Source organism: Mycobacterium sp. NPDC050853, from assembly GCF_040653875.1.
Classification (GTDB): domain Bacteria; phylum Actinomycetota; class Actinomycetes; order Mycobacteriales; family Mycobacteriaceae; genus Mycobacterium.
Genome location: NZ_JBFAGW010000013.1, coordinates 1 through 57,671, shown reverse-complemented (window position 1 = coordinate 57,671; position 57,671 = coordinate 1). Strand labels below are relative to the sequence as shown.

Genomic DNA, 57,671 nt, shown 5'->3' with positions numbered 1-57,671 from the left:
ACATCTCGCACTGCCGTACGCAGTACTACGAGAATCGCAGCGGTAATCACCAGCCCAATAATCGGGTCTGCCAACGGATAACCGAGCGCCACGCCGCCTGCGCCCAGTACCACCGCCAGTGAGGTGAATCCATCCGTACGAGCGTGCATACCATCGGCAACAAGTGCGGCCGAGCCGATCCGGCGGCCCACCCGGATCCGGTAGATGGCGACAAGTTCGTTCCCGATGAAGCCGACAACACCCGCCGCCGCCACCCAGCCCAGTTGGCCGATCTGCACCGGATGGATGAGACGCATTACCGCCTCATAGCCGGCCACCGCGGCCGACAGCGCGATCATCGATACGACAAACAGGCCCGCCAAATCCTCGGCACGCCCAAGTCCATAGGTGTAGCGCTTTGTCGCCGCGCGCGTTCCCAGCGCGAAGGCTATCCAGAGGGGAACCGCGGTGAGCGCATCGGAGAAGTTGTGGATGGTATCGGCCGCGAGCGCCACAGAGCCGGATACCACCACGATGACCACCTGAAACGCGGCCGTCAACAACAGTGCCACCAGGCTGATCTTGACGGCTCGAATCCCGGCCGCGCTGGAGCTCAACGCGTCGTCGATGCTGTCGGAGGCGTCATGGCTGTGCGGGGAGACGATCTCCGCGAGCATTCCCCTCAGACCGACGGCATGATGGTGCTCATGGTCATGGTGATCATGATGCGCAGGCGCATTGCGGGTATGACTCATTGTTTGCCAACTTGTCTCGCGGCGCCAATGGTCCGCAGCGGCACGTCAGAGCGGTGATGCGGCGGGACTCCCGGACCTGCATGCTCGGCGTTGTAGACCGCGTCCGTCACCAGCTGCTCGACATGTTCGTTCTCGAGGCTGTAGTAGACGGTGGTGCCATCGCGACGGGTCCGGACTAGCCTGGCCATCCGCAACTTGGCCAAGTGCTGCGATACAGACGGCGCCGGCTTGCCGACGCTGTCGGCCAGCTCATTGACCGACAGCTCACCGCCGGTAAGTGCCCATAACACCCGGACCCGGGTGGTATCGGCCAGCATTCGGAACACCTCAACGACCAACCCGACCTGTTCGTCGCCCAGCGCCGACCTATCAGCATTCAAACGCCCCATCGCGGACGCTCCTTATCGCATATCTGCATTGATACGCAGATAATAGACCACGAACGGGCATCAGTGCTCGCAGCAGCCGCATTCCTCGCCGTCGGCCTTCGCCGATTCCGCAGTAAGGATTGGTGCACAGCATGATTCGCCCTTCCAGGCGTTCATTCCTTCGCGGACCGCGATGGCCGCAATGACCAGGGCCGCGATTGGGTCGGCCCATGACCACCCGAACAGGGTGTTGACGAGCAGCCCCACCAGCAGCACCGCGGAGAGATAGGTACACAGCAGCGTCTGCTTGGAATCCGCCACCGCCGAGAGTGACCCCAGCTCGCGGCCGGCCCGGCGCTGCGCCCACGACAGCACCGGCATGACCGCCAGGCTGACCGCGGCCAGCACGATCCCGATCGTCGAATGCCGGGCCTCACCGAATCCGGTCAGCGACCGGATCGACTCCACCGTCACATAGGCGGCAAGTGCAAAGAACGAGAACGCGATCACCCGAAGCGCGGCCTTCTCGCGCGTTTCCGGATTCTTGGCATTGAACTGCCATGCCACGGCTGCGGCCGACGACACCTCGATGACCGAATCCAAGCCGAAACCGATCAGGGCCGTCGAGGACACCCGAGCCCCCTCGGTGAGGGCGACGACCGCTTCTATGACGTTGTAGGTGATGGTCGCCGCGACGAAAAGCCGAATCCGTCCCCTGAGCACGTCTCGACGCTGCGTTGTCAGCACCATCAGCAGCATTCCTCGTCAACCGGGCAGCAGGACGGATCCACCGCAAGCACCAGGTCAACAAGGTCGCCGAGAGCATGAGCTATCCGCTCATCGGCCAGCTCGTAGCGGGTGCGCCGGCCCTCGGGAATGGCAACGACCAACCCGCAACCGCGAAGACAGGCAAGGTGATTCGAGGTGATCTGTCGAGATACCCCAACCTCCTCGGCAAGCTCCGAGGGATATCCGGGCCGCGATCGCAGACTTAACAGAATCGCGGTACGCGTCGGATCCGACAACGCGCACCCGAACCTCGTCAAGGCATCGCGATGAACCAACGTCTCCATGAATCCAGATAGTACATCCAAACCTGTATTCAGATCCAGCTGTACTAACCGGCGATGCCGACCTCGCCATGGCTGATGGCCGTCGCCTTCTCCCCCGCCCGCAGGAAACTTCCGGTCCGTCGCGTGCCCAGCACGCCGGTAGGTTGTCCGTCGACAACGACCATCCGGCCACCGATCAGCACCGCGCTGACGGTTGCGTCGTTGCGATTGACCATCCGCGACAGGCCCCCGTACGCATCGACGGACTGCTCGGCGTACTCGGTGAGCGTTCCGTCGAGCTTCTCCGGATCGACCACGAAAAGGTCTGCGCGGTCACCGATCCGGAGGTGCCCGGCATCGATCTGGTACCAATCCGCGAGCTCACCGGTCAGCCGGTGCACGGCCTGTTCGATGGTCATGAACGGCTGCCCGTCCTGCTGCGCCTCACGCACGTGACGTAACAGCCGAAGCCCGAAGTTGTAGAAGGCCATATTCCGCAGATGGGCGCCGGCGTCGGAAAAGCCGATCTGAATACCGGGATCCCGCGCCAGCTGTTTGAGCACCTCGGGGCGATGGTTCGAAATCGTGGTCCGCCAGCGAATGGCCGTGCCGTGTTCGAGCACCAGATCGAGGAACGCGTCGACCGGGTGCAGGCCACCGCGATCCACGCCGACCTGTCCGAAGGACTTGCCGACCACCGACTCGTCGGGGCACGCGACGATCTCGGCATCGAAAAAGTCTCTGTGCCAAACCCTTACGCCGAACTTACTCTCGTACTCCTTCCGAAATCGGCGGCGGTACTTCTCGTCGCGCAGCAGCTCATTGCGCTCGACCTCGGTGCGCAGGTGCAGCGCCGCGGCCCCCGCACCGAACTCTTCGAATATCACCAGATCGATACCGTCGGCGTATACCTCGAACGGCACGGGCAGATGCTGCCAGCGGAAGTTGCCACCCAGCCTGTTCACCACCTTGGCGACCGGCCCCATCGCCCGGATCGCATACGGGTTGGCCTTGATATCGGCAGCCGAGAGCAGGGACGTCGACAGTCGCTTGCGCAGGATGCCCAACGACTGGACGGCCTGCGACAGCACATTGAACGGATTGTTGATATCCGGTCCGGACTGCAGTGCCCGATTCCTTTGGCGTAGCTGAGCTTTCAGCTTACGCAACTCGCGCGGCTTGGCATACGTGGAAGGCAACGTCCTGGACCGGCATACGTCGCCGTCAAGCTTGTCGAACAACAGCTGCTGAGACGACATACCGACAAATCCGGCGTCCAGCGCCTCGGTCAGCCACCGGTCCATCTGCGCCTGCTCACTGGGTGTGGGTCGTTCGGTTTTGCGGGTAGCGCGGTCCAGCCCCATCACCGCCGCACGCATATCCGAATGCCCCAGGAAGGTAGCAATATTCGGCCCGAGCGGTAGCGACTCCAGGGCGGCAATGTATTCACGCGCATTCGTCCATGTCTTGTTACGGTCGACGGCCCCGATCACGTGATCGCGCGGTATCGCCTCCACCCTGCCGAAGATGTCTCCGGCGTCGATACCGTTGACATGCACGACAGACAGCGAGCAGGAACCGAGCAACACCGTCGTCACACCATGCCGAACCGACTCAGACAGTGCCGGTGCCGCCAGCACCTCGACGTCGTAATGCGTATGGACGTCGACGAGTCCCGGGAGCACCCATTTCCCGGTGGCATCGATGATGTTAGGACAGTTCGTCTCATCAAGGTCATCGGCCGAGATCACGGTGATATGACCATCCTTGATGCCGATATTCCGGACGGCAGACTCGGCACCCGTCCCGTCGAACCATCGCCCGCTTCGTATCACCGTGTCGAACCGGGCGTCGCTATGGACAGTCATCTCAATTTCCTGCCTGTTCTCGGAATATGGCTATTTCACGGGCGCAATGCGAAGCGCCGGTAAGACATAACGGCGGAAATGTCGGCGCAACGAGGCCGGGTCATCCGGGTCAATGCAGTTTCCAGGGACACTCCCCAGGCTGATCATCACGCGGGCGATCCACTCGCTGGCTTCCTCGACTTCGGTACGGGCATGGATCTCTCCGGCGTCACGGGCCGCCTCCACATATGGCCGCCAGAACCCGGCGAGATCAGGCACCAGGCCCTGCACGCCCGCGCCCGCGCATGCCGCGAACTCCTCGGGCTCGCGCACACGCAACCGCATGAGCAGGGTGCCGGGATCGTCATATGCGCGGCGGCCGATCTTGACGCCTGCCACCAGCTGCGCCTCGAATCCCTCGATTGCCGATAACTCGGCGGCGGACTGTGCCCAGCTGATCTCGATCAGCCGGATGATCGCCGCACCCACCAGCGTCTGCTTGTCCGGAAAATGGCGATACAGCCAGGAGCGGGAAACCCCCGCTTCCTCGGCCACATCGGTCATCGTGGACGCGCGAATACCCTTGTCGGCGAGGAGTTTTTCGGTGGCATCCAGCAGTCGCGCGGTCACCGAATCGCCATCGGCCTCAGCTATCGAGCCTTCGTCGAACACCGCAGTCATGCCCTCAATGTAGACAAGACGTGGACACATTTCAAGATCTGTGTACACTCCGAATGCACAGATTTACGGAACTGTTCACAGGCGACCGCACCGCCGCGGCCGTACCTCAAGGAGTGCCATGACCCGACCCCATACCGCGATCATTGGTGCCGGCATCAGCGGACTCACCTCCGCGAAGATGCTGTCCGATTACGGAATTCCCCACACATGCTTCGAGACATCGGACCGGATCGGCGGAAACTGGGCATTCGGCAATCCCAACGGCCACAGCAGCGCCTACCGCTCCCTACACATCGATACCTCGCGGCATCAGCTCTCGTTCCGTGACTTCCCGATGCCCGACAGCTACCCACATTTTCCCCATCACACACTCATCAAGCAGTACCTCGAGGACTATGCGACAGCCTTCGATCTCAAGCGCGATATCGAGTTCCAGAACGGCATCGTCCACGCCGAGCGGCTTCCGGACGGCGGATGGGAACTACTGACACAGACCGGCGAACGTCGAATGTTCGACCTACTCGTCGTCGCCAATGGGCATCATTGGGACCCCAGGTATCCGGACTTTCCGGGCACGTTCACCGGCACCACACTCCACTCGCACCATTACATCGATCCGCGCACTCCCCTGGACTTCATGGACAAGAGAATCCTCGTAGTCGGTCTCGGTAACAGCGCAGCGGACATAGCGGTTGAGCTGTCCTCACGGGCCACCGGAAACACCGTCACCCTCTCTACCCGGTCGGGTGCCTGGATCGTCCCCAAGTACGTCGCCGGGCAGCCCGCCGATAAGTATTTCCGCACCAGCCCGCACATCCCGATGTCGTGGCAGCGCAAGCTGTTTCAGATGATGCAACCGCTCATGTCCGGACGGCCGGAACAGCTGGGGCTGCCGGTGCCGAATCACAAATTCGGCGAGGCACACTTCACTCAATCCGTGGAACTCCCTTTGCGACTTGGGTCGGGCGACATCATTCCCAAGCCCAACATCAGCCGCCTGGACGGTGACACCGTGCACTTCGAGGACGGCACATCCGCCGACTTCGACGTGATCATCTGCGCGACCGGATACAACATCACGTTCCCGTTCTTCGACCCGGACCTCGTCAGCGCGCCGGGGAATCGGATCGACTTGTACAAGCGAATGTTCAAACCCGGCCTTGATGACTTGATCTTTGTCGGCCTGGCACAGGCGGTTCCGTCGTTGTTCCCGTTCGTCGAATGTCAGGCGCGGCTGGTGGGCGCCTATGCCGCGGGTAAGTATCGGCTGCCCTCGGTCGACGAGATGCACGACGTGATCGAGGCAGAACATCGCAAGTACACCGGGCACATGCTGGATCGCCCACGGCATACCCAACAGTTGGATTACTTCCTCTACGAACACGATATGAGAACCAAGGAGATTCCCCGCGGATTCGCGCGGGCGGGAGGTGCGGCATGAACCGCCAGAACATCCGATTCAGCAGCCACGGAATCGACTGTGCCGCATGGCTGTACCATGCGGAAACATCCGAGGAATCGGCGCCCGTCGTGGTGATGGCACATGGAGTGGGCGGCACCAAGGACTCGGGACTGGAGCCGTTCGCCGAGCGGCTAGCCGAGGCGGGCATGCACGCGCTCGCATTCGACTATCGTGGCTTTGGGTCCTCCGACGGCTTTCCCCGTCAACAGGTTTCGTTTAGCCATCAGATCGGCGACTATCACGCCGCGGTGAGCACGGCCGCCCGCCTTCCTGGCGTCGATCCGACGCGAATTGTCCTGTGGGGTGTATCCCTGGCCGGTGGTCATGTACTGGCGGTTGCCGGTTCGCGTAACGACGTGGCCGCCGTCGTGTCGGTTACTCCACTGGTGGACGGCATCGCAGCGGCACGATCCGCAATGAGCGAGCACAGCGGCGCCACGCTGCTGCGTTCTGCGCTGGCCGGGATTCGCAGCCGGGTGGGTCGCGAGCAGCGCACCATCCCCATCGTCGGACGTCCGGGCGAGCTGGCGGCCCTGACCTCGGATGGGTTCTACGAGGCGCATATGGCGATCGCCGGCCCCACGTGGCGCAATGAGATCGACGCGACGGTGGGCACTCAGCTCGCTTCGTACCGTCCCACCCGATATGCCGCGCGCATCAACTGCCCCACCCTGGTACAGATCGCCGACTTCGATCGGGCCGCGCCGCCGCATGCCGCCGCGAAGGCCGCATTCAAGGCACGCGCGGAAGTGCGCCACTACCCGTGCGATCACTTCGGCGTCTATCAAGGCCAGGAGTATTTCGATTCCGTCGTTTCACACCAAATCGGCTTTCTGACACGTCATCTGGGCGTCAAGTCTGCGTCGTTGACCGAAACAGTCCATGGCTGAGACCATTCAGCAGCTGGTCCGCGCCCGCGCCAACGATGACAACACCGCTCTGGTCTATCGGAGTCGGAAGTGGACCTGGCGTGAATACGTGACACAGGCGTCCCGCCAGGCGACTGCACTGATACAGATGGCCGATCCAGATCGTCCGCTGCACATTGGCACTCTGCTGGGCAATACACCCGCGATGGCTATCGCGGTGGCCGCCGCCGCCCAGGGTGGATACATCCTGTGTGCCATCAACAACACCCGCCGCGGCGACGGGCTGCTCCGTGATATCCGCAAGGCGGACGTGCAGATCCTGCTCGTCGACGATGACCATCTACATCTGCTGGAGTCATTGGACCTCGCGGACGTTCGGGTGATCAACATCGACGGTGCGGATTGGCATGCACAGGTATCTATGGCCGGTGAGCTGCGACCCTACCGGACTGCCGAGGCCTCCGATCCGTTCATGATGATCTTCACCTCCGGGACGAGTGGTGATCCGAAAGCCGTTCTGGTGACGCATATGACGGTTCTCATCGCGGCCCAATCCCTGGTCGCCCGGTTCTCGCTTTCCCCTGCCGACGTCTGTTATGTCTCGATGCCACTGTTTCATTCGAATGCCGTTCTGGCGGGATGGGGGGTTGCAGTCGCGGCGGGAGCCACGCTAGCCCCCGTGAAGTTCTCGGCATCACGCTTCCTCACCGACATCCGGGAGGTAGGCGCAACCTACATGAATTACGTGGGCAAGCCGCTCGCGTACGTACTGGCCACCGAGGCACGGGCGGACGATGCATCTAACCCACTGCGGGTGGCATTCGGAAACGAGGCTTCCGAACACGACATCGCTGAGTTCGCACGACGATTCGATGTCACGGTGTACGACGGATTCGGATCGACAGAGAACGCTGTCATCATCACCCGGGAGGAGGGCACCCCCACCGGATCCATCGGTAAGGGGTTCCCCGGGGTCGCGATCTACGACCCCGACGCGCTGACCGATTGTGCCGTGGCCGAATTCGACGCGCATGGGATCTTGGTGAACGCCGACACCGCGGTCGGCGAGTTGGTGAATACCCAAGGAGCGGGCTTCTTTTCCGGGTACTACAACGACGAGGATGCCACCGGTGAACGCATGCGCCACGGCATGTATTGGTCGGGTGACCTTGCCTATCGGGACGCCGATGGCTGGATCTACCTTGCCGGACGGACAAGCGACTGGATGCGAATAGGCGGCGAGAACCTGGCCGCCGCACCCATCGAGCGCATCCTGCAACGACATCCTGCGGTGAGCCAGGTGGCCGTGTACGCCATTCGCGGTGCGCACGGCAGCGACGAAGTGACCGCCGCGCTGGTATTGCGGGATTCGTTCACTCCTTTGGAGCTCACTGAATTTCTTGCCGCGCAGGAGGATCTGCCCGGGGTCGGCTGGCCCCGGCATGTCCGCGTGGCGAAGAGCCTTCCCTGCACGGCCACCAACAAGATCCTCAAACGCGCACTGGTTTCGGCAGGTCTTGACGCAGGAGACGACGAGCTGTGGCGCCGGGAGGAACGTGGTGCGGAGTACTACCCCCTCGAGGCACTGTTACCAGAGTGACTAAAGGTATTTGCTAAATCCCTTGCCCAGGTGGCCCTCTCGCAGTATTGTCGAACGTATGTTCGATGCACTGGGGGATCCCGCTCTGATCGACGTGATCACCGTATCTCAGCGCGCCGAAGCCCAACACGCTTCGCGTCGGCTCTCGGCGATTGGGGTTTTGGTGGATCGTCATGCCGATCCCGATCGGGAGGATCCGCGGGATCGGTTCGCGGTGGACCGCTGGGATGAGGTGGCCGCACAAGTGGCCGCCGCTCAGGGCATCACCCACGCGTTGGCCTCCCACCAGATGCGCTACGCCTACGTGCTGCGGCACCGCCTGCGCGCTGTGGCCGAGCGATTCGCCGCCGGAGACATCGACTTTCGCACCGTTGCCCTGATCATCGGACGCACCGAACTCCTCGAAGACGACGCCCTGGTCGCCGCCGTCGATGCCGCGATCGTGGCCGCCCTACCGCGCTGGGAACGCTGGTCGGTCAAACGGATCACCGCGGCCCTGGACGCCCTGATCTACCGCCACGACCGTGATGCGCTGCGCCGCACCAAAACCGCCACCGATGACCGGCACCTCGAGATACGGCCTCTGGACACGGGCGATCCACTCGCCGAAATCTGGGGCGTGCTGCAGACCCCGCACGCCGTCGCCCTCGATAAACGCCTCGATCAACTCACCGCCACCGTCTGCCCCGCCGACCCACGCACCAAAGCCCAGCTGCGTGCCAATGCCATCGGCGCCCTAACCCAAGGCCTCGATCGGATGCGATGCACCTGCACCGACACCGACTGCACTGGACGCGCCGTCGCCGACACCCAGGTCATCGTGCACATGGTGGCCAACCAAGACACCCTGCAAGACCCCGAAAACCTTGAACCGGCCCAGATGTCCGGGTTCGGGGTGATCAACAGCACCCAAGCCCGCCAGATCGCCACCCAACCCGGCACCCGAATCCACACCCTGCACGCCCAGGGCACCGACCGGTACCGGCCCACCCGCAGACTGGACACCTTTGTACGCTGCCGCGATCAGCTGTGCCGCTTCCCCGGCTGCTCACACCCCGCCGAAAACACTGACTTGGACCACAGCATCGCCTACGCCGACGGCGGACGTACCGAGGCCGAAAACCTCAAAGCGCTATGCCGCAAACATCACATGCTCAAAACCTTCTGCGGCTGGCGTGAAATCCAAGAACCCGACGGCACCATCATCTGGAAAGCACCCACCGGACACACCTACCCCACCACCCCCGCCGGCGGGCTGCTCTTCACCAACCTCACCCGAGCCCGCACCCGCACACAAGACCGCCAACGACGCCGCACCACAGAACGAAACCTCAACCGAAAAAGCCGATCGCAACGCCAAACAGCACAGGCCAACCACGCACAAGCCAGCCCGCCACCGTTCTAACCGGCGAGGTAACGCGTTAGCATCGCGGCCAGTTCGTTCTGAAAGCCCGCAACGTCAACGGGTTTCGGTGCAGCCATCAGGTGGTGTACCAGCAGTTCGATTGTTGTGACGACGAGCCTCGCAGCCACATCTTTGTCATCGACGTTCACGTCGGGGTACTGATCGAGGAGTCGCCGCATGTCATCCGTGGCGGCGTGTTGCACCTCGGCCACTTTGTCCATGAGCTCGCGAGAGCGCGGCGCCTGCTCGAGCAGAATTCTGAGAAACTCGGGATCCTGTCGATGGTTGGTGATCGCCGTCTCGACGATGGCGCGGATAACGCCTGCCACCGAGCCGGGCGTCCCGGCTTGCTCGTGTTCGTTCGCCGCGGCGATTCCCGCGTCGAGGTGGCGGGCCGCCAGCTCCACCACGATCGAGTCTTTGTTCGGGTAGTACTGATACAGCGATCCAACGGAGATATCGGCCCACTCCGCAATGCGATTGGTCGTCCCGCGGGCGTAGCCGTACTTGGTGAAAACCTGGACAGCGGCATCGAGAATGCGGTCACGGGTGCGTTCGGACCGACGCTGACGCGGCGCTCGGCGTGGTTGAAGCTGATGCTGATTCGTCGGCACGACACCCTCCTGCTCGCTCGATGCGAAGTCAGCGTAGATCACGGAGCACGTCCAAACGGGGCCTCCCATCCACTCCGGCAAGGCTCCAAACGCGAGTAGCTCCGCTACGACGACGTGGCCCAGCTGGCATAGCCCTTCCACTCAAATGCGAGTAGCGATACACCTCACCAGAAGTCGATAATTGGCCTCCTAGCTGCACAAATAGCACAGCCTGCAGCGAGTTGACCGTTCACTAGAGCTCATCTTTGGGAGGAACGCCGATGACCGGACACCTATGGTTCGCCTCTCCACCGGAAGTGCACTCCGCGCTGATATCGGCGGGGCCCGGTACTGGACCTCTGCTCGCGGCCTCCAACGCGTGCCACGCGTTGAGCATCGAATACCGAATCGCCGCAACCGAACTCCAGGAACTTCTGTCCGCGGTACGCGCTGGAATATGGGAGGGACCAAGCGCTGAACTGTGCGTCGCCGCGCACCGGCCGTATGTGGGCTGGCTCCAGAATGCGGCGAACGTCAGTGCGGTTAAGGCCGCACTAATGGAGCAGGCGGCCACCGCCTACACCAGCGCATCGGCGGAGATACCCACCATGGGAGAACTCGCGCTCAACCATGCCACCCATATCGCCCTGGTAAGTACGAATTTCTTTGGTATCAACACCATCCCCATCGCCATTAATGAGGCCGACTACGTGCGCATGTGGATCCAGGCTGCCACCGCCATGTCTGTTTACGACGGCATCTCCAGCGCAGCTCATACCGCGGCACCGCAGCTGCCCCCCGCCCTACCGATACTGAACGCCGGGCCTAGCGGCGTCAACGCCTTCGGAAATTCCTTGCAGCGCAACGAACCTACCCTGCTGTCACTCCTCGAAGACATTCTCAAGAAGCTGGTACCACGCGAACTCGCCGACCTCATCAAGGAACTTGCCAGGTTCGATCTCCAACGGCTCCTAGTCCTGCTGGTCACCAATCCGGCCGCCGCACTGAAGGCACTCGCACCGCTGATCACGGCACTACTTGGATTCGGACAGTTCTTCAGCATCAGCGTCATGCTGTGGACATTGCAGATAGGTTCTGCACTACTCCTTTTCGCCCCGGCCATCGCTCTCCCCCTCGCCATTGCGTTGGCCGACACAAACCGACTCATTCCGATCAACGACCCCGCGCCGAAATCGCTACCCACCAACGGAGTTGGCCCTCCCACCTCGCGCTATCCGCTGGAAATGAGCCCCGGAACCTCAACCGCCACGCCCACAGGCCCTGCCCCACCGACGTCGACCGTCACGACAACGACCTCGCCTGGAGCGCCCACGACGGCCGGCACCGCCGCTCCATCCGGCTTTCTGCCCTACGCCGTCCTCGCTGCAGGCCCAGAACCTCCCAGCGGCCCGAACATCACTGAAGGATCCAAGACCCGGACTCCATCCGTGGTGGATGCCTCCGTATGCACAGGTGCCACACGGGATATATCAAAGGACGCCAGACGGCGGAAGCGTAAGCAGCAGAACGTCATCACAGCGTCTCGGATGTACGTCCGCGAGTTCCTGGACGAGCCGAAAGCTCCAGACCCCGTCGCTCACCCTGTCACACCGACCTCCCGTTTCGGCGCGAGTGTGTGGGCCCGTACCGGCGTCGTTGACAAAGACCTGACCCGTGCGCGCGGACTCGTAGAGCGCGAGTCACCGACAACCGCCGAACGGATTTCTTCGCAGCCCCTCATTCCCGGCAGCTGGCCGGACCACGACACGGAACGATAAGGAAACTCGCCATGACACCTCTCGCCTCGCGCCTGTCGGACCTGGTTTCAGACGTCCTGTTCACCACCGCGCGCATCAGCGAAGTCAGCGACGTATCAACGCGTTTCGTCAAAGTCCGACTCGCCAGCGAGGCGTTCCGGCGCACACAGTGGATACCTGGAGACAAGCTGCAGATACGACCGCAACGCGGGTCGTTACGAATGCGTGCCTACACACCCATCAATTGGGACCGCCATGCCGGCAGCACCGAGTTGATCGCGTTCAGGCATGGCGACGGCCCCGGCGCCCGCTGGTTCGAGGACGCTGCCGTCGGCACGGATTGCGATGTGTTCGGACCGAGCCGCTCGCTTGACCTGTCGGATGTGGCCCCCTCGGCGGTCTTTGTCGGAGACGAGACCAGCGTGGCCCTTGCGCACGCTCTGCACAGTGTCAGCCCGGCGGCCCGATATCTCTACGAGACAACGGATCCCAGTGCCCTGATGGCGGTATTAACCGCCCTCGGACTCGCCGAGAACGTCAAGGTCATGGACAAGTCCGACAATCACGATGCCTTGCTTCAGCTGATCATCGAATCGGTGCAGTCCCCTGGCGAGCCCAGCGACCTAATCGTCAGCGGTGATGCAGCCACCGTCAGCGCGGTTCGGCGCGGCGCACGCCGATGGGGTGACTACAGACCGCAGATCAAGGCCCGCGCGTACTGGGCCCATGGGCGCACGGGGTTGAGCTGATATGAACTCCCTGGAGACACCGAAGGTAGTCGGCGTTCTGGAGCGGCTCTTCGGCGAAGCCGAGACCACCGATCGGTCCGCGATCGCCGAGCTGCTCGACAACACCGAACCCGGGGCCGATCCCGTAGCCACCGCACTCGACGCCGAAGTGAGTGACTACAAAGAGTTCTACCACCGTTCGGTTCAGAATTTTCTTTGCGTATCACCGGTTTTCGGTAGGTTTCTCTATATCTGCGGGCGGGCGGTCAACGCCACGCGCATCGTCGAATTCGGCACGTCCTTCGGCGTCTCCACCATTCACCTTGCGTGCGCGGTCCGGGACAACGGCGGCGGGTTGGTCGTAGGCACCGAGCTCGAGCAGGCCAAGGCCACGCGCGCATACGGGCACTTGAAAGAGGCGGGCGTCGACGATCTGGTTGATATCCGCGTCGGCGACGCCCTGGACATGCTGAGTGGCGGCGTTGGCGGGGCAATCGATCTGGTCCATCTCGATGGCGCAATGAGCTTGTATCGGCCGGTGCTGCAACTGCTGGAGCCACACCTGCGGCCGAATGCACTCATAGTCGCCGAGAACGCCACCCCCGACTATCTCGACTACATCGAGGACATCGCGACGCCCTACGTGTCGCTGCCGCTGCCGTTCCGGGACGTACGCGGCAACGAACTCACAGTTTTCACGGGGTGAAAGCGCGTCAGCGTCCCCAGGTGTCTTCCAGCATGCGCGGTTTGGAGGCCTGGTAGCCGCCGATACCAAGCACGGTGATCGCGACAAGCAGGAGCCCGAACGGCGCATACCAACTGCCGGTCACGTCGTGCAGCACGCCGAACAGCACCGGGCCCAGGCATGCGACGGCATACCCAACCCCCTGGGTGAAACCGGACAGAGCCGCGGAACCGGCCGCGGTGCGGGTACGCAAGTTCACCAGCGTCAGCCCCAGCGGGAAGGTGGACGGCCCGAAGCCGAGCGCGATCACCCACACCGCAGTCGCGGTCATCGGCAGGAACAACAGGCCACCGAATCCGATAAGGAAGCAGACAAGGCAGGCCGCGACGACCGGGAACGGGTTGCGCATGCGAGCAGCCAACGGCGGGATTGCCAGCGTGCCAACGAATCCCACAGCAGAGAACAAGGCCACCATCACCCCGCCAAGTGAAGCGCTGCCACCAGCCGAGGTCAGGATCGCTGGGATCCAGGTGAACATCGAATAGGTGACAAGGGAGGTCATACCGAACATGCCGGCCATGCCCCAGGCCAACGGTGAACGCCAAACTTGGCCCACGGCAGACGAATCCGCGTGCGGTTCGGCAGAGTGGTCAGCGACATCATGACCACGGCGTGCGATGACGACACCGATCCACGGCAGCAGGGCCGCCACCGGAACGATCAACCAGGCGGCCAGCGAGAATCGCCACCCATAGGCATTGGCGAGCGGAACCGCAGTCAATGCCGGAATGGTGGTTCCGATCTGCAGCACCGTCAAGTAGGAGGCGCTCATCAGGGCGACGCGGTGCGAGAAGTACCGCTTGACCAACGGTGGGATCACCACGTTGCCGATGCCCATGCCAAGCAGCGCCACGCAGGACAGCACGAGGAGCCCGCCGGTCGAGTTCATCGCGGGCCGGGCCGCCATACCGATGACGGTGGCCACCACGGCGGACAACGTCGTGCGCTCCAGACCGAACCGCTCGGTCAGCGCGGGTGTCACCAGTCCAGCGACTGCGAACATGGCCGTCGGCAGCATCCCGAACACACCGATCACCGCGGAGCCGAACCCGATTTCCCGCGAGATCTCGGTCAGCAGCGGAGTCAGCGAGGTGACCGCGGACCGCAGGCACAACGCGAACAGCAGGATCGCAACCAGCACCATCAGGCGCCCACGGCGCAGCGCGGCAGCCGATACGGCCCGCATCGAATCGTGCGAGTCGGTTCGGGTGGTGTGCGCGGTCGTGGTCAACGTTCCTCCTCTAAGCAACTCGGCAAATCATAGGATGAATGGATGAATAGGTACAACGTGATTTCCGCCGCACGCTACGATGGGCCGTCATGCAGCCGGTCCGTCGCCAAACACTGATTGGCCAGGTCACCGAGCAACTCCGCGAGGAGATTCTGTCGGGACGCTGGGCCGTCGGCGCGCGCATCCCCACTGAACCCGAATTGTGCGAGCTCACCGGGACCTCCCGCAACACAATTAGGGAGGCCGTCCAGGCCCTGGCGCACGCCGGGATGCTGGAACGACGCCAGGGCTCCGGCACCTACGTGCTGTCGGTGGGCGGCAGCGGCTCGGCCATCGGCGACTATTTCGCCGCCGCCAACGACCGCGACCTCATCGAACTACGACAGACCCTCGAAGTGACCGCAGCCGGCCTCGCCGCACAGCGACGTGATGAGGATGACATCGAGCACCTGCGCGCCTTGCTGCGGCGGCGCAACGAATTATGGGCGCCCAGCCAGGTCGCACCCCAGCTCGTCGAGGACGCCATCTCCACCGATATCGCGGTTCACCGGGCCGTGGTCGCCGCCAGCCACAATGCCCTCTACCTGGAGCTTTACGATTCGCTACTGGGGTTGATGGACCATTACATGCGCGGCAACCCGATCGGCGCGGAATGCTCGTTCGAGCACGAACACACCAAGCTCGTGGAGTCCGTTATCGCGGGCGATATCGATGCCGCCAAGGCCGCCACCGAGCAGCTCTTCACCGAGCTGAGCCTGCGCCGCCGGAACTTTCCTCACCATCCACACGACTAGCTGAACGTGAAGATCGTCATTCCGGCAGCGGTCGCGCTGTCACTGCTCGCGGGCTGTTCGGCGCATGAGCCCGTACCGTCCACCCAGGCCTCCGAGGTAACCATTACCGACCAGTGGGCCAAGTCGGCCCCAGACGGATCCATGACCTCCGTGTTCGGCACCGTGCACAACACCGGGACAGGTGAGGCACGCATCGTGTCCGCCACCTCGCCCGCCGCGAGCTCGGTGGAACTGCACGAGGTAACGGCCGACGGAAAGATGCGCCCCAAGGAGGGCGGGGTCGCCATTCCCGCCAACGGCGAACACAAGCTGACCCCCGGTGGCGATCACGTCATGCTCATGGGACTGACCGCCCCCCTACGCCCGGGCCAGGACGTCGTCATCACGCTGGCCTTCCAAGATGGCTCGACCAAGCCCCTCACCGCGCAGATCCGGGACTTCGCGGGCGGTAACGAGAACTACCAGCCCTGAGCATGACGCGCCGTTCATTCTCCCGACGGGGACTCATCGTCGGCGGTGGCGCCGCAGCCGCCCTGACCGCAGGCGCCGGATTGTCGGCGTGGTCGGCCCAGTCCGAAGCGGCACGCGCGCAGAGCGCGCCCGCAGTCGAACCGTTCTACGGCGAGCACCAGGCCGGGATCACCACCTCGCCGCAATCGCACGCACTGTTCCTCGCGCTGGATCTGCTGCCCGCGCCGGAGCAGACAGCACGCGAGAATCTACGGTCGGTCTTGCGTCTGTGGACCACCGATGCGGCCAGGCTCACCCAGGGGCTGCCCGCGCTGGCCGATACCGAGCCGGAATTAGCCACGCCCACAGCACGATTGACGGTCACCGCGGGTCTTGGCCCCTCGGCGTTCACCAAGGCCGGCCTCGCCGACAAGTGTCCGACCTCGGCGAGTGACTTCCCCACCTTCTCCACAGACCGGCTCGACAAGCGTTGGTGTGGAGGGGACCTCCTGCTGCAGATATGCGCCGACGACATGCTTCTGGTGACGCACGCCGCCCGAGTGCTTCTGAAGAATGTGCGCTCATTGGCCACCGAAAGGTGGCGCCAGACCGGATTCCGGACGCCGCGCGCGGAAGATCCGTCCGGCGGCACGATGCGCAATCTCATGGGGCAGGTCGACGGCACCGTGAACCCCAGCACCGCCGAGCTCGACAGCCTGCTGTGGCACCAGGGTGACGATCACGAGTGGCTCAGGGGTGGAACACTTCTCGCTCTTCGCCGAATCACGATGGACCTTGACGGATGGGATCAGCTGGATGGCAAGCTCCGGGATCTGGTGATGGGCAGACGCGCAGACAATGGCGCGCCACTATCGGGCGAGAAGGAATCCGACGAGCCCGACCTGGAGATGAACCGCGGTGGCATCCCCGTCATCCCGGCGACCGCACATATCGCGCTCGCCCGTCACCGCAACCCGCACGAGAAGTTCCTGCGCCGCCCGTACAACTTCGACGACGCCCCGATGCCGGGCACATCATCGAATTCCGGCCTGGTTTTCGCCGCATACCAACGTGATATCGCCACCCAGTTCGTCCCGGTGCAGCGACGCCTGGCCGAAAGGGACGAATTCAATCAGTGGAATACCGCGGTCGGGTCCGCCGTATTCGTCATGCCGCCGGGCGCCACGGAAGACGGTTATCTCGGCCGGTCGCTGCTGGGTTAACGGGCCACGCCCCTAGGCCGACTGCGCGGATTACCGGTTCAGTCGCCATCTCGGCCATAGAAACTCCTTGCAAGTTAGGGTTACCTAAGTTTCAATGGTCAAGTGAGCTTGATGTCAAGACCCCTCTCCGTGGAACCCACGGTGAACATCGGTGAAGCCGCCGCCCTCTACGGCCTTGCCCCGTCGACTCTGCGTTGGTGGGAGAAACAGGGCGTCCTGGATTCGCCGACACAGCGGGGCGGCCGCCGCACCTACACCGAGCGAGACCTGCGGCGCATCGGCATCGCGTATCTGTGCTGTGTCACCGGGATGATGCCGCTACGCCAGACGGCCGTCGTGACATCGCATACGACCCAACCCGATACCTGGCGCAGCGTGGTCACCGAACAGGTCGCGGACATCTCCGCACGGATCGACCGCCTCGACCGCGCCCGCGAATACCTCAACCACTTGCTGTCCTGCCAGAACGAGGACATCGTCGATTGCCCCTACCTGGACGGTGAGCTCCGCATCCGCACCCCACGAGGACGCGCGGCCGGCCTGGACCTGGTAACCGCGGCACGGAGCACGCCCGCCCCCTTGATCGAGATCTGTGACGAAACCCCATCCGACCGCTCCCCGACATGCTTCTTTTGCGGCCGCGGGCTCACCCCGCGAGGAAAGGGACGTCCGCAGCGTTACTGCTCCCCCGCCTGCAAGCAGCGTGCTTATCGGCAGCGCCGCAGTAGTGAACCAGCCGGTGAAGTCGCCTGATTCACGGTATGAAATGACATGTGACCCCGCCCGCGCCTGAATCGCCGGATCCGCTTCCGCAGATTGCCCGGGCCCGCTCCATCCTGTTCTCTGCCCCACCGGCGGGACGGCGCTGGAGCATCGGACTCCGCGCGGGTGCCGCCGTCGCCATTCCCGGAGCATTGGTCGTCGCCGCCGGTTACCCCAATGCCGCGCTCTACGTGACCTATGGGGCATTCGCGGTCCTGTACGGAGAGGGCCGCCCTTACCGGGTGCGTGCCGCCGTCGTGGCCACCGCGGGCGTCGCATTGGTGTTCATCGCCGCACTCGGTGCCATCGTCGGTACGTACGCGCCGGGCGGTGTCGCCAACAAGGCGGTAACCATCCTCACTCTGACCGCGGTCGCGATCCCGGTCGTGTACACCGTCGATGCACTTCGGCTCGGGCCGCCGGGCGCGTTGTTCTTCGTCCTGGTGTGCGGCGGCGCGCTCGGTGCCACCGAATGGGGTGTGGATCCGACCCAGATCCTCATCTGCGCAAGCCTGGGAGCAGTTGCGGCGGTGGCCGTTTCGATGGCAGGAGCCGCAACCGATCGCCACAAACCCGAACGTGTCGCGGTGCAGCGAGCAGTTGATGCAGTCGAAACCTATGCCCAGCCCGGTAATACAACAGTCGATGCCCGGCACGCTGCGGGCGCGGCGATCTCCTCGGCGTGGACGGCCCTCCACGATGCGGGACTGTCCACCAGTTCCGATTCACCCTTGGTGACGACGATGCTCGATACCCATCGCAGATTTACCGAGACCGCGGTCGGCAACAAGATGGTGCTCGACCATCTCATCCCCGGCGATCACGTCCTCGTCGTGCGACCCAGCATCTGGTACCGGTTACGCCGCTCGGTGCGGTTCCGTTCGCACGCCACCATCACGGCAGGACGGGTCGGCATCGCCTGCCTCGGGGCCGGAGTACTGAGTGCCGCGGTCGGCCTGACGCGACCGCAGTGGGCGATCCTGAGCGCCCTCGTGATCGTCCATCTGGGTCCGGACCGGCTGCACGGCACAGTGCGCGGGCTGCAGCGGTTTGCGGGAACACTGATCGGACTCGGCCTGTTCGCGGTGCTCTATCAACTGTCCCTCACTGGATACGCGCTCATCGCCGCCATCGCGACACTGCAGTTCTGCACCGAGCTGTTCCTACCGCGTAACTATGCCGTCGCCGTCATGTTCGTGACCCCCATTGCACTGTTGTCCGCGGGTGTGGTCACTCTGCACGGATCGGTCATATCGATCGTGCGCGATCGCCTGGCCGAAACGATGATCGGCGTCGCTGTGGCCATGGCCTCGATGTACCTGATCGCACCGCGCGCCCATCGCCGGACCTTCGCTTTTACCGAGGCCCGGATCCGGAAGGCGGCTCTCGGACTCGTCGTGACCGCGCGAGCCGTGCCCGCTCATGACGCGGCCTACGCCGAGGCCCGCGACCTGTCCTTCGAACTCGAAGGCGCGATTCGGGCCGGGGTGGACAGCGCACACGATGAGTCCGAGTGGCTCCAGGTGCACTGGCCCGCTCATGCCGCACTCATTCACCACGGCTATGACCTGGTGGCGGCCTGCTGGGCCACACCGCCCGGCGAGATGCTGGCCGATGCCGACCGCTGGGAACAATGCTTCAGCACCAACGCCTGACCGTTGCCCGGCAATCTCGGATGCACACACGTCAAGATCGCGTCAAGTTCGAGCATCCTGCAAAAATGTGACGAGCGTCACATCAGGTGTATACCCTCGGCAAACGCCATGTGTTGACCCGGCTCGCCGCTGCCCGTCCTGGCTATTCGGGTGTCCATGTGGTTACGGTCGAACGGTACGAAACCCGAGTTGATACGAAACATGTTGTGGTGATGGTGATTTTTAGTGGCCGATACTGAACTGAAGACCGAAAAACGTTGTACCGCCGTGTGGTCCATGAGCCACCCGACCCAGTCGGACGCTCGTCACATGTGGCGCATGGCGCGTGACTCCGGCGTGCTAGACGTCAACTCTTCGTACTCATACCTGTTGTGGTGCACCGACTTTCCCTCTACATCCGTCGTTGCCACAATCGACAACCAACCGGTCGGTTTCATCACCGGATACATTCGCCCATCCGGTTCATTGATGATCTGGCAGGTCGGGGTTGACGAGGCATCCCGCGGAAAGGGACTAGCCGCCAGCATGCTGGCTTGGCTCGCGGACTCTCTCGCGGCCTTACAAGGCGAACCTCTCGTCATGGAAACCACTGTGACACAGTCGAATATGGCCTCACGTGCGCTATTCGCCGGATTTGCTCGACGACGGGGCATGGTGCTCACCGAATCCATCGGATTCGGGTTGGAACTCTTTCCCGACGCGCATGAGGCAGAGCCGCTACTGCGGCTCACTCCGCAAGATCCGCATAAAACGCCCAATAACCGGGCCTAACAATTTGGTCCTAAACACATTGGGCCGAAAGGGGATACACACATGACCGCCACCTTGTCCGCTCAGGGAGCCGGACTGCCGAAGGTCATCAACGAACGTGAATCCGAGGTGCGGAGCTATTGCCGGAGCTGGCCCACGACGTTCGCCTCAGCCTCCGGATCTTGGCTGACCAACACCACCGGTGAGCGCTATCTGGACTTCTTCGCCGGCGCGGGCGCACTCAACTACGGCCACAACAACCCGGTGCTCAAGACCGCCCTCATCGACTACCTGACGACTGACGGGGTGGTCCACGGCCTGGATATGGCCACGGTAGCCAAGCAGCACTTCCTCGAAGAGTTCGAGCGGACCATCCTGCTGCCCCGCGGCATGGACTACAAGGTGCAGTTCCCCGGCCCCACCGGGACCAATGCCGTCGAGGCCGCACTCAAGCTGGCGCGGAACATAACGGGGCGTGAGTCAATCATCAGCTTCACCAATGCATTCCACGGGATGACGTTGGGATCGCTGGCGGTGACCGGTAATTCGATGAAGCGTGCCGGAGCCGGCGTGCCGCTTGTGCACTCCACCCCGATGCCCTATGACAACTACTTCGGTGGTGTCACCGAGGACTTCCAGTGGTTCGAGAAGGTTCTCGACGACGAGGGCGGCGGCCTGAACCAGCCGGCGGCGGTGATCGTCGAGACCGTGCAGGGTGAGGGTGGAGTCAACGTCGCCCGTGCCGAATGGCTGCGGGCACTCTCCGATCTGTGCCGGACGCGGGACATCATCCTCATCGTTGACGACGTGCAGATGGGTTGCGGCCGAACGGGTGCGTTCTTCTCCTTCGAAGATGCGGGCATTCGTCCCGATATCGTGACGCTGTCCAAATCCATCAGCGGTTACGGCCTGCCGATGGCCCTGACCCTGATCCGCCCGGATCTCGATCAGTGGGCCCCCGGCGAGCACAACGGGACCTTCCGAGGAAACAATCCAGCATTCGTCACCGCGACCGCGACATTGCAGAAGTATTGGCAGGACAGCACATTCAGTGATGACGTACGCCGCAAGGGTGATCGGCTTAATGCCGAGCTGACAGCACTGGTGGCCGATGACGACTCGGTGTCGGTACGCGGCCGCGGCATGGTCCAGGGCATCGCATTCACTGATACCGAACGGGGCTCGCGAGTGAGCCAGGCCGCTTTCGAGCGGGGCCTGCTGGTGGAGACCTCCGGGCCCAAGGACGAGGTGGTCAAACTGTTGCCCGCGCTGACCACCACCGATGAGCAGCTCGATATCGGAATCGCCACTCTGCGTGAAGCCATCGCCGAGTCGGCGTAGTCACAACGCATAAAGACGAAAGGAACTATCTTGATAGTCCGTACTACCCAACAGATCACGGGTACCGAACGCGATGTCAGTGGCGAAGGCTGGCATAGCAAGCGGATCGTCCTGGCGGATGACGGAGTCGGGTTCTCCTTCCACGAAACCACCATCGACGCGGGAACCGTCCACGTCTTCCACTACCAGCACCACATCGAGGCGGTGTGGCTCACTGTAGGTACCGGTACGCTGACCAACCTGGAGAACGGCGACGTGTTCGCCCTGGCGCCAGGCAGCATGTATCTGCTCGACGGCAATGAGCGGCACCAGCTTTACGCCGATACCGAGATGCGCATGATGTGCGTGTTCAATCCTCCCGTCACCGGGCGGGAGGTCCACGACGAGTCCGGCGCATATCCGGCCGCGCCTGCCCTGTCATGAGTACCCCCGCGATCACCGATCGCTACCCCAGCCGCCTCGAGGCCGAGCAGGCTCCGATCCTCCGAAACGAGCCCGTGGTCTGGGGCGCCACGAACGCAGGACCGCTGGCCCCACCAGCGCTCACCCAGATGTCCGATCAGGGCTTCCTGATCCGGCCGAGCACCGTCGACGAGATGACCGTCTCCGCTTTGAGAAACGAGATCGACAGGGTGCCATCGACATTGGGCGATGATCCCAGGATCATCCGGGAAGCCGGCTCACAGGAGGTGCGCTCCATCTTCGAAGCACATGTCCTGAGCTCGGTGGTGATGGACGTGGCGTGCTCGCCGGGTGTGCTCGACGTCGCCGAACAGCTACTGGGTGGCCCGGTGTATCTGCATCAGTCGCGTATCAACGCGATGCCGGCATTCAGAGGCCGCGGCTTCTACTGGCATTCGGACTTTGAGACCTGGCACAGCGAGGACGGGCTTCCCCAAATGCGCACGGTGTCATGCTCAATCGCGTTGACCGTCAACGTCGCCTACAACGGGTCGCTGCAGGTGATGCCGGGCACGCACCGCACCTTCTACCCCTGCGTCGGCGCAACCCCACTCGATAACCATCGGAAATCACTGGTGGAACAGGAGATTGGTGTGCCGTCCACTCAAACTCTTGCCGAGGCTGCGATCACGAGCGGTATCGAACTCTTCCTCGGACAGCCGGGTGATGCGCTGTGGTTCGACTGCAACCTCATGCACGGCTCCGGGTCGAACATCAGCCCCTACCCTCGGTCGAATGTGTTCCTGGTGTTCAACTCGGTGGAGAACGCGCCCGAAAGACCCTTTGCCGGATCGGAGCCGCGTCCTGAATACATCGCCGCACGCACCTTCACCCCGCTGACCCACCAATCGCCAGGCACCCCCTGATGACGACCGCCGGCCCAGACCTTCAGGCTCCGGAGGGCCGGCGACTACTCAACAGAGCCATCGCGGCATCGGCGATGGGGAACGCCACCGAGTGGTACGACTACGGCGTCTATGCCGCCACCACCACATTCCTGACGCAGGCCTTCTTCCCCACCCTGGGCACCGCATTCACGATGCTGGGGTACGCGATCTCGTTCCTGTTGCGCCCCCTCGGCGGAATGATCTGGGGACCGCTGGGCGATAAGTTGGGCCGCAAGAGCGTCATGGTCATCACCATCGTGCTGATGGCGTTGTCCACCACACTCATTGGCGTATTGCCCAGCTGGGCGACGATCGGCGCCGCGGCCCCCGCGCTTTTAATCCTGCTGCGGGTGATCCAGGGCTTCTCCACCGGCGGCGAATACGGCGGTGCGGCAACGTTTATGGCGGAGTTCGCGCCGGATAAGAAACGCGGCAAGTACGGATCCTTCCTCGAATTCGGCACCTTGGGCGGATTCGCGACCGGCGCCGCGTTCGTACTGGTCCTTGACGCCACGCTCGGCGCGGAAGCGATGCACTCCTGGGGATGGCGTATTCCGTTCCTCCTCGCGCTCCCGATGGGGCTCATCGGCTGGTATCTGCGAAGCCGTCTCGATGATCCGCCGCTGTTCGTCGAGGTGCAGCGGCAGGAACAGCAGGGCGGGGAGGGTGTTGCGACCGCGTTCGAACGGCTCAAGGATCTGGTGCGTGAATACAAGCGGCCCATGATCGTGATGATGCTGCTGGTGATCGCCCTGAACATCACCAACTACACGCTGCTCAGTTATCAGCCGACCTATCTGAAGACCAGGCTCGGCATGACCGAGACACAGGGCCAGATCGTCATCCTGATCGGTGAGATCGCGATGATGGCATTCCTGCCCTTCTGCGGCGCACTGTCGGATCGCGTTGGGCGAAAACCCATGTGGTGGTTCTCCTTGACCGGCCTGCTGGTGCTCGCGTTACCCATGTACTGGCTTATGGGACAGGGATTGGTCTGGGCGATAATCGGTTTCGCTGTTCTCGGATTGCTGTACATACCTCAGCTGTCCACCATCACCGCGACCTTCCCGTGCATGTTCCCCACTCAAGTCCGCTATGCGGGATTCGCGATCTCGTACAACCTGTCGACCGCAGCGTTCGGTGGCACCGCGCCGCTGGTGAACGACCTCATGGTCGACAAGACCGGATGGGATCTCTTCCCCGCCACCTATCTCATGCTGGCCTGTGTCGTCGGATTGTGTGCCCTGCCGTTCCTCATAGAGACCGCCGGGGCGTCGATCGCTGGAACGGATATCCCCTGTGTGGATTCCCATGGGGCTGAACCGGCCGAGCCAGACGAGGTTGTTCGTGCCTGACCCCGCCAACGTCCCTTAGGTTAGGATGGGCTAAGTAAGGGTCGGTAACGAACAAAGGTCACATAAGCATGGGTAGAGGGTTCCAGGGCGCGGTGCTACGTGGACTCGGCGCGCGCGACCACCTGGCGACCGTCGTCGGGACCACGCACGTCGCGCCGAATTGCATACGGATCAGCATGTCAGCGCCGACGTTGTTCGAAGACCTCCTGCACACCCCCGCCGAATGGCTTCGGTTCTGGTTCCCCGACCCCGCCGGCGGCGCCACCGAGCACCAACGGGCCTACACCATCGTGTCGACGGACGCCGATGCGGGCGAATTCACCATCGATGTCGTGATCCACGAACCCGCCGGTCCCGCCTGCCAGTGGGCGACCAGTGTGCAACCGGGCATGACGATTCCGGTGGTGTCCTTCGGCTCCTCCCGTTTCGAGATACCCGAGGATCTTCCGGCCGGGTTCCTGCTCATCGGCGACGCCGCATCGATCCCGGCGATCAACTCGATCGTGGCCGCCCTACCCGCCGATGTAGACGTCGAGGTGTACCTAGAACGGCACAGCCCCGACGACGAACTGATCCCCCTGACCGACCATCTCCGGCGGCGCCTGCATTGGGTGGACCGCGCCGACGAGACATCGCTCGCCGCCGCCATCGCCGATCGCGACTGGTCCAATTGGTATGCGTGGGCGGGTCCCGAAGCGGGATCGCTCAAGCATCTCCGTAAGCGGCTACGGGAGGAGTTCGGATTCCCGAAGGCGGATCTGCACGCCGCGGCGTACTGGACATTCGGCCGCGCGATGGGAAGCCGACGCGGGGATACCGAGGCACCTCAGGCACCCGCATCGAAGCCTTCTGCGCCGACCAAACCCACACCAGCTCCCGAACACGCTGTCCCCCAAGGACGCTGGCGGTCGCAAGCGGCGAGTGAATTGTTGGCGCCGGTCAAGAAGCAGATGATCGCCAGCGGTGTGCTGCAAGCAATCATCACCCTGATCGAGCTGGCACCGTTCGTCGTCCTGGTGGAGTTGACGCGGCTGCTATTGGCCGGTGCCGATGAGAACCGGTTGTGGCACACCGGAAGTGTGTTCCTGACGCTGCTGGTGCTGGGCGCCGGACTGGGCGCCGCACTCACGCTCTGGCTGCATATCGTCGACGTCCGGTTCAGCGCAGGCATCCGGGGCCGGTTACTGGACAAACTGTCCCGAGTTCCCTTGGGGTGGTTCACCCAGCGTGGCTCTGGAGCGGTCAAAAAGCTCATCCAGGACGACACGTTGTCCTTGCACTACCTGATCACCCACGCGATCCCCGATGCGGTGGCCGCGGTCGTCGGCCCGGTGGCAGTGCTGGTGTACCTGTTCATCGTCGACTGGCGCATGGCGCTTATCCTTCTCATCCCGATCCTCGTCTACGTGGTGACCACGGCGACGATGATGTTCCAAAGCGGCCCGAAGATCATCGAGGCCTCCCGTTGGGCCGAACGGATGAGTAGCGAGTCGACCGCTTATCTCGAAGGGCAGCCGGTGATCCGGGTATTCGGTGGCGCGGCAGCGTCCTCGTTCAAGCGCAAGCTAGACGGGTACCTCATCTTCCTGAACGAGTGGCAGCGGCCGTTCATCGGGAAGAAGACCTTCATGGATCTGGCCACCCGACCGACGACCTTTCTGTGGCTCATCGCCGCGGCCGGTACCTTTTTCGTCGTCGCGGGAACCATGCAACCCACCACCCTGCTGCCGTTCCTGATGCTCGGCACCACCTTTGGCACCCGCCTGCTGGGAATCGCATACGGCCTCGGCGGTATTCGCGGCGGCGTTGAGGGCGCGCGGCATATCGCTGTCGCCCTCAACGAAACCGAACTGGGAGTCGTCCACGAGCCGGCATCCCCTGGTGGAGTTTCCTCTGTGTCGTTTGAACACGTCACCTTCGGCTACCGGCCCGGAGTGCCCGTCATCCACGACGTCACCCTGACGCTGCGGCCCGGAACCGTGACGGCACTCGTGGGACCTTCTGGGTCCGGGAAGTCAACGCTGGCCTCCCTGCTGGCGCGGTTCCACGACGTCAACGGCGGGGCCATCCGGATCGACGGCGCCGACATCCGGGCACTGACCCCGGATGAGCTGTACACGAAGGTGGGATTCGTCTTCCAGGATGTGCAGCTGGTCGCAGGAACAGTCCGCGAGAACATCGCACTGGCCCGGCCCGCGGCCACGAACGCCGAGGTCGAGTCAGCAGCCCGAGATGCGCAGATCCATGAACGAATCCTGCGCCTCCCCAACGGTTATGACACGGTGCTAGACACGAACACCCAGCTGTCCGGGGGCGAGAAGCAGCGACTCACCATCGCCCGCGCCCTCCTAGCGGACACTCCAATTCTGATCCTGGACGAGGCCACCGCCTTCGCCGACCCCGAATCCGAGTACCTGGTCCAACAGGCACTGGGCCGCCTGATCCACAGCCGGACCGTGCTGGTGATCGCGCACCGGTTGCACACCATCGCCGATGCCGACCAGATCGTGGTCCTGGACCATGGCCGCCTCGTAGAAACCGGCACCCACGCCCAGCTGCTCGCCGCCGACGGGCGGTACCGGCGGCTCTGGGATGGCCGTCTCGAAGAGTCGTCAGTCGTCCTAGCCGGAGAGAACATCTGATGCTTTCCAACCTGATTCGACTAATCCCGCCTGGTCACCGTGGCCCCCTCTATGCCTATGCGGTGCTGTCACTACTCTCGGTAGCGCTGCGCGCGGCGGGTTGCCTGCTGCTCGTGCCGCTACTGGGCGCCCTGTTCGGCGCCACACCCACTGCCGCTTTTCCGTGGCTCGGCGTGCTCACCGCCGTGACGGTAGCGGGGTGGGCAGTAGATACCATGCAGGCCCGTATCGGCTACCGCATCGGGTTCGCACTACTGAACGACTCGCAGCACCGGGTGGCCGACCGGCTCACCCATATACCGCTGGGCTGGTTCACCGCCGAGCGCACCGCGATGGCGCGCCAGGCGATCTCGTCCGGTGGCCCCGATCTCGTGGGGTTCATCGCGAACCTGCTCACCCCTCTGGTAGGTGCCGTGCTGCTACCCGCGGCAATCACGATCGGGCTGTTCTTCATCTCGTGGAAGCTGGGCGTCGCGGCCGCCGTCACCCTCCCGCTGTTACTCGGCGCGCTGCTGGCGAGTGTCCGCATCGTGCGGGCCGCCGACAAAGCAGACGCCAAGGCACACAGCGGACTCACCGAACGAATCCTTGAGTTCGCACGCACCCAAGCGGCACTGCGCGCGAGCCTTCGCGTTAGCCCAGCTCGCAGCCAGGCCGGCGAGGCAGTGGCGACGGCCCGGGGTGCGACCATGCGGCTGTTGCTCTTCCAGATTCCCGGTCAGCTGCTGTTCACCATCGTGAGCCAGATCGCCCTCATTCTGCTGGCGGGCACCGCCACGGTGCTTGCCGTGCGTGGTGAGATCGGGGCTCCCGAGGCCGTCGCGCTGATGGTCGTCGTGGTGCGGTTCCTTGAGCCGTTCACCGTACTGGCGGGCCTGGGCGGTGCCGTCGAGAACTCACGCGGTGTGTTCGAACGCCTCCATACGATCATCACCACCGAGGCCGTGGATCAACCCGGCGACGCCGTCGCGTCCGCCGAAACTCCCGCCCCGCGTATCGAATTCCGCAATGTCGGCTTCCGCTACGACGGTGCGGAGGAACAGGTGCTCACGGACCTCGACTTCACCTTGGAACCGGGAACCACCACCGCAATCGTGGGTCCCTCGGGCTCCGGGAAGAGCACCATCCTCTCCCTCATCGCCGGCCTACAGCGGCCGGTCAACGGCCAAATCCTGCTCGACGGAATCGATGTCGCGACCGTCGACACCGCCACCCGCCGAGCGTTGGTGAGCATGGTGTTCCAGCACCCGTATCTGTTCGACGGCCCGATCCGGGACAACGTTCTTGTCGGACACCCCACGGCGGGGGACGAAGAGGCCCGTCGGGCAATGACACTCGCGCGTGTGGACGAGGTAGTCGATCGTCTGCCGGATGGCGAGCGATCCCGGGTCGGCGAGGCAGGTACAGCCTTGTCCGGTGGTGAGCGCCAACGGGTCAGTATCGCCCGCGCGCTCGTGAAACCCGCGCCCATCCTGCTGATCGACGAGGCCACCAGCGCCCTGGACACCGAGAACGAGACAGCGGTCACCGAGGCCATCGGCAACGATCCGCGTATCCGTACTCGGGTCATGATCGCCCACCGACTCAGCGCGATCCGCAACGCGGATCATGTCCTATTCGTGGACGAGGGTCAGATCGTCGAGCAGGGTTCGATCGCCGAACTCAGTGCTCTCGGAGGACGTTTCGCCGAGTTCTGGCGCCAGCAGGAGTCGACCTCCGGATGGCGCATCGCCGCCGACGCGGTGAGCTAGCTCGTCGCGACCAGAAATTCTTCTGCGTTAAGGGCATTCGGCCCGCCGCCGCGGCCCGGGAAGTAGCGCTCGATCAGCTCATGCCCCGAGACATGGGATGCCTGGGAGAAACCGCACTCACGGGCGAGCGCAAGCATCTCGCCGGGCGCGAAGAAACTGACCCAGGGTGTGCCCGATTCGGCCGCCATCGACACGATCATCTGCCGGACGGGGCGTTCCCGCTCATCGAGCAGGCCCAACGGCAACAGGAACGTCATCGCCACAGTGGAACCCGGCGCCAGCAAGGCACATTGACGCAGCGTCGCCGCGATCGCCTCGCGTGTGAGATACATGCTGACCCCGGTGGACGCCACCACCGCGGGACGATCCGCGTCGAATCCCGCGGTGAGCAGTTGATCCGACCACGACCCGCCGGCCTCGAAGTCGACCGGGACCAGCCGTAGCCAGTCTGGGATCTCGAATCCCAGCTCGGTCAGCCGCTTTCGTTTCCATTCCTGGGTGGCCAGTTGGTCCACCTCGAAAACGGTGAGACGCTCGCCCGCATCGAGATGTCGCTGCGCGAAGGTGTCCAGACCCGCACCCAGAATCACGTACTGCCCTACCCCGCGCTCCGACTGCTGATCGGCCAGGTCCTCGACGAACCGGGCACGCGCCACCATGCCTAGACGTGAGGCGACCGAACCCTGCGGATCCATATCGGGACGCTGACGCCAGTCAGCGGGTGGTGCCACCAGCTGCAGACCGATCACGTCTGTCAGTACATGCGGCGACGAATCCAGTTCCACATGCAGCGCCCGCCAGAGGGCGGTACGTACGGCGGTGTGATCGGGTTCGCCACTGCGGAATCTATCTGGGTCCACCCGGTCTTTCTTACCACCTGCCGCTAACCGCCCGCCATGGCGTCGCGCAGGCTCCTAGGGCGCATATCTGTCCAGTTAGCCTCGACGTATTCGACGCAGTCGGCACGCGAGGCCTCACCGAAGGCCACCCGCCACTGCGCCGGAACCTCAATGGAAGTGGGCCAGAGGCTATGTTGCTCCTCGGCGTTGACCAGCACGTAGAAGGTGCCACTCTCATCATCAAATGGGTTGATACTCACTTGTTTTCCTTTCGCGGCGAGCCGACTGGGCGCGGATGGGTCCACCGAGCACGCGATCGGACAGCAACCCGAGACAGCTGAGATTAGGGAAACCCGGGCCCTGAGTCAGACCCGAGAGCGTCGGCAGGATGAGCTTGGGGGTAAGGCCGTTGACCGACAAGTCGTGGCCCAGGGACTCCTGCAAGACATTTCCCGCGTTGTCCCCATCCATACGAGCACCCAGCTTGAGCTCCATAAGATCGAGGGCGCTCTGGTCGAACAGCGGCAGGAACCACAATGCGTCAGCACCCGCTCCGTCAATCACCAGATCGAAGCCATGCACGGTCTCGGATGGCTCGCCGGCACGGTCGCTGCGCAGCGTCAGTCTGATCCGGTCTTCAAGGGCAACGGCGTGGGCGACTCGGCCCCGGAGATGCCGGATGCGATCATCGGCCAGCAGCGACTCCTGCACGCGCGACGAGAACACCCCGCGATCTGTACGGTTCAACGCGTCGCGCCGTTCCGCCATGCTGTGGTGCAGCCATCCAGTCGGATCGCTGAACAAAGCGTTCTCGAAGTAACCCTCACCGCGGGTGAACAACGTGACGCCGGGCGAAATGACGGTGATCGTCGAAATTCGGTGTCCAAAAAGCTCATTGAGCACCGATGCGGCGGTCTCTCCCCCACCGATCACAGCCACGCGTTCCGCAGTGAGGCGCGTAGGCCCCGCACAACGGCGCCAGAACTCAGCGATGGACAAGACATTCGGATGCTCGGGCAGCACCGACCGTTCCGGCTGTCCGGGTCCGGTCACCATGACCGCGTCCGCAGCAATGGAGCAATCGTTGGTGCGCACCACCCATCTGTCGTCATCGATGGACAGCCCGGTCACCTCACCCTGGACGACCTTCATATCGACGGTGTTGGCCACCCACGTCAGGTAGTCGGCCCAGCGCTTGTGCGTTGGCGCGGGCTTGTCACGGTCGACCCACTCGGCGAACTGGCCGGTGGCGATGAGGTACGACTGCCAGCTCAGCCGCATCATCCGAGCGTCGATCTCGGCATTGTGTCCTGGCAGCACCGCGGACCGGTACGGAAAGCCCACATCCTTCTCGGGGCTCGTCCCCAGCCGGTGCTGTCCATCCGTCCAGCCGCCACATGCCTGCCAGTTGGCGCCGATCTGTTGACGTTCGATCGCCACCACATCGGGTACATCCGCACCGCACTCGCGCAGCACCGCTGCCTTCGCTGCGACCGCGACTGCCTTGGCACCCGCACCTATCACTGCCAATGTCGACGTCACCATTGCTCCTTCGCCAGAGTCCCCAGCTGTTCATGCCATATCGATTGCAGCTCGGCGACCTCCGACCGGCCGAGCACCTCCGGAATCGCGCGCCACAGGGTCGCGATGGCCGGCCCCTCGGTGGTGTCCATGATCAGCACCGCGATGGTGAGTTCGTGACGCACCGCCGAATCTGGTTCGGGCACCGGCGAACCCGATACCGACAGCAGCCCGTCACGCCGAAGAAGATCTCCCCTGAACTCGCGATCGTGCCCTAGATACGTCAGCAGGATCTGCGGATCGCGATATTGCCGCAGCACCGCACTGGTATAGGCGCGCAGGTATCGCAACAGCCCGTAATCGATGTTCCGCCCGGGCATCGCGCTGTACTGCCGGGCGACACGCTCCACCAGGCCCCGCGGCCCGACGCCAAGCGGATCGGCACCGCCGATGCGCAACGGGTACACCGTGCTGAGCAGGCCGACGGTTTCAGCGTTGGCCTCCCCTCGTCCGGGAATCTGCACCGCCAGCAGCGATTCGACCGCGGGTTGTCCGCGGAGGCGGCGCCACTGTGCCACGGTGCGTGCCGTGGCCGCCGCGAGCAGCTGATCCATCGGGATTCCCGAATTCAGCAGTACTGCACTGACATCGGCCGGTGCGGATTCGACGGTGACCGCGACGTCGCCCTCCCGATCCAACTCGGGAACTATTCGACGCGAACCGATTTCGGGGTCTTCGCCATCGAGCTGGGCGATCCAGAACGGTAGGCTACCCACGCCATCGGCCTCCGCGGCCAACGCGTTGGCCCAGCGCCGGTATCCGGTACCTGACTGGGTGAGAGGCGGCAGCGCACCTGTTGTCAGCGCCTTCCAGCGGGACTCCAGCTCATGCATGATGACCTGCCAGGACACCGGGTCGGCGGCGAGATGATGGACGGCGAGGATCAGGACTCCGGGCCCGTCCTCGGGGTGCAGCCACACTGCCGACAGCATCCAACCCTGTTCGGGGTCAAGTCGATCCACGGCACGGGCCATCTCAACGCTGACAGCATCGGAAGGATCCGCCACGATGATCTCGACGAATCGGAGAGCCTGCCGTACCCGCGGGACCAGTGCCATGCTTTCGCGGTCGAGCCGACTACGCAGCACCTCATGTTCTCCGACCAAGGCGCCGAGAAGCTCCTCCAGCGCGGATCGGGTAATGCCCTGAGGTAGCCAGAAGACACCGGTCTCGGCGAGCCTGCGCGGGTTTCCGTGCTCATAGAGGCGGCGCCCGCTCGGGAGCAGCGGGATGGGTTCCGCTTCATCCGCAGAATCCTCGGCATCGGCGGCACTGCCGATTCGACCTTGGTCGACCAGCCGGGCCAGGCTCGCGACGGTGCCCTGCTCCAGGATCTCGCGGATATCGATCTCCACTCCGCATTCGGACAGGATCGCTGCCGAGAGGTTGGTCGCCAGCAGTGAATGGCCTCCGAGAGCGACGAAGGAGTCGTCCACTCCCACGGACGAGGATCCGAGTAGCCGCGCGAAGAGGGCGGCCACTCGCCGCTGCGTCGCGGTTTTCGGCTTCCGGTGCTCGGTCACCGACCCGAAATCGGCTGCGGGCAGTGCTTCCCTGTCGATCTTGCCGTGCGGGGTAATGGGAATCTCGTCGAGCACCACGTACGCGGCAGGGATCATGTAATCGGGCAAGGCCGCCGAGACCCTGGAACGGATCCGGTCGATATCGACAACGTGTCCGCCAACGGGCGTTAGATACGCGACGAGACGCTTGCCGAGGTGCGGCAGCTCATCGACCACGACAAGTGCCCGGCCGACACTCGGGTCCACCTCGATAGCCGACGAGATCTCACCAAGCTCGATACGGAATCCACGGACCTTCACCTGTTCGTCAGCACGTCCGATAAACTCGATATCCCCAATAGCATTGCGCCGCGCGAGATCCCCGGATCGATACATCCGCTGGCCCGGAGCGAACGGGTCGGCGATGAACCGCTGCGCGGTGAGACCGGCAGCACGATGATATCCGCGCGCCAGATGCGTCCCACCGATGTAGATCTCGCCGACGACGCCCACCGGCACCGGTCGGAGCGCTTCGTCCAGAATGTGGATCTGTGTGTTGATCTTGGGAGTGCCGATCGGCACCGTCCGCGTGCCCTGGATCCCGCGAACCTTGTACCGCGAGGCGTTGATGACCGTCTCTGTCGGTCCGTAGAAGTTATGCAGGGAGGCATCGAAGGTGGCGTGGAACTTGTCCGCGACCCTTCCGGGTAACGCCTCCCCGCCCACCGGCACCCGACGTAACGACTTCCACTGTGTCACACCGGGTAGCGATAGGACCAACCCGAGCAACGAGGGCACCATATGCATCGAGGTGACAGCCTCGGTGTTCAACAGATCCGTCAGATAGGCGACGTCGCCAAGCCCGCCGGGCCGCGGAATTACCAGGCGGCCGCCACAACTGAGGATGCCGAAGATCTCGCCCACCGATACATCGAAGCTCGGCGACGCCACCTGCAGCACGCGATCGGATCCGCTGACCCGGTACTCGGCACGGAACCAGTTGAAGTACTCGGTAAGGGGGCGATGCGAGACCGTCACACCCTTGGGTAATCCCGTCGAACCGGACGTGTAGATGAGATAGGCGGCGTTGTCGGGCGTCAGCGGCCGCACACGATCGGCATCGACAGGTTCGCGGGCATCGAACTGCTCGACGCCGGTAATCGGCTCTCTGATAACAAGCTTGGGTTGTGCATCGGCGAGAATGTGGGCGATGCGATTGGCGGGGTATTCGGAGTCGATGGGCAGATAGACCGCACCGGCCTTGGCGATGGCGAGCGCGGTGATGATCAGCTCCGGCGACTTGTCAAGAAGTACCGCGACACGATCTTCTGTGCCGATACCCTGCTGGATGAGCCAGTGCGCCAAACGATTCGACAGTTCGTTGGTTTCGCGGTACGAGAAGTGGCGACCCTCGTAAACGAGGGCGGTGGCATCCGGTTGCACGGCTGCGCGGGCGGCGACGAGATCGCCGAGCGCCGCGGGCGCCGCCTCGAACCTCTCCCCTGCGGATACCTCCCGCAGCCACTCGGCTTCCCGAGCGTCCATCAGCGTCAGGCTCGCCAACCGACGATCCGGATCGGCGAGCGCGGAGTCGAGCAGGTTAACGAAGTGACGGAGCAGCTGCGCCGTCAACCCCTCGTCCAACACCTCGACCAGATACTCGGCCACGATGTCAGCACCATCGGGGGTCGTTTCGACCGTGAGCCCAAGTGGCACGGGCGTGACGAGGCCGTTCAACGACGCACGTTCACAGCGTATTCCGGGCGGACAGAATCCGGCACGATCGAATTCGGCGACCTCGAAGCTCACCCGGGGGAAGCGTTCGACACCGTGACGACGATCGGGGTTGAGCTCGCGGACCACCCGGTCGAGACTCACGCGCTGATGCGCCGCACCATCCTGAGTGATTCGACGGGTCTGCTCCAGCAGGTCGCGGAAACTCGCACGACCGTGCGGACGCATGCGCAGGGCGATGGTATTGCCGAAGTATCCGATTCTGCCCTGTACATCGACGTCACGGTTGGGCACCGGGGCGGCCACCAAGAAGTCCTCGGCATGGGTATAGCGATGCAGCAGAGCGGAATAGGCGGCCAGCAGCACCACGTACGGCGTGGTCTCGGCTTCCTGGGCTAGCTGCTCGACATGCCGCATTGTGTTCACAGAGAGGCGAGTGGTGCACCGTGCAGCCTTCCGGGAAGACGGCACCACCGAGCCATTTGGCCCCGGAAGCTCGAGTGGTTCAGGAGGATTCGCCAGCTCCTCGCGCCAGTAGTCGAGATCTGCACCGTCGGCACCGTCCTGCCGTGGCCGTGGCCGTGGCGTCAGCGGCGCCGTGATGGCGCCCTGCGTGTAGGCGGTGGTCAGGTCGGCGAGGAACACCGGCCACGAGGCGTCGTCCCAGGCGATGCGGTGGGCGACCACGAGCATGACGTGCTCCGTGGCGCCAGTACGGATTACCGTGACGCGCAACGGCGATTCGACGGTGAGATCGAATGCGGTCCCGAATTCGCGTTGTGCCAGCACGCTGAGCCGGAGCTGTTGGGCGGCGCCCACGAGCTCGGCCACATCATGCTCCGCCCATCGGGGCATCAGGTCGTTGTGCCGCACCGCGAGCGGACCGCCATCGGTGCCGGCGTGGAAGGTCGTACGCAGCACCTCGTGGCGAGCCGTGACGACGGTGACCGCGGCCCGCAGCCTGTCGGCATCCAACTCACCGCTGAATCGGTACGACCGGCAGAGGTTCATCAGCGCGGGCTTCACCGCGTGGGCGAACCACATCCGCTGCTGCCCGTCCGACAGCGGAGGTGCGGTATCGGGATCGAAGTTCGCCGACGCCCCTCCGTTGGTCACGCCTACCTCGACGTCACCCCCGCTCACGGTGCGCAACTCGATCTCACCTCGCGTTTTCACTCTTAGTAAAGGCTGCCCTAACTACGTGGAGGCTACCCTATCTAGACTGCGAGGGGTCACCCACAAGGAGTAACGATGAGCGCCGCTGTATCGCCCCCTGCCTCTCTCGCCATGGGGGATGGTTTCGTCCCCTTCCCCCCGGAGCGCGCCGATGCCTATCGGCAGGCCGGCTACTGGACCGGAAACACCGTGGAGTCGCTGCTCCGCACGACTGCCACCAGGCGCGCCGACCACCCCGCCGTCATAGACGAGCACGGCGCGCTGACCTACCGCGCGCTCGATGAGGCCGCCGACCGCGCCGCGCACGCCTTCATCCGGCTGGGCATAGCCCCCGGCGACCGGGTGCTGCTCCAGCTGCCCAACCGGACTTCCTTCGCCGTGGCGCTCTTCGGACTGATGCGGGCGGGCGCGTTGCCGGTGATGTGCCTACCGGGACACCGGGCCGCCGAGCTGTCCCATTTCATTGAGGTGGCGGGCGCGGTCGCATTGGTGATCGCGGACACCGCGGGCGGGTTCGATTACCGCGCGCTGGCCACAGAGCTGTCCCAGAAGCATGCATGCCTGCGCCATATCGTGATCGACGGTGTCGTGTCCCCTAACAGCGCGGGGTCCTTCACCTCATGGTCAGCCCTGCTGGAAAGTGGCGCGTCTGACGGCCCCCTGCCGTCAACTCAGACGGATACGCCGGCGCTGTTGCTGGTCTCCGGCGGCACCACCGCCGCACCCAAGCTCATCCCCCGCACCCACGAGGACTACGTCTACAACGCCACACAGTCCGCACGCGTGTGCGGACTTACCGAGGACGATGTCTACCTCGTCGCACTCCCCGCCGGTCACAACTTCCCATTGTCCTGCCCTGGCCTGCTCGGCGCGATAAGCATTGGTGCCACAACGGTTTTCCTCTCGGACCCGAGCCCGGAGTCGGCCTTCGCGGCCATCGCCCGGCATCGGGTGACCGTGACAGCGCTGGTGCCGTCACTGGCCCAGCTGTGGGCGCAAGCCACCGCATGGGAACCGGTACTGCCGGAAACACTGCGACTGCTTCAAGTCGGCGGCGCAAAACTCGGCGCGGAGGATGCGCGCACCGTGCGTGAGGCCCTCACCCCGGGACTGCAACAGGTTTTCGGGATGGCCGAGGGGTTAATCTGCGTCACCCGACCTGGCGATTCCGCGAATATCCTCGACACCACCCAAGGCCGCCCCATGTGCGATGCCGATGAGGTGCGCATCGTCGACGAGGACGGTGTCGAGGTCGCGCCCGGGGTAGCCGGCGAATTGTTGGTGCGCGGGCCGTACACGCTCAACGGGTACTACCGCGCCGAGGCGGACAATATGCGCTCCTTCACCGCCGACGGTTTCTACCGCAGTGGCGACCAGGTCCGGGCACTGCCCGATGGGTATCTGGAGGTCACGGGGCGCATCAAGGACGTCATCCTGCGCGGCGGCGAGTCCATTGCCGCACTGGATCTCGAATCACATCTGCAGACCCATCCGGCGGTCTACGCCGCTGCGGCCGTCGGGCTACCCGATCAATACCTGGGTGAGATCGTCTGCGCAGCAATCGTATTCAACAGGAAGCCGGTCACGGCGGCCGAGCTCAACCAGTACCTACGGGATCGTGGCGCCGCCACCCACTCGCGCGTCGACAAGTTGGTGGCGGTGCCGAAGTTGCCGTTGACGCCGGTCGGAAAGATCGACAAGCGAGCCCTGGCAGCGGCGCTGACCAACGACGCCGGCTAAGCCTCGCGCTTGACCGCGTAGGGAGCGATGCTCCCCAGCTTCTCGCAGGTCTCCTCAAACTCCCGATCAGGTGTGGAGGCCTCGATGATGCCCGCACCGGCTCGCAACCAGGTGTGCCCGTCCTGTTCATAGGCCGCACGCAGGGTCAGCGCGGCGTCCAGTCCGCCATCCGGGGACATCATCACGACCGCTCCCGAATAGAGACCGCGCGGGTGATCGTCGAGCCGAAGGATGGCGTCGACACCCTCCGCCTTGGGGATGCCCGAGGCGGTGACCGCCGGGAAGAGCGCCTCCAGCGCATCCATCCGCGTCATCTCGGGACTCAGGTGTCCGCTGACGGTCGAGCCCAGGTGCTGCACGCTGCCGCGCTCGCGCACCGTCATGAAATCGGTCACCTTCGTACTACCCGATTCGGCCACCTCGGCAAGTTCTGCTAGGGAGCTGCGCACGGAAATCGCATGCTCGACAATCTCTTTGGCATTCGATTCCAGATCGTCGCGCGCCACCCGATCCTCATTCTCGCCCCGACCGAAGGCGCGTGTTCCGGCCAGCGGCTGGGTGACGACGGTTCCGTCGGCCTCGACGGCGGTGACGAGCTCGGGGCTGTATCCCAACGCACGGATACCACCGAGCCGTAGCAGGAAGGAGCGAACCGGGGTGTTGTTGTGCCGACCGACACGATATGTGGACGGAAAGTCCATGGCGAACGGTACTTCCACGCGCCGCGACAAAATCACCTTGTGGTACAGCCCCGATCGAATCTCGGCCGTGGCGATGCCGACGCGGCCGCGGTAGTCGGACGGGTCTGAATTCAGATCGATGAACGTCGGCTCGGGGTCGGCCGGAACTCCCTGGCCGATCAGCCGAGCAATGTCCTCGGCGTAGCTCGCGGAGGAGTCTTCGGAGACTGACACTCCGCCGGCGGTGATCACAACCTCGGCACGCGGGGCGAATACTCGCGCCAACGCGGTACCGGGGGTCAGCCGATGCTGCAGGCCGAATCGGTAAGTGCCGAACTCAAACGCGACCCAGCCGAACACGCGATGCACACCGTCCGAGATCTCGTTGATGGCTGCTTCGAGGGCAGCACCGGGGTGTCCGGACCAATCCCGCTCTTCCACGGATCCATCGCGCCCGATGCGCAGCCCATCGCTGTCGAGTTCGACAAACGCTCGGGCGCCGATAGCCAGCACCCATTCGCCATCACGCTCGTAAATCAGATACTCGTCGCCAAGGCGCTCGGGAATCTCCTGCGCGAGCACACTCGCGAGATCGGCCGGTGCGAAACCTTCCGGCAGTCCCTCCTGCACAGAAACCCAGTTCTGGGCGCCGGTACCGGGCTCTATAACCGCACTCGTCTTCGACACCTGAGTAAGCCTAGCCTATGCTAAGTGGTCGAGGAACCCGCCCATAACATGACCTCCGCCACGTTGCCGGACCGGATCTCTTGTGCTTCGGCGCACCCGTCAGCCGCCCGCAAGCGCCTGTCGCGCATAGGCTCTCACATCCGCGTCACCGTCCTGAAGCGCCCCGGTCAGCGCCTCACGAACGGAAGGCTCCGTCGACGCCCACTGGCTCAGGCTCAACACCGCCGACTTGCGAACGTCCAGATGTGGATCGGCCAGCGCTCGTGAGAGCGGCGGTACGGCTTGCGCCGAGCGAGCCCCGGCCAAGGCGCGCACCGCTCCCTGTCGGATCTGCCAAGCCGGCTCCGTCAGCGCCTCCTCGACGGCGCCGAGGATCCGGTCATCCACCCCGAGTGCACCGACGGCCGTCAGTGCCGCGGCCCGCACCAGCGGATCTCGATCGCGCACCAGCGCCCGCACCGTCTCGTCACCGGCGGCCAACTTCGCAAGCCCGTTGGCGACCGCGATACGCACCTCGCGATTGTCATCCCCGGCGGCGGTGGCGATGGATACCGCATCGTCCACGGATACCAAGGCGCGCACGGCCTCGATCCGGACCCGATGGTCCAGATCGCGTAGGGCCTCCACATATGCCGCCGGATCGCCGACCCGCCGAGCGCTCGCCACGTACAAGGCGGTACCGCGCACCAACGGGTCGGACGCGCTCACATGACCCCGGATCGCCGCGGGACCGTCGAGGACCCCGACGAGTTCTCGTACTCCATCGGATGCCGTTCGACGCACCGAGACATCGCTGTCCCCCAACGCATTCAGCAACGCGTGCTCGTAGCCCTCGGGGGTGTGCTCGGTCAGTGATGCGATCGCGGTGCGGCGCACGCCCGGGTCGTCATCGTCGAGGTACGGCGCCAGTTCCTCGACGGTGGGAGCCTCCAGGCTGAGTACAGCGGCGATCCGGGGGGACGGCGGCTGCTCGGCCTCCGCAGCGATGACACTCGAAATCCGGGCCGCCGGGGCCTTTCCGCCGAGCAGCTCGGGTTGGTGCACCACGATCGGATCTGTCTCCCCCGACGGCAGGTCGTCGAGGCCGGGGACCGGGACGAAATACGGTGCGACTGGCCGTTTGAGGAAATCCATCTCGCCGCTGGCGCTCTTGCGCAGGTTCAGGTGATAGCGCCAATTCTCATCGTCGCGATCCGGCAGGTCGGCCCTGTCGTGGTACAGACCCCAGCGCGATTCGGTACGGGTCAGCGACGAGCGGGCCGCCATCTCGGCGCAGTCCCTGATGAACGACACCTCGGCCGCCCGCATCAGCTCATGCGGGGTCCGCGCGCCGATCTGGCCCACCTCATCGGCCATCCTCTCGAATGTCTGCACGGCCAGTGAGAGTTTGGCCGCCGTCTTCGGCGGGGCCACATAGTCGTTGACGAAGCGGCGCAGCTTGTACTCGACCTGAGGTTGCGGCGGACCATCCGGATGACGCAGCGGGCGATAGATCAGTTCATGCGCCTCCTTGAGCTGGTCGACGGGAAATTCCAGCGGGGCAGCTGTTTTCGAGAGTGTGGAGGCCGCGTGCTCACCGGCCAGATCGCCGTATACGAACGCGCCGATCATGTAGTTATGCGGCACGCAGGCCAGGTCGCCCGCCGCATAGAGACCCGGCACCGTGGTGCGGGCATGCTCGTCCACCCACACCCCTGATGCGGAATGACCACCGCATAAGCCGATTTCCGAGATGTGCATCTCGATATCGTGGGTGCGGTAGTCGTGTCCGCGGTTGGCATGGAAGGTGCCCCGAGTGGGTCGTTCGGTGGTGTGCAGGATGTTCTCCAGCGCAGACAACGTCTCATCCGGGAGGTGGCTCACCTTGAGATAGATGGGACCGCGTGCAGACTCGATCTCATTCTTGACCTCTGCCATCATCTGGCCGGACCAGTAGTCGGAGTCGACGAACCGCTCGCCTTGCGCATTCACCTGGTAGCCGCCGAAAGGGTTGGCCACATAGGCGCACGCCGGACCGTTGTAGTCCTTGATGAGCGGATTGATCTGGAAACATTCGATCCCCGACAGCTCGGCCCCGGCGTGGTACGCCATCGCGTACCCGTCCCCCGCGTTGGTCGGATTCTCGTAGGTGCCATACAGATAACCCGATGCCGGCAAGCCCAAGCGGCCGCACGGTCCGGTCGCCAGGACGACCGCTTTTGCGCCGACGGTGACGAACTCACCGGTGCGGGTATTGAAGCCGGCTGCCCCGACGGCCCTTCCCTCTTCGGTGAGTACGCGCACGGGCATGACCCGGTTTTCGATGCGGATCTTCTCGCGCATCGACTTCTGCCGTAGCACGCGGTACAGCGCCTTCTTGACGTCCTTTCCCTCGGGCATGGGTAGCACATACGCGCCCGACCGGTGCACACGTCGCACCGCATATTCGCCGTGCTCGTCCTTCTCGAACTTGACCCCGTAGCGTTCAAGACGCTGCACCATCGCGAAACCGCGTGTCGCCGTTTGGTACACGGTGCGCTGGTTGACGATTCCATCGTTGGCGCGGGTGATCTCCGCGACGTAATCCTCCGGTTCGGCCTTGCCGGGGATGACCGCGTTATTCACTCCGTCCATGCCCATCGCGAGAGCACCGGAGTGCCGCACGTGCGCCTTCTCCAGCAGGATCACTTGGGCGCCGTTCTCGGCGGCCGTCAACGCTGCCATGGTGCCGGCGGTTCCGCCGCCGATAACCAGCACGTCACAGTCAAGCCGGACGGCACTATCCAGTTCAGGAATCTCCATCGGCGCTCCATGCTCCTCACGCAAGCTGCTCATCGCCCAACCAACTCCGTATGATTCAGCGCGGCAAGGATTTCAGCACGCAGCACGCTGCGGTCGACCTGGGCCTCGCGAGGTTCGGGGACATCCAGGAGCGCGCGCAGAGGCTGACCGGCTCGGCCCAGCACGGCAATCCGGTCCCCCAGTAACAGCGCCTCGTCGACATCGTGGGTCACGAACACCACCGTGGTGGGATGACTGCGCCAGGTGTCGATGAGTAGGCGTTGCATGCTGGCCCGGGTCTGCGCATCCAGCGCCCCGAACGGCTCATCCATCATGACCGCACGCGGAGCACCGGCCAGGCCGCGGGCCAGCTGGACACGCTGACGCATGCCACCCGACAGGCTCTTGGGCAGGTAGTCCTCGAAACCCGTCAGCCCCACATCGTCGATCCAGGCCTGTGCCGCCCCGCGCCGACCCGAGCGAGGCACACCGCCCAGCTTGAGCGCCAGTTCGATATTCGATTGCACGGTGCGCCAAGGTAAAAGGGCATTGTCCTGGAACACCATGGCCCGGTCGCGCGAGGTGGTGACAACCCTCTCGCCGTCGGCGCGGACGGTGCCCGATTCGGGTGGAAGCAGCCCCGCGATGGCGCGCAGCACGGTGGACTTACCGCAGCCGGAGGGCCCGGTCAGGACCAGGATTTCGGCGGGGCGAACGGTGAGGCTGAGGCCGTCCACCACGGTCCGCCCGCTGTAGCCAAGTGTCAGCTCATCCAGAACCAAGGTGGAGGCGCTCATCGTCCCCCCTCCGCTCGGGGCAGCCAGCGAGTGACGCGGCGCCCCACCAACTCCACCGCGGCGGAGGTCAGGAACCCGAGCACACCGATGGTGATGATCCCGACGAACACATCCGGATAGGCCAACACCGTGTACGACTGCCATGTGCGATATCCGACCCCCAAACGGCCCGAGATCATTTCGGCGGAGATCACGCATATCCAGGCGACACCGATGCCGACGGAAAGGCCTCCGAAAACCCCGGGGAGGCTGCCGGGCAGCACCACCCGCAGCAGCACATCCCAGCGACCGCCACCAAGGGTGCGAACCGATTCCTCCCACAGCGTCGGCAGGGCGCGTACCGCGTGCCGGGTGCTCACCATGATCGGGAAGTAGGCCGCAAGGAAGGTGATGAACACGATTCCGGCCTCATCGCTGGGGAACAACAAGATGGCCACCGGTACGATCGCAATCGCGGGAATGGGACGGGCCAATTCGGTGAGCGGACCGAAAATGTTCGCGAATAACGGTGATCGTCCCAACCAGATACCGGTGATGACACCCAGCGCCGCGGCCAAGCCGAATCCGGTGAGAATCCGGATGGTGGACTGGCCGAGGTCAAGCCAATACTCCTCGGTACCAATGCGCTTGGTGAGCGCGGAGACAATCTCGGTGACCGTCGGCAGCGTGTCGAAGCGCAGCCCGAAGCGCACCTTGTTGGCCGTCAAGAGCTGCCATAGGAGCACGGCGGCGCCCACCGAGGCCAACCGGATGGCCCAGGCGGTGTATCGCGCACTCAGTCGCCGCGATGTCGGGCCGGGGTCCACCGAGTCCAGCGCCACTGAAACGGCACTGGGCCGCGTTTCCAGGATGGGCAGGGTGCTCATGACGCCGCCGCTAGTGCCTGCGTGTAATCCACCGGCGTGGCGCCGGGATGTCCGGAGATGTATCGGGTGGCACCCGCACTGGTGGTGAACGGGTGCAGCCCAGCAGAATCACGAACCCACCAGGCGTGGTCGGCGAACCACCGGGTGCCCAGGTCGGTATCCGCGACGTAGGCGGCACGGACCTTCTGGCCGGCGGCGTTGGCTGCGTTAACGGCCTTGAGCAGCTCCTGCGCCGTGGCATAGACCTGCGTGGAATCCTTACCGTCGAACCAGATTTCGGCTGCCTGGCCCGGGTCTGCCCCCTCGGCCGGGCGCAGGACCAGCGGGTTGACCTTGGCCGCCAACCCGGCCTCGTAGTTCTTCGAGCGAGTCGAATACGCCTGACGCAGCGGACCGTCTTGCACAAAGTCATCGATGTTGAAGTCGGCGAAGTCCCCTATCGATTTCAGGTAGGGCACATCGCTTTTGAACGCGTCGATGAGCGACGGCTTGAGCGTGGTGTCGAATGAAGTGCCGCCGGGCCCGTTATAGAGATAGACGACCTCCTGGGGCAGACCGCTCCCCTCAGCCACGATACGAGCCGCTTCGAGAGACTTCTCGTGGATGAAATCGGTGGCATCGAGCTGAGCCTGCAGGAAGGCATCGAGCACCTCGGGATGCTGCTTGGCGTAGTCGCGGCGCACCACCACACCGTGGAAGGTCGGGACATTCAGCTCGGCCCCGTCGTAGAGCAGCTTGGCCTTCTTCTGGAAGACCAGCAGACCGGGCCAGGCCACGAACTGCGACAGCGCTTGCACCTGACCGGATTCCAGCGCCGAGGCACCAACCTGTGGCTGTTGGTTGAGCACCTCGACATCTTTGGTCGGGTCTAGACCGTCGTTACGCAGCGCCCGCACGAGCGTGCCGTGCCCCGCCGAGCCCACACTGGCGGACACCTTCTTGTCCCTCAACTCGGGGAGCGTTGTTATGGGCGAATTCGGTGGCACCACAACCATGTTCAGCGCGCCCTTGGCGTTGTAGCCGGTCACCGACACCAGCTCGGTGCGCGCCTTCTCATTGGCTTGGGTCTTGGATCCATTGATCAGCAGGGGGTAGTCGCCCATGGAGCCGATGTCGATCTTCTCGGCGAGCATCTGCGCGGTGATCGGCGCTCCGGTGTCGTAGTCCTGCCATTGCACCGTGTATTTGGTTCCGGTCCGCGAGCCGACCTCTCCGAGCCGCTTCTCCAGGTATCCCTGGGCGCGCAGCAGCGTGCCGGCGGTCACGGTATTGATGGTCTTCGACTGATATCCGACAACGACGGTCACCTCGTTGGCCGAGCCGGATCCGGAGTCCAGAGAGCAACCGGTGGCAAGGGTGAGAAGCAGTGCCGTGGCAATAGAACTGAGAAGGGCTGTTCTCTTCATGGGCTGTCCTGACTTAACGAAGTAGGTAGGGCATGTTGACAGTGACTGCACCGGTGGGACACCGGGCCGCGCAGGGACCGCAGTACCAGCACTCGTCGACATGCATAAACGCCTTGCCGTTTTCCGGATTGATCGCCAGCGAATCAAGCGGGCAGATGTCCACGCACAATGTGCAGCCGTCGATACAGAGCGATTCGTCGATGGTGACCGGAACGTCGATGCGGTTGTTGACTAGTGTCATAAGAAGCCTCAGATGTCCCTTAATAGATTGCTGCGCAATGTGATTCGGTCACCGCGCATCCTGATGTACTCGAGGTCGACGGGGGTCCCGTCGTCGAGATGAGTCAACCGCTCCAGTAACAGCAGCGGGGCACTGTCCGGCACCTGGAGCGTCGCGGCCGAATGCGAATCCGCCGCAACGGCTTCCAGCGCCAAATTGGCCGATCCGAGCCTGCGCCCGGTCACCTGTTCGATCAGCGCGAAGATGTCATTGGTCTCAAGCTGATGCTCGAGCACCGCCGCACCGACGTCGGGCGTGAGGTACGTCTTATCGAGACTGAGCGGCAGGTCCCCGAGATAGCGCAGGCGTTCGATGAAGAAGACCCGTGAGCCGGCACTGAGGCGCAGTCGGTGCGCGACCGCCGGCGGGGCGTTCACCTCCTGAATGACGCGGACCTCGTTCCGGACGTCGCCGTACCCCTTGAACGTCTCCTTGAGCCCGAGGAGCGCGTCCAGTCCGTGCTCGTACTTGCGCAGAGCGACATGGGTACCGGTACGAGGTCCGCGCTCGATGAGGCCCTCATCCTTCAGCGCCGTGAGCGCCTCTCGGACCGTGTTGCGGGATACATAGAACTCCGCGGCCAGTTCCTGCTCGCTGGGCAGCCCGCCATCTGCGTATCCCCCGGCGTGGATCTGATGACGCAGCACGTCCGCGACCAACCGCGCCTGATCGGCGCGCGGGCGGCGCAATGGCGTGGGCTCGGCACCGGCCACGAGTCCTCCTGACGTGAGACAACCTCGCCAACACGCTAAAGGCCTGCTCAGCGGCTACCGGCCCGGTGAAATCAAACTCTGTCAGGTCGCTTCCATTGCGCCGCTCACCACCTGCTCCGACCTGGTACGGACCGCCGGGTGCGCACCATTGCGCCACTGCCGCCCTTGGCGCGGGATTGGATTCAGGGTGATCGGAACGGCGGTCAGAGGACGGCGCGGGCCCGCTCCAGGAAGGTGCGTGCCGCGGGGCCGACCGGACCAGCCAGGCGCCACCCCAGGGCGAGGCGTCCGCGCAGCGCAGGCCGGATCTCCAATGCCACCACCCCGTCCCGGTTTCGCAGGTACGGAGCGGGCACCACCGCGACACCGAGCCCCTGTTCGACGAGGGTCAGTAACGACCGCGGAGAGCTCGCTTCGAAGGCCACGTTCGGTGTGAGTCCCGCGCCTTGGCACGCGCTTTCCAGGATGGATCGAATGCCGCTGCCCGTCGGTAGGCAGATCAGGGTGCGCTCACAGAGCATGTTCAGGGTGGCGGTACGGCGTTTCGCCAAGGGATCGTCGGCGGCAACCGCCGCCACCAGGGGCTGATCGTCGACGATGCGCAGACCTAGCCCCTCCGGTTCCTCGGCACCCAGAGCGAGGATGGCGCCGTCGAGCCGACCCGCACGCAGCCCGGCAATCAGCTCATCTGACTTGGCTTCGGCGAGGGTGATGGTGATGGCCGGGTGGTCGTGATGGAAAGCCGAGAGCAGTGCGGGCAAGTCGGCACCGTGCGACGTGACGGTGCCGAACGCGATGTGTCCGCGCAACAATCCCCCGATCTCATCGGCCGCCTCACGGACTCCCTCGACCGCGGCGAGAGCGGCTCTCGCATAGGGAACTACCGCCTCGCCGGCATCGGTGAGGCGGACCCGGCGCCCCGACCGATCGAATAGCTCCTGCCCCAGTTCGCGTTCCAGGAGCCGGATCTGTGCACTCACCCCCGGTTGGGCGACATGCAGTGCGCCGGCCGCTTTGGTGAAACTCGCTGCATCCGCCACGGCAACGAGGTAGCGGAGCTGATGAATCTCCATAACCTTTGATTATAGATTCACTAACAGATAGATCTTGGACTTCTTCCTCGCATCGGCCGATGCTGGATGGCATGAGCGAGAACAACACATCGATTGTCATTGCGGGAGCTGGCATCGGCGGGCTTACCGCCGCCCTGACCCTGCACGCTGCGGGGTTCGACGTGACGGTGCTGGAGAGCGCCCACGAGGTCAAGCCACTGGGCGTCGGCATCAATATGCTTCCGCACGCGGTGGGCGTGCTCACCGAGCTCGGACTGAGCGCCGAGCTTGCCCGGATGGGCGTCGCCACCACCGAGATCCGATTCTGCGATAAACACGGCACCGTCCTCTACACGGAGCCTCGGGGTATCGCCGGGGGCTACCCCCACCCGCAGTTCTCGGTGCATCGCGGTCGGCTGCAACTCATGCTGCTCGATACCGTGCTGGAACGCATTGGCCCACAAGCAGTTCAGACGGGTCGCCGGGTCCTCAGGTTCGAGCGCGACGAGCCCGGCGTACGCGTACACACCGCGGACACCGAGTTCGAGGCGGCCGTTCTGGTCGGCGCCGATGGCGTGAACTCGGCAATACGCGCACAGCTACACCCGGCGGATCCGTTGCGCTGGTCGGGAGTGCGGATGTGGCGCGGCGCCGCCGATATCGGGCCCTTCCTCACCGGTAAGACCATGATCGCCGCGCACGATGACACCGATCACGAGCTCATCGCCTATCCGATCAGCGAGCGCACCGTGAACTGGGTGGCGTTGGCCCGCACCGATGATCCCGGGCAGCTCCCGGCCGGGGCGCGGTGGAACGACCCGGTCCCGGTAGATGAGGTGCTGGACTACTTCCCGGGCTGGGATTTCGGCTGGCTGGATATCGACAAGATGGTCCGCAGTTCCGCGCACATCGTTGAATATCCGATGGTGGACCGCGACCCGTTGTCGCACTGGGGCGAGGGACGAGTCACCCTGTTGGGCGATGCCGCTCATCCCATGTATCCGCTCGGCGCCAACGGCGGTTCGCAGTCCGTCGTCGACGCCCGTGTATTGGCGCAGGCCCTGTCGGAGTCGCCCGATGATCCCGCGAGCGGATTGGCCGCCTACGAGACCCAGCGCATCGAGGCGACAAGCCATGTGGTGCTGGCCAACCGAGCAATGCTCCGGTCCTGGGGCGAGGAGTCTCCGGACGAGCTGGAGAAGGTGGCGCGGTCGTACCGGCAGCGCACGAAGGCCTGACCCGCCGACTCGGCGTGAATGGAACCAACAGCAGAGGTCATCCAATCAATCCACATGACGCTCACATCCGGGGTCCAGGAATCGCTGGCTGAATAGGGATATGCGCCTGGACCGGAACCCCGAACCCGATGTTGTCGTCGTCCTCAATGCCGAGGACCTCAACGGTCGAGAGATCGTCCGGATACTGGTGCGCAACGGGCATCGGGTCGTCATCTGCGGCAGACATGCCACCGATCTCACGAGAATGCTGCACGGCTACAGCGCAGATCAGGTGATGGCCATCGCGGCCGATACCACCGACCCGCGCCAGATTCGTGAACTGTGCCGGCGCGCGACGGACCGGTTCGGCACCGTCACCACCATCGTGGACGCGACCGGCAGACAGATGCCGCATTTGCGGCTCGTCTCATAGACCGCGTCCGGCCTGATCCGAATCACGCCGTTTCCCTCAGGCCATCCAGTACGCCTGGGCCTTCATTGACTTGCGCGGAATGCCGTAGTGGTCCTTGAGGATGTGGGTGACCTCGCGGGTAGTCCGGGTATCGCATGCCACCCACCCGAAGAAGTCCGGGGCGTCGAAGGCCGCCGCACGTACGACCTCGGCAAGCGACCGGTCACCGTGGCGATCCACCCAGATCGCGTCCCCGCCGACCGGCAGCGACTTGTCGCTTTCGTGCGCGGCCTCCAGGAACACCGTGGCCGGACTGTCCCCAATCGCCGCCAGCAGGGAGTTGATCGCGGGCAGGGATGCGGTGTCCCCGACGATCACGTATCCGCGCGGGGCCGGCTCGGGCAGTGCGAAATTACTGCCCAGCACCGTTGCCTCAATCGTGTCGCCGACCCGGGCCGTCCGCGCCCAACGAGCGGCGAGCCCGTCGTGCAGTGCGAACTCAACATCGACGGTATCGGCCCGCTGATCCGGGTTGACCAGTGTGTACCCACGTTGATGCAGCTTCTCCCCGTCCGCGAACCACAACCGGACCCACATGGTCGGATGAACCGTACGGCCCCGCAGCAGGCCGCCGGCTGCGAAACTGAGCCTCAGATAGTGATCGGCCAGTTCTCGCCGCGCAGTCAAAGTTAGCTGATAGTCACCAGCCCGGAACATTTTGAGAACCGCGCCCTGCCATCCACGTGTTGGTTGCGTCACTGTGCTCGGCATTACACCCTCGTTCCCCAGCATCTAGGCCGATACCTCTTTCGCCTTAGGCTAGCCTAATTATTGGCCGTCAGATAAGGCTAGGGTTAGCTATCGACAGTTAGGTAAGGGGATGCTAATCTCTTGCCGAGCAAGTATTGGTGACATGGATGAGGACGGTGGATGAGCACTCGGGAGCGAGTCGACCAACTCGGAGCCCCGATTGTGTCGACAGTCACATCACGGCGTTCTGCCGACAAAACCGAACTCCGGCTCACCATCACTACCACGACGGGGAACATCGGCGTGGCCGCGGGCGAGGGGTCGAAGGTTTGCTATCCGCCCTAGGCGGAGGTCTCAGGAACCAATCATGTTCGCGACCCGACTACTCCAATCAGCGGGCGTATCGATCAGGCGAAGGGCTGTAAGTGGATATTCGTGAGCGAGTTGGTCAGCGAGAGCGTGTGACCTCGACGGTGGCTCCGTCGACACGCATTGACCCCGAGCTAGAGAGCCGATTCGCAACCTGCAGCCGGGCCCTGGGTCTGAGTGTCAACGACAGGCGACGGCCCGCAGATTTGCCAGCAGCACGCTACGGCTTTACGTCCCTGTGCCGAACCGCCCAAGATCACTGTGATGTCTGGGTCGGTCTCGCGGCCTCCGGTGGCGCGACCATCGACGTCCTGGAAGCCATCTCGGAGACCGCGGCCACCGCCGGGCACCTGCAGCACGCGGTGAACCTGCAGCCGGGCGATCTCACCTTCACCTATGACACCGGGCTATACCTCGAGTTCCGCGCCAGCGGACCCGAGGACTATCACCTCGCCTATGCCGCAGCACTCGTCGACAAGGGTGAGTACGCCAAGGCCGACGAGCTGATCACTGCCGTGACCGAACGGCGCCCCGGGTGGTTCAACGCCCGCTGGGTCGCGGTCGCGATGCAGAACCGGGCCGAGCGCTGGTCCGATGTCGTCACGCTGCTGACCCCCGTCGTCACCGACGAGTCGTTGGAGCCCACCACGGCGCACGCCGTGCGGATCACCCTGGGCATCGCGCTCGCTAAACTCGGCATGGTTAATCCGGCCCTGTCCTATCTCGAAGACCCAAGTGGCCCAATTGAAGTCGCGGCCACCGATGGAGCGCTCGCGAAGGCGTTGAACCTGCGCCACCATGGTGACGACGAAACCGCTACCGAGGTGCTCCAGGACCTGTACGCGGCCAATCCGGAGAAGGCCGAGATCGAACACGCGCTCACCGATCCGAGCGTGGGTCTGCACACCACGACCGCGGCGCGCATCGCTGCGCGCTCCGATCCCTGGGATCCCGAGACTGAGCCCACCGAAGAGGATTTCATCGATCCTGAGGCCCACGAGCGCAAGGCGATCCTGCTTGCCGAGGCCGAGCAGCAGCTCAGTGAGTTCATCGGTTTGGAGCAGGTCAAGGATCAGGTCTCCAGACTCAAGAGCTCCGTAGCGATGGCATTGCGGCGCCAGGAACGCGGCCTCGCCGTCGGCCACCGCACTCACCACCTGGTGTTCGCGGGCCCTCCCGGTACCGGTAAGACCACCATCGCCCGTGTGGTCGCCAAGATCTACTGCGGCCTGGGACTCCTCAAGCGTGAAAACGTCCGCGAGGTGCACCGTGCCGATCTCATCGGTCAGCACATCGGTGAGACCGAGGCCAAGACCAACGCCGTCATCGACAGCGCGCTCGACGGCGTGCTGTTCCTCGACGAGGCTTACGCATTGGTGTCTACCGGCGCCAAGAACGACTTCGGTCTGGTTGCCATCGACACCCTGCTGGCCCGCATGGAGAACGATCGCGACCGTTTGGTCGTGATCGTCGCGGGGTACCGCGCCGAGCTGGACCATTTCCTCGACACCAACGAAGGTCTGCGCTCCCGTTTCACGCGGTCCATCGAATTCCCTTCGTACGCACCGCCAGAACTCGTCGAGATCGCCGCGGCCATGGCCTCCATGCGAGACAGCAAGTTCGACGAGCGTGCCGCCGCGGAGCTACTCACCGCCTTCTCCACGATGTGTGCCGCAGAGGCTCCCGATACCCGGGGTATCGCACGCCGCAGCATCGACGTCGCCGGTAACGGCCGCTTTGTCCGTAACGTTGTTGAACGGTCCGAGGAGGAACGTGAACACCGCCTCGATAACTCAGGCGCCGAAGAGTTCAGCGATGACGACCTCATGACCGTCACCGTCCAGGACGTGCAGGCATCGGTGGAGGCCATCATCAGCGGCCTCGGCTTGTCGGTCCAGAAATGAGCGACAACAACAACGCGAACCCCGAACGTCGGGCCTTCGCGTCACGCACCCCGGTCAGCGAGAACCCCGAACCGCTGAAGTACCGCCGCGGATTCGTGACCGGACACCAGGTGACCGGATGGCGTTTCGTCATGCGGCGCATCGCATCCGGCGTGGCGCTGCATGACGCACGCATGCTCGTCGATCCACTGCGCTCTCAATCACGGGCATTCGGCATGGGTGCCGTCATCGTGATCACCGGTGTGGTCGGATCTTTCGTCCTCAGCCTGCTTCGGCCCTCCGGTATCGCCGGAACCGATCCGGTGCTAGCCGACCGGTCGACCGCCGCGCTCTACGTACGGGTGGGTGACAACCTGCACCCTGTGCTCAACCTCACCTCGGCCCGCCTCATCGCAGGCAAGGCCGTGAATCCCACGATGGTGAAAAGCACTCAGCTCGATCAGTTTCCACGCGGCAACCTGATCGGCATTCCGGGCGCACCGGAGCGCATGGTGCAGTCCAAGTCGACCGACGCCGCCTGGGCCGTATGCGAATCGGCCGAGAACCGCGCGGTCACCGTCATCGCCGGGCCGTTGGACACCAGCGGTGACAAAGCCACCGACCTCCCCAGCGATCGTGCCGCGGTGGTGTCCACCGATGCAGGTACGTGGCTGCTGTGGGACGGGAAGCGCAGTGCGCTCAACCTCGATGATGTCGCCGTCACGAGTGCTCTCGGATTCGCCGCGCATCCTGCGGTGCGCCCGGTGACGACCAGTCTGCTCAACGCCATTCCCGAGGCTCCCGCACTCGTGGTTCCCGCGATCCCGGGGGCCGGGGCGCCGACCAACTACCCCCTGCCCGTCCAGGCACCCATCGGTTCGGTGCTGGTGAGCTACTCCAGTGACAACAACCCGGTGCACTACGCGGTGCTTGCCGATGGCGTGCAACAGATTTCGCCTGTGATCGCATCGGCGCTGCGCAATGCCAACTCGTTTGGTCTGGAGCAGCCGCCTCGGCTGACGGCCGATCAGATCGCGCATCTGCCGACATCGTCAGCGATCGACACCAGCGTCTTCCCGAGTGCGGCGATCAGGCCGCTGGCAGCCAATGAGGATCCGGTGCTGTGCACACGGTTCACCAAGACCGCCGATGCGACCTCAGAATCATGGTCACTGCTCGCCGGATCGATACTGCCCGTTTCCTCTTCGGTGCACACCGTGCAGCTGATCTCCCCGGTGGCCATCCGAGTTGCCGTCACCCCCGGCATCGGGTACCTGGTACAGCCCGGCGGTCGCGGTGCGTATCAGTGGATCTCCGACACCGGTGTGCGATACGGCATAGACACCGAAGCCGAGGGCGACAAGACCCTCGAGGCGCTCGGCCTGCACAAGCCCGCACTACCCATCCCCTCGTCGATCTTGGATCTGTTCGCCTCCGGACCATCGCTGTCACGCACCGATGCTCTGATCGCGCACGACAGCCTGGCCCCGAATGATCGGCCCGCCATCCGCATCCCGACCGATAATTCATCTGCTCAGGCACAGGAGTCACGTTGAGTCGTCTCATCTTCGAAGCCCATCGGCGAGTAGCGCCTCCGGCGATACCAGATGCCACGGTGACCGTCGAGGCGCCTCCGCAACTGCCACGGGTGGTGCCGCCGTCGTTCCTGCGGCGGGCCATGCCGGTCGTCATCGTGGTTCTGATCGTCGGCATGGTGGTCGCCCTGGTCGCCTCAGGCATCCGGCTCATCTCCCCGCAGACGCTGTTCTTCCCGTTCGTGCTCTTGTTGGCCGCCACCGCATTCATGCGCAATGGCAGCGACAAGGTCCGCACCGAGGAAGTCGACGCGGAACGCGCCGACTATCTGCGGTATCTGTCGGTGGTCCGCGAGAATCTGCGCACCCACGCAACCCAGCAGCGTAAGGCGCTGGAATGGTCACACCCGGATCCCGAGGACCTGACCACGGTCCCAGGCACGCGCCGCCAGTGGGAACGCGACCCGGGCGATGGCGACTACCTCGTCGTACGCGCCGGACGCCACGACATTCCGCTGGCTAGTTCCGTGCGAGTGAAGGACATCGCCGACGAGATCGACCTGGAACCAGTCAGCCACAGTGCATTGCGCGGGCTGCTCGACACCCAGCGCACGGTACGCAGCGCCCCGCTCGGCATCGATCTGAACAAGGTTTCGCGCATCACGGTCCTTGGGGATGACGATGTTGCCCGCGCCGCGATCCGCTCGTGGGTGACACAGGCGGTCACCTTCCACGATCCGACGCTGCTGACGGTCGCGATGGCAGGCCCCGATGCCGAGAACGCCGAGTGGTCTTGGCTCAAATGGCTTCCGCACGTGGATATCAGCGGTGAAATCGACGGAGTCGGTGCGGCCCGCTACCTACGCCGCACGGGTGCCGAACTCTTCCAGGCACTGCAACCGGCGCTGGCCGAGCGTCCGACCTTCGGCTCCGATGACGGCGCGCACAAGCATCTGCTGATCGTCCTCGACGACCCGACGTATGACCTGGATGGCGTGAATTCGCCCATCCCGGCTGCCGGCCTGGAGGGCGTCACCGTCATCCAGCGGCTCGGCAATACGGAAGGCTCGGCTGGCCTGCCTAAACTTCCGGATTACCTCAATCCGGAACGCCCTGTGCTGCAGGTCAACCGTAATGGCGTGAGCGCACGCATCACCCGCTGGAACGGCAACGATTGGCAGCCATACGTCGATGAGGCCGATCAGCTCACAGTCGGAACGGCGTCGCATACCTCCCGTCGGCTCTCCCGCTGGGATTCCAATCCGACCCACCCAGGGCTGCGATCGTCCGCCACCGGCGGTGCGACGTTCACGTCGCTGCTCGGAATCGAGAACGCGTCCCAGCTGGACGTCCCCGCTCTGTGGTCGCCGCGTTCGCGTGACGAGGAGCTCCGGGTGCCCATCGGCGTAACCACCTCCGGCGAACCGCTGATGTTCGATCTTAAGGACGAGGCTGAGGGCGGTATGGGTCCGCACGGTCTGATGATCGGTATGACGGGCTCCGGCAAGTCTCAGACTCTGATGTCGATCCTGTTGGCGCTCTTGACGACTCACTCAGCCGATCGCCTCATCGTGATCTACGCCGACTTCAAGGGTGAGGCGGGTGCCGATATCTTCCGCGACTTCCCGCAGGTCGTCGCCGTCATCTCCAACATGGCCGAAAAGCGTTCGCTGGCTGAGCGTTTCGCCGACACGTTGCGTGGAGAGGTAGCCCGCCGCGAGAACTTGCTCAAGCAGGCCGGTCGCGACGTGCAGGGCAGCGCCTTCAACTCGGTCCGTGAGTACGAGGAGGCGATCGCCGCCGGACACGATCTGCCGCCGATCCCCACGCTGTTCGTGGTGGCCGACGAATTCACGCTCATGCTCCAGGACCACCCGGAGTACGCCGAGCTGTTCGACTACGTCGCACGCAAGGGCCGCTCGTTCCGCATCCACATCCTGTTCGCGTCGCAGACCCTGGACGTCGGCAAGATCAAGGATATCGACAAGAACACCTCGTACCGCATCGGTCTGAAGGTGGCCAGCCCCAGCTCATCCCGACAGATCATCGGGACCGAGGACGCGTATCACATCGAATCGGGCAAGGACTACAAGGGCGTTGGGTTCCTGGTGCCCGCACCCGGTGCGGTGCCGATCAAGTTCCGCAGCACCTATGTCGACGGCGTGTACGAACCCCCGTCGACAACCACCACCGTGGAGATCCGAGCCACCCCGCAGCCCAAACAGTTCACCGCGCTACCGGTGGCCGCAGATCCCACCACGGTGATCGTCAAGGGCAACACCGACCAACCACGGCAGCCTGCGCGCAAACTGGTCTCGACCGTCGGCGACCAGCTTGCCAAGGTGGGGCCGCGGGCGCCGGAGCTCTGGCTGCCACCACTAGACACCGCGATCCCGTTGGCCGATGTACTGAACCAGACCGGGATTCCGGCACGGCAGCTGCGCTGGCCGCTCGGCGAGATCGACAAGCCGTTCCAGATGCGCCGCGATCCACTGGTCTTCGATGCGACCTCGGCGGCCGGGAACGTGATCATTCACGGCGGCCCGAAATCCGGGAAGTCGACTGCGCTGCAGACATTCATCCTGTCGGCTGCGGCGCTGCACGCCCCCCGCGACGCCACGTTCTACTGCATCGACTACGGCGGCGGACAACTGCACGCACTCGAAGGACTGGCGCATGTCGGCAGTGTCGCCAGCGCGTTGGAACCAGAACGCATCCGGCGTACCTTCGGTGAGCTGGAGCAGCTCCTGGCGTACCGCCAGCGCCTGTTCCGCGACCGTGGCATCGCCTCGGTGAGCCAACTGCGCGCCCTGCGAGACAGCGATCGCACGCTCGATGACGGTTACGGCGAGACGTTCCTGGTCGTGGACAACCTGTATGCGTTCAGCCGCGATAACACCGACCAGTTCAATACCCGAAACCCGTTGTTGGCCAGGCTCACCGAGCTGGCCAACGCCGGACTGTCGTACGGCATTCATGTCGTGATCACGACGCCGAACTGGATCGAGGTGCCGCTGGCGATGCGCGATGCTCTCGGACTGCGGCTCGAACTCAAGCTGCATGACTCAGCGGACAGCAACGTGCGGGTACCGGGTGCACTGCGCCGCCCCGCCGAAAGTGTTCCGCACGATCAGCCGGGTCGCGGCCTGACCATGCAGGCCGAGCACTTCCTGTTCGCCTCCTCGGACTCGAAGACCGTCGAATCGGTCAATGCCAACTACCCCGGGTCCAAGGCTCCTGCCGTCCGACTACTGCCGGCAGATCTGGCACCGAACGCCATCGGCCCGCTGTACCCGGGGCTCGAGCAGGTCGTCATCGGCCAGCGCGAGCAGGATCTGGCACCTGTGGCACTCGACTTCGCTCACAACCCGCTCCTGATGGTGTTGGGCGATACCGGGTCTGGCAAGACGACTCTGCTGCGGCACGTCATCCGTACCGTCCGCGAGCACTCGGCGCCCGACCAGGTGGCGTTCACGGTTCTGGACCGGCGGCTGCATCTCGTCGACGAACCGCTGTTCCCGGATAATGAGTACACCCCCAATATCGACCGGATTACCCCGGCGATGCTGGGCCTCGGCGCACTGCTGGAAAAGCGTCGGCCGCCCGCCGGGCTGTCTCCGGAGGAACTGCACAACTGGGTGTCACGCGGTGTGACAGGACAGCGGCATTATCTGATCATCGACGATGTCGACCAAATCCCCGACGCACCGGCTGTCAGCGGCCCGTACATCGGGCAGCGGCCGTGGAATCCGATCGTCGGCCTGCTCGCCGAGGCACGCGAGCTCGGCCTGCGAGTGATCATCACCGCACGGGCTACCGGCTCGGGTCACATCCTGATGACCAACCCCATGTTGCGTCGCTTCCACGAGCTCCAGGCCAACACCCTGATGCTCAGCGGCAGCCCGCAGGACGGCGGCCGGATTCGTGGGCATCGTTTCGAGCGTCTGCCCGCGGGTCGCGGAGTTCTGTTGTCCGAAAACGATGTCCCCACATATGTACAGACCGTCAATCCACTCGTCAGTGAGCATGCTGCTCAGGGAAGGGAGTACCCACGATGAATCTCAATGTAGTTCCGGAAGGCCTGCTCGCCACCAGTGCCGCGGTTGAGGCGCTCACCGCGCGTTTGGCCGCGGCTCACGCGGCGGCCGCTCCGGTGATCGGTGCCGTGGTGCCGCCTGCCGCCGATCCGGTGTCCTTGGAGACCGCGGCCGCGTTTAGCGTGCGCGGTGTGGAGCACACCGGGGTGGCCGCCCTGGCCGTTGAGGAGCTGGGCCGTGCTGGTCTGGGTGTCTCGGAGTCTGCCGCCAGTTACACCACCGGCGATATGCAGGGCGCTGCGACGTACATGATTGCCCGGGGCTAGCTCTTGACCGCCCCCATCTGGATCGCTTCTCCCCCGGAGGTCCACTCGGCGCTGCTGAGCGCCGGACCCGGGCCGGGGGCACTCCTCGCTGCGGCCGCGCAGTGGCAGGCGCTCTCGACGCAGTACGCCACCGCGGCAACGGAGTTGACCCAGCTGCTCGCTGCCACCACTGCCGGACCCTGGCA

Annotated in this window: 48 protein-coding genes (1 of these 48 running past the window's edge); 27 read left to right on the top strand and 21 right to left on the bottom strand. The window is 64.3% G+C overall.

Translation table 11 applies throughout. The features are described 5' to 3' along the window. The 6 genes in view from AB0H22_RS24875 to AB0H22_RS24850 are tightly spaced (at most 60 nt apart) and all read right to left on the bottom strand, a layout consistent with a single transcriptional unit that may run on beyond the window. On the bottom strand, positions 1-734 hold the 5' portion of the coding sequence (locus AB0H22_RS24875; protein ID WP_180750280.1) for a cation diffusion facilitator family transporter. The gene continues 265 nt to the left of window position 1, outside the view; 734 of the gene's 999 nt are visible here — the first part of the coding sequence; the start codon lies at positions 732-734; its stop codon lies beyond the left edge, outside the window. Further along, a complete protein-coding gene (locus AB0H22_RS24870) occupies positions 731-1,123 on the bottom strand; it encodes a metalloregulator ArsR/SmtB family transcription factor (protein ID WP_358149899.1) in 393 nt (130 codons plus the stop codon). Before AB0H22_RS24870 ends, AB0H22_RS24875 begins: the two co-directional genes overlap by 4 nt. 60 nt (positions 1,124-1,183) lie before the next feature. Then, positions 1,184-1,852 (bottom strand): cation transporter, encoded by a 669-nt coding sequence (locus AB0H22_RS24865; protein ID WP_358149897.1) that lies wholly within the window; start codon positions 1,850-1,852, stop codon positions 1,184-1,186. Further along, positions 1,852-2,175 (bottom strand): winged helix-turn-helix domain-containing protein, encoded by a 324-nt coding sequence (locus AB0H22_RS24860; protein WP_358149895.1) that lies wholly within the window; start codon positions 2,173-2,175, stop codon positions 1,852-1,854. Before AB0H22_RS24860 ends, AB0H22_RS24865 begins: the two co-directional genes overlap by 1 nt. Positions 2,176-2,219: 44 nt before the next feature. Further along, positions 2,220-4,022 carry an amidohydrolase family protein gene (locus AB0H22_RS24855; RefSeq protein WP_358149893.1) on the bottom strand — a complete coding sequence of 601 codons (1,803 nt, stop codon included), beginning with the start codon at positions 4,020-4,022 and terminating at the stop codon, positions 2,220-2,222. A gap of 30 nt (positions 4,023-4,052) precedes the next feature. After that, the gene (locus tag AB0H22_RS24850; RefSeq protein ID WP_180750285.1) at positions 4,053-4,682 is read right to left on the bottom strand and encodes a TetR/AcrR family transcriptional regulator; all 630 of its coding nucleotides are present in this window, start codon (positions 4,680-4,682) and stop codon (positions 4,053-4,055) included. Between the two features lie 118 nt (positions 4,683-4,800). Between AB0H22_RS24850 and AB0H22_RS24845 the strand changes: the two genes are divergently transcribed. The 4 genes from AB0H22_RS24845 to AB0H22_RS24830 are packed head-to-tail and all read left to right on the top strand — an operon-like array spanning position 4,801 to position 10,018. After that, positions 4,801-6,123 carry an NAD(P)-binding domain-containing protein gene (locus tag AB0H22_RS24845; protein ID WP_358149891.1) on the top strand — a complete coding sequence of 441 codons (1,323 nt, stop codon included), beginning with the start codon at positions 4,801-4,803 and terminating at the stop codon, positions 6,121-6,123. Then, the gene (locus AB0H22_RS24840) at positions 6,120-7,034 is read left to right on the top strand and encodes an alpha/beta fold hydrolase (protein WP_180750287.1); all 915 of its coding nucleotides are present in this window, start codon (positions 6,120-6,122) and stop codon (positions 7,032-7,034) included. Before AB0H22_RS24845 ends, AB0H22_RS24840 begins: the two co-directional genes overlap by 4 nt. Next, positions 7,027-8,613 (top strand): fatty-acid--CoA ligase FadD1, encoded by a 1,587-nt coding sequence (fadD1, locus tag AB0H22_RS24835; RefSeq protein ID WP_358149888.1) that lies wholly within the window; start codon positions 7,027-7,029, stop codon positions 8,611-8,613. Before AB0H22_RS24840 ends, fadD1 begins: the two co-directional genes overlap by 8 nt. A gap of 58 nt (positions 8,614-8,671) precedes the next feature. Continuing rightward, entirely contained in the window at positions 8,672-10,018 is a 1,347-nt protein-coding gene (locus AB0H22_RS24830) for a DUF222 domain-containing protein (RefSeq protein ID WP_358149886.1), read from the top strand. Here the strand turns inward: AB0H22_RS24830 and AB0H22_RS24825 are convergent. Beyond that, positions 10,015-10,674 (bottom strand): TetR/AcrR family transcriptional regulator, encoded by a 660-nt coding sequence (locus AB0H22_RS24825; RefSeq protein ID WP_358149885.1) that lies wholly within the window; start codon positions 10,672-10,674, stop codon positions 10,015-10,017. The genes AB0H22_RS24830 and AB0H22_RS24825 overlap by 4 nt on opposite strands. 218 nt (positions 10,675-10,892) lie before the next feature. Here AB0H22_RS24825 and AB0H22_RS24820 point away from each other — a divergent pair, with 218 nt between their 5' ends. The 3 genes from AB0H22_RS24820 to AB0H22_RS24810 are packed head-to-tail and all read left to right on the top strand — an operon-like array spanning position 10,893 to position 13,802. Then, positions 10,893-12,389 (top strand): PPE family protein, encoded by a 1,497-nt coding sequence (locus AB0H22_RS24820; protein ID WP_358149883.1) that lies wholly within the window; start codon positions 10,893-10,895, stop codon positions 12,387-12,389. An 11-nt stretch (positions 12,390-12,400) separates the two neighbouring features. Next, entirely contained in the window at positions 12,401-13,117 is a 717-nt protein-coding gene (locus tag AB0H22_RS24815; protein WP_358149881.1) for a siderophore-interacting protein, read from the top strand. Position 13,118: 1 nt separating this feature from the next. Next, on the top strand, positions 13,119-13,802 hold the full coding sequence (locus AB0H22_RS24810) for a class I SAM-dependent methyltransferase (RefSeq protein WP_180750293.1): 684 nt from the start codon (positions 13,119-13,121) through the stop codon (positions 13,800-13,802). A 7-nt stretch (positions 13,803-13,809) separates the two neighbouring features. Here AB0H22_RS24810 and AB0H22_RS24805 read toward each other — a convergent pair whose 3' ends face one another. After that, positions 13,810-15,027, bottom strand: coding sequence for an MFS transporter (locus tag AB0H22_RS24805; RefSeq protein ID WP_358149936.1), 1,218 nt, complete (start codon positions 15,025-15,027; stop codon positions 13,810-13,812). 134 nt (positions 15,028-15,161) lie between these two features. Between AB0H22_RS24805 and AB0H22_RS24800 the strand changes: the two genes are divergently transcribed. From AB0H22_RS24800 to AB0H22_RS24745, 12 genes are all read left to right on the top strand, one after another. Beyond that, the gene (locus tag AB0H22_RS24800) at positions 15,162-15,866 is read left to right on the top strand and encodes a FadR/GntR family transcriptional regulator (protein ID WP_180750294.1); all 705 of its coding nucleotides are present in this window, start codon (positions 15,162-15,164) and stop codon (positions 15,864-15,866) included. Between the two features lie 6 nt (positions 15,867-15,872). Next, positions 15,873-16,337 (top strand): copper chaperone PCu(A)C, encoded by a 465-nt coding sequence (locus AB0H22_RS24795; RefSeq protein ID WP_180750295.1) that lies wholly within the window; start codon positions 15,873-15,875, stop codon positions 16,335-16,337. 2 nt (positions 16,338-16,339) lie between these two features. Then, the gene (locus tag AB0H22_RS24790) at positions 16,340-17,539 is read left to right on the top strand and encodes a Dyp-type peroxidase (protein WP_358149877.1); all 1,200 of its coding nucleotides are present in this window, start codon (positions 16,340-16,342) and stop codon (positions 17,537-17,539) included. 111 nt (positions 17,540-17,650) lie between these two features. Further along, complete coding sequence (locus tag AB0H22_RS24785) at positions 17,651-18,292, top strand: MerR family transcriptional regulator (protein WP_180750297.1); 642 nt, start codon at positions 17,651-17,653, stop codon at positions 18,290-18,292. 20 nt (positions 18,293-18,312) lie between these two features. Next, on the top strand, positions 18,313-19,956 hold the full coding sequence (locus AB0H22_RS24780; protein ID WP_358149874.1) for an FUSC family protein: 1,644 nt from the start codon (positions 18,313-18,315) through the stop codon (positions 19,954-19,956). Positions 19,957-20,232: 276 nt separating this feature from the next. Beyond that, positions 20,233-20,727, top strand: a complete 495-nt coding sequence (ectA, locus tag AB0H22_RS24775) for a diaminobutyrate acetyltransferase (protein WP_358149872.1) — start codon at positions 20,233-20,235, stop codon at positions 20,725-20,727. A gap of 42 nt (positions 20,728-20,769) precedes the next feature. After that, on the top strand, positions 20,770-22,047 hold the full coding sequence (ectB, locus tag AB0H22_RS24770) for a diaminobutyrate--2-oxoglutarate transaminase (RefSeq protein WP_180750300.1): 1,278 nt from the start codon (positions 20,770-20,772) through the stop codon (positions 22,045-22,047). Positions 22,048-22,077: 30 nt separating this feature from the next. Beyond that, on the top strand, positions 22,078-22,470 hold the full coding sequence (locus AB0H22_RS24765; protein ID WP_180750301.1) for an ectoine synthase: 393 nt from the start codon (positions 22,078-22,080) through the stop codon (positions 22,468-22,470). Continuing rightward, entirely contained in the window at positions 22,467-23,375 is a 909-nt protein-coding gene (gene thpD / locus AB0H22_RS24760) for an ectoine hydroxylase (protein ID WP_358149869.1), read from the top strand. Before AB0H22_RS24765 ends, thpD begins: the two co-directional genes overlap by 4 nt. 74 nt (positions 23,376-23,449) lie before the next feature. Then, positions 23,450-24,751, top strand: a complete 1,302-nt coding sequence (locus tag AB0H22_RS24755) for an MFS transporter (protein ID WP_358149934.1) — start codon at positions 23,450-23,452, stop codon at positions 24,749-24,751. A 68-nt stretch (positions 24,752-24,819) separates the two neighbouring features. Beyond that, positions 24,820-27,393 (top strand): ABC transporter ATP-binding protein/permease, encoded by a 2,574-nt coding sequence (locus AB0H22_RS24750; protein WP_358149867.1) that lies wholly within the window; start codon positions 24,820-24,822, stop codon positions 27,391-27,393. Beyond that, positions 27,393-29,144, top strand: coding sequence for an ABC transporter ATP-binding protein (locus tag AB0H22_RS24745; RefSeq protein WP_358149864.1), 1,752 nt, complete (start codon positions 27,393-27,395; stop codon positions 29,142-29,144). The genes AB0H22_RS24750 and AB0H22_RS24745 overlap by 1 nt, the downstream gene beginning before the upstream one ends. Here AB0H22_RS24745 and AB0H22_RS24740 read toward each other — a convergent pair. From AB0H22_RS24740 to AB0H22_RS24725, 4 genes are read right to left on the bottom strand one after another with little or no spacing between them, the layout of a single operon-like run. Then, complete coding sequence (locus AB0H22_RS24740; protein ID WP_358149862.1) at positions 29,141-30,004, bottom strand: class I SAM-dependent methyltransferase; 864 nt, start codon at positions 30,002-30,004, stop codon at positions 29,141-29,143. The two genes, AB0H22_RS24745 and AB0H22_RS24740, sit on opposite strands and share 4 nt — an antisense overlap. A 23-nt stretch (positions 30,005-30,027) precedes the next feature. Next, on the bottom strand, positions 30,028-30,243 hold the full coding sequence (locus AB0H22_RS24735) for an MbtH family protein (protein WP_180750306.1): 216 nt from the start codon (positions 30,241-30,243) through the stop codon (positions 30,028-30,030). Beyond that, complete coding sequence (gene mbtG / locus AB0H22_RS24730; RefSeq protein ID WP_180750392.1) at positions 30,224-31,525, bottom strand: NADPH-dependent L-lysine N(6)-monooxygenase MbtG; 1,302 nt, start codon at positions 31,523-31,525, stop codon at positions 30,224-30,226. The genes AB0H22_RS24735 and mbtG overlap by 20 nt, the downstream gene beginning before the upstream one ends. Continuing rightward, entirely contained in the window at positions 31,522-35,952 is a 4,431-nt protein-coding gene (locus AB0H22_RS24725) for an amino acid adenylation domain-containing protein (protein WP_358149932.1), read from the bottom strand. The genes mbtG and AB0H22_RS24725 overlap by 4 nt, the downstream gene beginning before the upstream one ends. Positions 35,953-36,051: 99 nt before the next feature. Between AB0H22_RS24725 and AB0H22_RS24720 the strand changes: the two genes are divergently transcribed. Continuing rightward, complete coding sequence (locus AB0H22_RS24720; protein WP_358149858.1) at positions 36,052-37,716, top strand: AMP-binding protein; 1,665 nt, start codon at positions 36,052-36,054, stop codon at positions 37,714-37,716. Here the strand turns inward: AB0H22_RS24720 and AB0H22_RS24715 are convergent. The 8 genes from AB0H22_RS24715 to AB0H22_RS24680 form a co-directional block, all read right to left on the bottom strand. Beyond that, positions 37,713-39,026: a salicylate synthase gene (locus AB0H22_RS24715; RefSeq protein ID WP_358149930.1), complete on the bottom strand. Its 1,314-nt coding sequence runs from the start codon at positions 39,024-39,026 to the stop codon at positions 37,713-37,715. The genes AB0H22_RS24720 and AB0H22_RS24715 overlap by 4 nt on opposite strands. A gap of 156 nt (positions 39,027-39,182) precedes the next feature. Next, complete coding sequence (locus tag AB0H22_RS24710) at positions 39,183-41,864, bottom strand: fumarate reductase/succinate dehydrogenase flavoprotein subunit (protein WP_358149928.1); 2,682 nt, start codon at positions 41,862-41,864, stop codon at positions 39,183-39,185. A gap of 29 nt (positions 41,865-41,893) precedes the next feature. Then, positions 41,894-42,640, bottom strand: a complete 747-nt coding sequence (locus AB0H22_RS24705) for an ABC transporter ATP-binding protein (RefSeq protein WP_180750309.1) — start codon at positions 42,638-42,640, stop codon at positions 41,894-41,896. Beyond that, the gene (locus AB0H22_RS24700) at positions 42,637-43,506 is read right to left on the bottom strand and encodes an ABC transporter permease (RefSeq protein ID WP_180750310.1); all 870 of its coding nucleotides are present in this window, start codon (positions 43,504-43,506) and stop codon (positions 42,637-42,639) included. Before AB0H22_RS24700 ends, AB0H22_RS24705 begins: the two co-directional genes overlap by 4 nt. Continuing rightward, on the bottom strand, positions 43,503-44,912 hold the full coding sequence (locus tag AB0H22_RS24695) for an ABC transporter substrate-binding protein (protein WP_180750311.1): 1,410 nt from the start codon (positions 44,910-44,912) through the stop codon (positions 43,503-43,505). Before AB0H22_RS24695 ends, AB0H22_RS24700 begins: the two co-directional genes overlap by 4 nt. 13 nt (positions 44,913-44,925) lie before the next feature. Next, a complete protein-coding gene (locus tag AB0H22_RS24690; RefSeq protein ID WP_005058882.1) occupies positions 44,926-45,153 on the bottom strand; it encodes a 4Fe-4S dicluster domain-containing protein in 228 nt (75 codons plus the stop codon). 8 nt (positions 45,154-45,161) lie between these two features. Then, entirely contained in the window at positions 45,162-45,905 is a 744-nt protein-coding gene (locus tag AB0H22_RS24685) for a GntR family transcriptional regulator (protein ID WP_180750312.1), read from the bottom strand. A gap of 203 nt (positions 45,906-46,108) precedes the next feature. Then, positions 46,109-46,978 carry a LysR family transcriptional regulator gene (locus tag AB0H22_RS24680; protein ID WP_180750313.1) on the bottom strand — a complete coding sequence of 290 codons (870 nt, stop codon included), beginning with the start codon at positions 46,976-46,978 and terminating at the stop codon, positions 46,109-46,111. Positions 46,979-47,037: 59 nt separating this feature from the next. Here AB0H22_RS24680 and AB0H22_RS24675 point away from each other — a divergent pair, with 59 nt between their 5' ends. After that, positions 47,038-48,195 carry a flavin-dependent oxidoreductase gene (locus tag AB0H22_RS24675; RefSeq protein WP_358149839.1) on the top strand — a complete coding sequence of 386 codons (1,158 nt, stop codon included), beginning with the start codon at positions 47,038-47,040 and terminating at the stop codon, positions 48,193-48,195. Between the two features lie 100 nt (positions 48,196-48,295). Next, positions 48,296-48,607, top strand: coding sequence for an SDR family NAD(P)-dependent oxidoreductase (locus AB0H22_RS24670; protein ID WP_180750315.1), 312 nt, complete (start codon positions 48,296-48,298; stop codon positions 48,605-48,607). 36 nt (positions 48,608-48,643) lie between these two features. Here AB0H22_RS24670 and AB0H22_RS24665 read toward each other — a convergent pair whose 3' ends face one another. Beyond that, complete coding sequence (locus AB0H22_RS24665; protein ID WP_358149837.1) at positions 48,644-49,357, bottom strand: siderophore-interacting protein; 714 nt, start codon at positions 49,355-49,357, stop codon at positions 48,644-48,646. 404 nt (positions 49,358-49,761) lie between these two features. Between AB0H22_RS24665 and eccA the strand changes: the two genes are divergently transcribed. The 5 genes from eccA to AB0H22_RS24640 form a co-directional block, all read left to right on the top strand. Further along, positions 49,762-51,609 (top strand): type VII secretion AAA-ATPase EccA, encoded by a 1,848-nt coding sequence (gene eccA, locus AB0H22_RS24660; RefSeq protein WP_358149835.1) that lies wholly within the window; start codon positions 49,762-49,764, stop codon positions 51,607-51,609. Then, positions 51,606-53,144 carry a type VII secretion protein EccB gene (gene eccB, locus AB0H22_RS24655; RefSeq protein WP_358149832.1) on the top strand — a complete coding sequence of 513 codons (1,539 nt, stop codon included), beginning with the start codon at positions 51,606-51,608 and terminating at the stop codon, positions 53,142-53,144. The genes eccA and eccB overlap by 4 nt, the downstream gene beginning before the upstream one ends. Next, positions 53,141-57,181: a type VII secretion protein EccCa gene (gene eccCa / locus AB0H22_RS24650; RefSeq protein WP_358149829.1), complete on the top strand. Its 4,041-nt coding sequence runs from the start codon at positions 53,141-53,143 to the stop codon at positions 57,179-57,181. The genes eccB and eccCa overlap by 4 nt, the downstream gene beginning before the upstream one ends. After that, positions 57,178-57,486: a PE family protein gene (locus tag AB0H22_RS24645; RefSeq protein WP_358149827.1), complete on the top strand. Its 309-nt coding sequence runs from the start codon at positions 57,178-57,180 to the stop codon at positions 57,484-57,486. The genes eccCa and AB0H22_RS24645 overlap by 4 nt, the downstream gene beginning before the upstream one ends. Positions 57,487-57,489: 3 nt before the next feature. Beyond that, on the top strand, positions 57,490-57,671 hold a 182-nt coding region (locus AB0H22_RS24640; protein ID WP_358149825.1), incomplete at its 3' end, for a PPE domain-containing protein.

What these genes read in the sequence shown, in the direction of transcription:
- AB0H22_RS24870 (WP_358149899.1), bottom strand. Translation starts at nt 1,123, where the DNA reads ATGGGGCGTTTGAATGCTGATAGGTCGGCGCTGGGCGACGAACAGGTC.
- AB0H22_RS24865 (WP_358149897.1), bottom strand. Translation starts at nt 1,852, where the DNA reads ATGGTGCTGACAACGCAGCGTCGAGACGTGCTCAGGGGACGGATTCGG.
- AB0H22_RS24860 (WP_358149895.1), bottom strand. Translation starts at nt 2,175, where the DNA reads ATGGAGACGTTGGTTCATCGCGATGCCTTGACGAGGTTCGGGTGCGCG.
- AB0H22_RS24855 (WP_358149893.1), bottom strand. Translation starts at nt 4,022, where the DNA reads ATGACTGTCCATAGCGACGCCCGGTTCGACACGGTGATACGAAGCGGG.
- AB0H22_RS24850 (WP_180750285.1), bottom strand. Translation starts at nt 4,682, where the DNA reads ATGACTGCGGTGTTCGACGAAGGCTCGATAGCTGAGGCCGATGGCGAT.
- AB0H22_RS24845 (WP_358149891.1), top strand. Translation starts at nt 4,801, where the DNA reads ATGACCCGACCCCATACCGCGATCATTGGTGCCGGCATCAGCGGACTC.
- AB0H22_RS24840 (WP_180750287.1), top strand. Translation starts at nt 6,120, where the DNA reads ATGAACCGCCAGAACATCCGATTCAGCAGCCACGGAATCGACTGTGCC.
- fadD1 (WP_358149888.1), top strand. Translation starts at nt 7,027, where the DNA reads ATGGCTGAGACCATTCAGCAGCTGGTCCGCGCCCGCGCCAACGATGAC.
- AB0H22_RS24830 (WP_358149886.1), top strand. Translation starts at nt 8,672, where the DNA reads ATGTTCGATGCACTGGGGGATCCCGCTCTGATCGACGTGATCACCGTA.
- AB0H22_RS24820 (WP_358149883.1), top strand. Translation starts at nt 10,893, where the DNA reads ATGACCGGACACCTATGGTTCGCCTCTCCACCGGAAGTGCACTCCGCG.
- AB0H22_RS24815 (WP_358149881.1), top strand. Translation starts at nt 12,401, where the DNA reads ATGACACCTCTCGCCTCGCGCCTGTCGGACCTGGTTTCAGACGTCCTG.
- AB0H22_RS24810 (WP_180750293.1), top strand. Translation starts at nt 13,119, where the DNA reads ATGAACTCCCTGGAGACACCGAAGGTAGTCGGCGTTCTGGAGCGGCTC.
- AB0H22_RS24805 (WP_358149936.1), bottom strand. Translation starts at nt 15,027, where the DNA reads ATGCGGGCCGTATCGGCTGCCGCGCTGCGCCGTGGGCGCCTGATGGTG.
- AB0H22_RS24800 (WP_180750294.1), top strand. Translation starts at nt 15,162, where the DNA reads ATGCAGCCGGTCCGTCGCCAAACACTGATTGGCCAGGTCACCGAGCAA.
- AB0H22_RS24790 (WP_358149877.1), top strand. Translation starts at nt 16,340, where the DNA reads ATGACGCGCCGTTCATTCTCCCGACGGGGACTCATCGTCGGCGGTGGC.
- AB0H22_RS24785 (WP_180750297.1), top strand. Translation starts at nt 17,651, where the DNA reads ATGTCAAGACCCCTCTCCGTGGAACCCACGGTGAACATCGGTGAAGCC.
- ectA (WP_358149872.1), top strand. Translation starts at nt 20,233, where the DNA reads ATGAGCCACCCGACCCAGTCGGACGCTCGTCACATGTGGCGCATGGCG.
- ectB (WP_180750300.1), top strand. Translation starts at nt 20,770, where the DNA reads ATGACCGCCACCTTGTCCGCTCAGGGAGCCGGACTGCCGAAGGTCATC.
- thpD (WP_358149869.1), top strand. Translation starts at nt 22,467, where the DNA reads ATGAGTACCCCCGCGATCACCGATCGCTACCCCAGCCGCCTCGAGGCC.
- AB0H22_RS24755 (WP_358149934.1), top strand. Translation starts at nt 23,450, where the DNA reads ATGGGGAACGCCACCGAGTGGTACGACTACGGCGTCTATGCCGCCACC.
- AB0H22_RS24750 (WP_358149867.1), top strand. Translation starts at nt 24,820, where the DNA reads ATGGGTAGAGGGTTCCAGGGCGCGGTGCTACGTGGACTCGGCGCGCGC.
- AB0H22_RS24745 (WP_358149864.1), top strand. Translation starts at nt 27,393, where the DNA reads ATGCTTTCCAACCTGATTCGACTAATCCCGCCTGGTCACCGTGGCCCC.
- AB0H22_RS24720 (WP_358149858.1), top strand. Translation starts at nt 36,052, where the DNA reads ATGAGCGCCGCTGTATCGCCCCCTGCCTCTCTCGCCATGGGGGATGGT.
- AB0H22_RS24710 (WP_358149928.1), bottom strand. Translation starts at nt 41,864, where the DNA reads ATGGAGATTCCTGAACTGGATAGTGCCGTCCGGCTTGACTGTGACGTG.
- AB0H22_RS24705 (WP_180750309.1), bottom strand. Translation starts at nt 42,640, where the DNA reads ATGAGCGCCTCCACCTTGGTTCTGGATGAGCTGACACTTGGCTACAGC.
- AB0H22_RS24700 (WP_180750310.1), bottom strand. Translation starts at nt 43,506, where the DNA reads ATGAGCACCCTGCCCATCCTGGAAACGCGGCCCAGTGCCGTTTCAGTG.
- AB0H22_RS24695 (WP_180750311.1), bottom strand. Translation starts at nt 44,912, where the DNA reads ATGAAGAGAACAGCCCTTCTCAGTTCTATTGCCACGGCACTGCTTCTC.
- AB0H22_RS24690 (WP_005058882.1), bottom strand. Translation starts at nt 45,153, where the DNA reads ATGACACTAGTCAACAACCGCATCGACGTTCCGGTCACCATCGACGAA.
- AB0H22_RS24680 (WP_180750313.1), bottom strand. Translation starts at nt 46,978, where the DNA reads ATGGAGATTCATCAGCTCCGCTACCTCGTTGCCGTGGCGGATGCAGCG.
- AB0H22_RS24675 (WP_358149839.1), top strand. Translation starts at nt 47,038, where the DNA reads ATGCTGGATGGCATGAGCGAGAACAACACATCGATTGTCATTGCGGGA.
- AB0H22_RS24670 (WP_180750315.1), top strand. Translation starts at nt 48,296, where the DNA reads ATGCGCCTGGACCGGAACCCCGAACCCGATGTTGTCGTCGTCCTCAAT.
- AB0H22_RS24665 (WP_358149837.1), bottom strand. Translation starts at nt 49,357, where the DNA reads ATGCCGAGCACAGTGACGCAACCAACACGTGGATGGCAGGGCGCGGTT.
- eccB (WP_358149832.1), top strand. Translation starts at nt 51,606, where the DNA reads ATGAGCGACAACAACAACGCGAACCCCGAACGTCGGGCCTTCGCGTCA.
- AB0H22_RS24645 (WP_358149827.1), top strand. Translation starts at nt 57,178, where the DNA reads ATGAATCTCAATGTAGTTCCGGAAGGCCTGCTCGCCACCAGTGCCGCG.